The sequence below is a fragment of the Pandoraea sp. E26 genome (assembly GCF_000681415.1).
In the GTDB taxonomy this organism is placed as follows: domain Bacteria; phylum Pseudomonadota; class Gammaproteobacteria; order Burkholderiales; family Burkholderiaceae; genus Pandoraea; species Pandoraea pnomenusa.
On the sequence record NZ_AYXJ01000010.1, the window covers coordinates 1 to 57,671 of the forward strand.

Below are 57,671 nucleotides of genomic sequence, written 5' to 3' on the forward strand. Positions count from 1 at the left end.
AAAGCGTGAAAGATCCTCGGGCCGAGCTTCGTGCCCGCATGCGCGAAATTGCCTATACGCGGGTGCGCTATGGCTATCGGCGCGTGCATGTACTGCTACGGCGTGAAGGCTGGCAGCTGGGCAGGGATCAAGCATACCGGCTGTATTGCGAAGAGCAATTGCAATTACGATCGAAACTGCCCAAGCGCCGCAAGATGGTCGTCACGCGCGTGCAGAAAATCGTGCCGAGCAAACCGAATGATGCCTGGAGTATGGATTTCGTCGCCGATCAACTCGCAGATGGCTCGAAGTTTCGCATGCTGACAGTTGTCGATGTATTCACGAAAGAAGCCCTGGCCATCGAAGTTGGTCAACGGTTGAGGGGGGAGCATGTGGTATCGGCGCTCAATCGTATCGCGGTCAGACCCGGCGCTCCTCGGCATATTTTCGTAGACAACGGCAGTGAATTTTCCGGGCGATTGCTCGACATGTGGGCATATCACCACAAGTCGAAAATCGATTTCAGTCGCCCAGGAAAGCCCACGGACAATTGCCACATTGAGACGTTTAACGGATCATTCCGTGATGAGTGTTTGAACTTGCATTGGTTCGAAACGCTGGACGAAGCGAAAGCGACTATCGAGGCATGGCGCGGGGACTACAACGAGAGTCGGCCTCACTCAGCTCTCAAAGAGCTGGCGCCGGCCGAATTCGCCCGCCAATTGGTGTTTTTACCCGGGCCGACTTGACCCGATACGCCGAAAAACTCGCTCTGGATTTGGCACAGAAAACCCAAGCAGATCAGTCGCTAGAGGATGGCGACGAAGAAATTGTGTCCATCGAAGGAAAGCCAACTGGCGGAACTCACGCTTGCGAACGCCCAGAAGGTTGCCCGAGGCTTTGCTCCAGAACTCGCATGACTTCGTGTTCAGTATTTTCTGAGTGCTTGCGAAGCAGTTGCGAAAGCTTCCTGCCAACTGGAGCCCGTAGCGCGTCCATGATCTCATCATGCTCTTGGTGAGACTCCTGCCACCTTGGCATATCGGCGTTGGCGACACCGCGAGCGCGATGCACTTTCCCCATCAGCGTGGCGTACATAGCGGACAAGACTGCGTTGCCTGCAATATCCACAATCAGTTGATGAATTTCTTGGTTGATACGGAAATACTCGGTTCGTCGGCCGCCAGTGTGGGCTGCGATCATCGCATTGTGCCGCCGTTCGATCTTGGACAGCACAGGCTCCGTGATTCTGAGTGACGCTAGTTCGCCCGCATACGCCTCCAAACCATGGAGGGTTTCAAAGGTGGCCTTCAAGTCATCCAATTCCAACGGAGCGACTCGATAGCCAATGTATTGCCGGTGAAGCACCAGCCCCTCTGACACCAAAACCTTGAGTGCCTCACGAAGCGGGGTTTTGGAGACATCAAATGCCTCACAGAGCGCCTTCTCTTCTACGCGAGCACCTGGCGCCAACTCACCCTCTTGGATCATGATGCGCAGCTTCGCGGCGATCTCGGCAGACATGCCCAATGTGCGCAGGCGAACCGAACTGGGGAGTGAGTTAGTCATTGGAAATTTGGCGCTTTTTTATGCTTTCAGCATATCACATCGGAGATAGGTGTTTACCCAAATTATTATAAATCAATTATTTACACGCATTGTGATTACAGATTACACATTCTATACTTCCTCTCGTTGCGCAACAGGACCACTCAAAGACCCATTGCAGGCTATCGGCAAGGAGACCTTATGCCACCCTCAACACCCGCATCTGCAGCTGTGACTGGCACGCGTAGTTCTGTGCGCTGGAAGATTTTCCTGATGATGTTGCTCCTGATCACGATCAACTACGTTGACCGTGCCTCGCTTTCAGTGGCGATGCCGTTGATCTCCAAAGAATTTGATCTCACGCCAGCCATGGAAGGACTGATTCTGAGTTCGTTCTTCTGGACTTACGCGTTCATGCAGATTCCTGGCGGAATGCTGGCAGACAAATACAAGCCTCGTATCGTGATTGCGACTGCCACAGTACTGTGGGGCGCATTTCAAGCGATGGCTGCACTGTGCACCAACTCCACGGCGTTGCTTCTTACGCGTCTTGGCCTCGGCGCAGCCGAGGCGCCGATCTATCCCGCTGGCGGAAAGCTCAATGCCATCTGGATGACCAAAAACGAGCGTGGGCGCGGCGCCGCTTTGCTCGATGGGGGCTCCCCGTTAGGTGCGGCTCTGGGCGCAGTAATCATCACGTGGCTGATCGCGACCTTGGGATCGTGGCGCCTTGCTTTCGTGGTGGCCGGCGTTGGCACCGTGCTGGCAGGGGCTGTGGCTTGGCGCTATATCCGCAACACTCCGCGCGAGCATCCCGCTATCAATGAGCTCGAGGTTCGGTTCATTGAGGAGGCGCAAGCCGCCGAAAGCGGCGCGGAGCCTGCAAACATCTCAGGACGAACCCTCGACTTCTTCAAATATCGGTCCGTTTGGTGCATGACCTCCGGCCAGATGTGCTTCAACGTCGTGTACTACGGATTGCTCACCTGGATGCCTAGCTATCTGAACAAGGTGCACGGGTTCGATCTCAAGTCGATGGGTGGCGCAAGCTTCATCATCTTCTTCAGCGGCTTCGTGGGTGAACAGATTGGCGGCTGGATTACGGACAAGTGGAAGGATGCCGGAGGCCGTCCTAATGTGGTCATGCGCACAATTTTCGGAGTCGCGGCCGCGCTGACCACGATCTCCATCTTCTCTGTCGCGTACGTGTCGAACTCGATCGCAATTGTCGTGCTGCTCTCGTCCACGCTGTTCTTCCTGCGCTGGTGCGGCCTGTTCTGGTGTATCCCGTCCATGATCGGCACGCGCAACAAGGTGGGCTTCCTCGGCGGCCTCATGAATCTCGGCGGCAACATTAGTGGCATCGCGGTTCCTGTCATCGTCGGCCTGATCGTGCAGTTCACCGGCTCCTACTTCTTAGCACTGATGCTGTTCGCCGCTGGCGGCGTAGGCCTGCTGCTGTCCGCACTGTCCATCAACTACGAGAAGAAGATTCCGGTTTAACCCATAAATCCGAAGAGGCACCACACCAACGATGGTGCCCTCACAACTCCTGAGACAACTCCATGATTAAGCAGATTCGCCTCGGCATGCTGACACCGTCCTCCAACACCGTGCTGGAGCCGATCACGAGTGCAATGATCGCTACGCTCCCCAATGTCAGCGTCCATTTCTCCCGATTCACCGTGACGGAGATCTCGCTACGGGAGCAAGCGCTGGGGCAGTTCGACCTCGAAAGGATTCTCGCGGCGGCGAAGCTCCTGGCGGATGCGCGGGTTCACGTCATCGCGTGGAATGGAACCTCATCGGGATGGCTGGGTTTCGAGAAAGATCGTGCGCTGTGCGATCAAATTACTGAGGCGACCGGGATTCCCGCCACGACCTCCGTATTGGCGTTGAACGAGATTCTTGAGAAGACTGAAGTGCGCCGGTTTGGACTCGCAAGCCCCTACACCACCGACGTTCAGAGCAGCATCGTCAGCAACTATCAGCGACATGGCTTCGACTGCTCGGCCGAGCGCCACCTTAACCTACATGTGAACTACAGCTTCGCAGAGGTGACGGAGGACACGATTCGCGAGATGGTGTGGCAGTTGGCCCGAGAAAACGTGCAGGCGATCTCGACTTTCTGCACCAATCTTCGTGCAGCCCACTTGGCGCGCGAGCTGGAGGCAGACACGGGCATTCCTTTCTACGACACCATCTCCACCGTTGTTTGGAAGTCACTGCGTCTGGCCAACGTCGATACGCGCGCACTCAAGGGCTGGGGAAGCCTCTTCCAGACCGTGGAATGAACCTGGATAACATCGACCATCAAGGCAAAAGCTATGTCGAAAATCACTCAGCTTGATCTCGTCATCCGCAACGCCGACGTGGCAACGGCGTCGGACCGGTTTTTCTGCGACATCGGGGTAAGCGAAGGGAGAGTCGTAGCGCTGGGCCATAATTTGCCGCCTGCGGCAATCGAAGTTGACGCCACTGGCTTGTTGGCAATGCCGGGCGGTGTCGACGCACATTGCCACCTGGACCAACCGACGGGCGATGGCACTCGAATGGCAGACGATTTTTTTACGGGATCGCGTGCTGCTGTGTGCGGCGGCACGACCACAATCATTCCGTTCGCCGCTCAACAAAAAGGCGCGTCGTTGGTTGCGGCAGTGGATGACTATCACCGGCGAGCGGCGGGGAAGTCAGTGATCGATTTCGCATTTCATCTGATCGTTTCTGACCCGACTGAAGCCGTGTTGCGAGATGAGTTGCCGGCACTCATCCGTGGTGGGTACACGTCGTTCAAGGTCTATATGACTTACGACGACCTGAAACTGTCCGATCGACAAATGCTTGAGGTTCTCGACGTCGCACGTCGCCATGATGCCCTCGTGATGGTACACGCGGAGAATTCCGACTGCATCTCATGGCTCACGCAAAAGCTCGTTGGCGAGTCGCGCATATCACCGCGCTTCCATGGCTTGGCTCGTCCGCCAGTCGTCGAGCGAGAGGCGACGCATCGCGCGATATCGTTTGCTGAGCTCGTCGAGGTTCCCATTCTGATTGTCCATGTCTCGGGCAAAGAGGCCATTGAGCAGATTCGGTGGGCACAAGCGCGCGGATTGCATATCTTGGCAGAGACCTGCCCGCAATATCTCTACCTGACGGTCGAGGACCTCGGATTGCCTGGCGACAATAGTTACGAGGGCGCAAAGTGTATTTGCAGTCCGCCCCCCAGAGATCCCGAGAATCAAGCCGCTGTATGGCAAGCGCTGCAAAACCGAGTTTTCAGCGTCTTCTCTTCAGACCACGCGCCGTTTAACTATGACGACCCTGAAGGAAAGATGCCCGGGGGCGTGTACCAGCCGTTCCCTCACATTCCGAATGGCATTCCCGGTATCGAGACGCGCTTGCCTCTCCTATTCGACGGTGTTGCCCGAGGCAAGCTCTCGGTACATCAGTTCGTCGAACTGACGTCTTATCGACCGGCCAAGATCTACGGCCTCTACCCTCGAAAGGGCACCATCGCCATCGGGGCCGACGCTGACATCACGCTCTGGGATACGTCGCTCAAAGTGACCATCCAGAACAAGAATTTGCATCACGCCGTCGATTACACACCGTACGAGGGCATTGAAGTCACTGGCTGGCCAAGGACCGTCTTTTCACGGGGACAGATGATCGTGGACAACGGTACTTACATGTCCCCGGCCGCTGGACGAGGCCAATTTCTCAAGGCCGGCCGTCCAGACATTTAAGGAACAGCGATGAATCTTCTCATCATCAATCCCAATATCAGCACATCAGTGACCCAGCTGATTCATCAAGAAGCGTTGCGCACCGCTGCTTTGGGAACGCACGTTTCGATGGCAACGGCAAAGTTTGGTGTCGCCTACATAGAAACGCGTTTCGAAGCCTTGATCGGCGGCTATGCCACCGCCTGCGTAGCTGCGGAACACGCAGGTGAGTTCGACGCCCTGGTGGTGGCCGCATTCGGAGACCCAGGGCTTGCTGGGCTCAAAGAGCTCTTCGACGTTCCCGTCGTGGGGATGACCGAGGCTGCGCTGGCCAGCGCTTGTTTGATCGGTCAACGCTTTTCGATCGTCGCAATTTCGCATCGCATTTCTGCGTGGTACCGAGAATGCGTAGCCGCAAACGGCCTGCTCTCGCGTTTGGCCAGTATCCGCTCGCTCTCGTCACCGTTGCGTGACATCGGCAGCGTTCAAGAAGATCACGCTGAACGGCTCGAGGCACTTTGTCTACAGGCGGTCCGAGAGGACGGTGCTGATGTGATCGTCGTCGCCGGAGCTCCCTTGGCGGGGCTTGCACGATCACTTGAGGGAAAACTACCGGTGCCCGTCGTCGACGGCGTGAGCAGCGCCGTTCGTCATGCGGAGACGCTTGTCGCCTTACGCGCTGGCCATGCAGTCGAGGGGTGCTTTGCAAAACCTCCGCATAAGGCCAATTCCGGCTTGCCGCCTGAACTCGTCCAGCTTCTGGCGCATTGACCAAAGCTATATCGGCCAAACGAGACTTGAATGGTATGACTACGTTAATTACAGGGTGTGCAGGATTCGTCGGATTAGCACTGGCGGAGGATTTGCTCTCGAGCGGGAATGATGTCATAGGGTTCGATCTATCGGCGCCGCCGGATCGTGCGCTGAAGACCTTCTCGTCGCTGCCGGGAAAATTCGATTTCGTTATAGGTGATATACGAGATCGAGCGGCGCTTGACCACGCCTTTGTCGGACGCGACGTTGATGCGATGGTTAGCCTGGCGGCAATCACTGCCGACGCTGCACGGGAACGCAGCCAGCCGCATGTGGTGTACGAAGTGAACGCAGCAAGTGTCTTTAGTGCCGTCGAAACAGCTGCCCGTCATAAGGTGTGTCGGATCGTTCATCTCAGCTCCGGCGCTGTCTATGGCCGCAGCGGATATGGAACGACAAGTCTCGACGAAGCCACTACCATCCCGGATCCTGAGGGGCTCTATGGCATGTCCAAGCTCGCCGCCGAACAAGGACTGGCGCGCCTCATGCAGGTCTACGGTGTTGATCTCGTGATTGGGCGATTGGGGACTTGCTATGGACCTTGGGAGCATGACACGGGGGCAAGGGACACGCTGAGTGCACCTCTACAAATTCTTCAGATTGCGCAACGGGGAGGCGTAGCGACGATCAGTCGTGACAGCCTGCGTGACTGGCTGTACGTGCGCGATGCGGCGGCGGGCATTCGAGCTCTTATGTTTTGTGCTGGCTTGCCGCGCACCATATACAACGTTGCTGCAGGCTTCGAATTTCCGCTGTCGGCATGGTGCACCCGACTCGAAGGCATGTTCCCAGGCTTTCGCTGGCACGTGAACTCCGACGACACGCCCACGAACGTCAATCTCTACGGCCCCCAAGATCGAGCGTCGATGAATATCATGGCACTACTCAACGACACCGACTTCCGCCCGAAATTTGACATCAATGCGGCCTTTGACGACTACATGTCGTGGATCAAGCAATAACTTTAACTACTGGAGATGAAGTATGAGCAATCTGGCGGGCAACGCCCCCGAGAAGAAGCTGGCGGGTAAAATTTGCATTGTGACGGGCGCAGCATCGGGAATTGGGCGAGCAATCGCGACGCGCCTCGCAGAGTCGGGCGCCTCCGTTGTCATCGCCGATGTGACGACCGAGGTAATTGAGGGCGGTGAGCCTACAGCCGAGATGCTCCGTCATGCAGGCTACGATGTCACCTACCGACGAACGGACGTAAGTTCAGAGGGTGACGTCAACCAGCTGGTCCAGGACGTCGTGGCCCGCTACGGAAAACTTGATGTGTTGGTCAACAACGCTTGCGTTCGACATGCGCGCCCCTTGCTCGAGATGGAGGAGAGTGAGTGGAATCGCATTATCAACGTCAATCTCGGTGGCGTGTTCCGCACATGTAAGGCTGCGGTCGCGCAGATGATTCAGCAGGATGAAATCGACGAAGTGCGCGGTCGCATCGTCAATCTCTCCTCGCAGCATGGGATCATTTCGGCGCCGGGCGATATCGCATACGGCACGAGCAAGGCGGGCGTCGCCTACTTGACCAAGCAGATCGCGACCGACTACGCGGCCCAAGGTATCGTCTGTAATGCTGTAGCGCCCGGGAAAATTCAAACTGGTGCCGGGGGGCGTGCAGTCGACCCGGGGGTTCTTGACCGTGCATATCGTCGCACGCCGTGGCCTCGCCTCGGAAAGCCCATGGACGTCGCAAACGCAGTCCTGTTTCTGTGCACCAGCGACGCCACGTTCATCACCGGAGCCGAACTGATGGTTGACGGCGGGTGGATGGCGGCTTAACGCGCCGGGGGATCGCTGCAAGCAGGACCTTCGCTTGGGGGCACTGAAGGTCCTGCTTCACGAACACGCCTACTTCACGGTTCATTTGAAGTGGGTTCCACTTTGTCAGATATGGCTCTTCGTTGATGCGCGGAAGTTCATCTCCGTCGATGGCCTATGCCGAAGGTGGGGAGCTAGGGCCCGCAATTAGGTAGCTCGCGATCGCAAGCATTGCCGCGCCGAGCACGCCCTCCTGAACTCGGAGAAACCACCGATTCCGCGCAAGCCAATGGCGGATTTTTGACGCGCCGTAGGCGAACGAGGCCCCCCGAGAGCAATCCAAACGCTTTTGAGAATCCAGCAAGGAAAAGCATCTGCGACCAGATGGGCCCCAGCGTCGGATCGGTGAACTGAGTGTTGATTTTCACCAAATGTTGACCCGGGGGGAATGCGGACAAAATCTTGGACTACTTTGGAGGTAGTCCATGTATTCATACCAAGAACGCGTTCGGGCGGTCGAGTTGTACCTGAAACTTGGGAAACGCAGCAAAGCGACCATTCGCCAGTTGGGTTACCCGACGAAGAATTCTCTCAAGGCGTGGTTTAACGAATTCGAGAAGCGTGGCGATCTGCAGAGGGGGTATGTTCGCGTAAAGCCGAAGTACTCAGAAGAACAGAAGAACTTAGCACTCGAGCATTACGCCAACCACGGACGCTGCTTCGCCTTCACCCTTAGGACATTGGGCTATCCATGTCGCCAAATGCTATCGAAGTGGGTTCGCGAGCGCTATCCGGAAACCAGGAAATGCGTGGTTGGTAAGGCCGGCCGACCAACTGCTTCATTGGCGTCCAAGCAGGCTGCGGTGTACGAACTGTGCACACGGGAAGGAAGTGCAGAGGCGGTGGCCCGAAAGCTGGACGTCGACAGGGTGACGCTGTACAAGTGGAAGAACCAGTTACTCGGCCTAGAGGCTCCTGCATCCATGAAACGCGACAAGGGCTCGCCCGCAGAGACAGATCGGGACGAACTGGAACGGCAGGTCGAGGCGCTCCAGCGCAACATTCGCAATCTGTAGCTTGAACAGGACCTGTTGAAGAAGGCGAATGAACTCCTAAAAAAAACCTGGGCGTCGACCTGCAACTCCCGAGCAACCGGGAGAAGACGACGCTGGTTGACGCCCTGAGAGAGGAGTGCGTTTTGGCTGAGCTGCTTGCGCAGCTAGACTTGGCGCGCAGCTCCTATTTCTACCATCGGTCCCCCATGCGAGTTGCCGACAAATATGCCGAAGTTCGTCGTACCGTTGCGGCGATCTTCGGGGACAATCACCGATCCTACGGCTATCGTCGGGTGCAGGCAGCGCTCAGCAGACAACGGGTGTTCCTATCGGAGAAAGTCGTGCGTCGCCTCATGAAACAAGGCGGCCTCTACGCGGCCAGGCCCAAGCGGCGCCGATATCGTTCTTACGTCGGGGAAATTAGCCCTGCCCCAGATAACATCATCAATCGCGATTTCCACGCTACCGCCCCCAACGAAAAGTGGCTGACGGATATCTCCGAGTTCCAGATCCTGGCGGGGAAGGTATATCTATCGCCCATGATCGACTGCTTCGATGGCATGGTAGTCAGTTGGTCGATTGGCACAAGCCCCGACGCTGAGCTCGTGAATACCATGTTAGATGCGGCTATCGAGACCGTGACCGAGGACGATGAGAAGCAGATCGTGCATTCCGATCGAGGTGGCCACTATCGTTGGCCTGGCTGGCTATCGCGAGCTGCAAAGGCTAATCTGATCCGATCCATGTCGCGTAAAGCCTGCTCACCAGACAATGCGGCCTGTGAGGGATTCTTCGGAAGGCTGAAGACCGAGATGTTCTATCCAGGGGACTGGCGTTCGACGAGCATCGCGCAATTCGTAGAGGCACTGAACGCCTACATTCGCTGGTACAACGAAAAGCGGATCAAGGCCAACCTTGGCTATCTCAGCCCCATCGAGTACCGTGAAAGCCTCGGGTTCACGACGTAAAACAGTCCAAGAAAATAGCCGCATCCCCCCTCGGGGTCGAACTTGGGCATCGGGTGCAAGCTCAGCCCTTGTGCGCGGTGGCGAGCACGGCCAGCGCGACGGAGGCGATGCGCGCCAACGGCGAGTCCGAGCGCGAGGTCATCACGAGAGGCACGCGTGCGCCGAGCACCACGCCGGCGCATTCGCCGCCACCAATATAGGTGAAGCTCTTGTAGAGCATGTTGCCGGCGTTGAGTTCGGGCACGAGCAGCAGGTCGGCATCGCCACTGACGCTGGACTCGATCTTCTTGATGTGCGCAGCCTCGGCCGAGATCGCGTTGTCGAAGCCGAACGGGCCTTCGACCTGCGCGCCGGGCCACGCCCCCTGCCGCGCTTGTGCGACTAACGTCTGCGCATCGACGGTGGCCTGGATGGCAGGGTTCACCGTTTCCACGGCGGCGAGGATGCCGACCTTGGGATGCGCGACGCCCAGCGTGTTCAGCAGACCGATCGCATTGCCGAGGATGTCGCACTTCGTGGCCAGTGAGGGGGCGATGTTGACCACGCAATCCGTCAGCCCGAGCAGCTTGGGATAGCGCGGTAGATCAAACAGGAAAACGTGACTGATGCGCGTCTTGCTGCGCAGCCCCGTGTGTTTGTCGACCACGGCCGACATGAGCTCGTCGGTGTGAAGCGAGCCTTTCATAAGCGCGACCACTTGACTCTCGCGCGCCAGTTCAATCGCGCGGCGCGCGGCGACCACGGGCTCTCCAGGCGTGTCGATGATCTCGAAGTCGCGGGCATCTACCTGTGCGGCGGCAGCCGCCCGCTGGATGATGGCGAGCGGCCCCACCAGCACCGGTCTGGCCACGCCAAGATCCGCGATCTGACGCGCCGCGCCCATCGCGAGTGCATCGCCCGGATAGACGAGCGCAATCGCGCCTGGCGACTGCGCCACATGCCGGGCACGATCAACCAGCACGTTCAGCTTCGCAAAATTGCCAGCGCTCGCCGTTTTTGCATACTCGTTCACCGTGCCCATGTGTGTTCCTTATGTGTGGCCGACTACAGGTCGAGCACCAGCGTGGGGGTTTTCGAGCGTGAGCAGCAGATTAGTACCTCGTGGCGGCGCTCTTCAGCATCCAGCACGTAGTCGTTATGGTCCGGCTCCCCCTCGAGGTAGCGGGTCCGGCAGGTGCCGCACAGCCCGGACTCGCAGGAGGTGCTGACCTGGACACCGTTTTCGCGGAGCACGTCGACGATCGACTTGTCGTCCGGAACATCGAAGGTTTTTCCGAGCTTGGCCAGGTGTACCTTGAACCCGATACCGATCGTGTCGCATTCGCCGCGCATGAGTTCGTTCGGCACCTTGGGCGCTGGGCCGGCGGCAACGAAATGCTCGAAGTGAACGAACTCCGCAGAGCGATGGGAGGTGGCGGCCTTTACGCCATTCATGAGCCCGGCCGGCCCGCAACAATAGAAATGGGCATCGGCCGGCGCGCGGGCCTCGATCGCCTGCAGTTGCATACCCTTGCTCGGATCACCGCCATCGACGTAGACGTGCAGCCGCTCGCCGAGCTCGAGTGCCATCAGGTCTTCGTAGAATGCCAGCTTGTCCTGGGTACGTGCGCCGTAGTGCACCTCGAAGGACGCTCCAATGGCCACCAGCCGGTGGACCATCGCCACGATGGGCGTGACGCCGATGCCGCCAGCGATCAATACGTGATGCTTTGCGCCTTCGCGCAAAGGGAAGTTGTTGCGTGGCGCGGAGATCGCGAGGATGCGGCCAGCGTGCACGATCTCGTGGATCGCCTTCGAGCCGCCGCGCCCGCTCTCTTCCTTTTGGACGGCGAAGATGTAGTGGCGAGTTTCCGCCGGATCGCCGCATAGGGAGTACTGACGTATCCTGCCGTCGCGAAAGTACAGGTCGATGTGAGCACCTGCCGTGAAGCCCGGCAGTTCAGTCGCGTCAAGTGGCACGACTTCATAGGCGTTGACACCTTCACCGAGATAGGTGATCGAGCGCACCCGGACCGGCAGGGCTTCGGTTGGATTGGCAGTAGGGTTGTCCATGGGATCGGCGCTCCGCTTGTTCAGGTAGTGGCCCAGCGTCGCTCGATCTCTTCATAGCGGCTGGTAATATAGTGCGTGCGCTCCTCGCCGCTAAACGCATCGGACTCCGCAGTGATCCGGTTGAGCTCCCTGCCGATCTCGCGGATCAGCTTCTGGTCGCTTTGATCATCAGCCTGCCGCGGAATCTTGAGCACTGTGTTCTGGGTGGCGGTATGCAGCACTCGGCCCTGTCGCAGCGGCTCGTGCAACTGCTGCGGATCCGCAGCGAGGTTGGTGCCGCGGACCGCATCGCGTACGATGCGTCTGAACATGTAAACGCCGACATCACCCGACGTAGGATTTTCGAGTGCGTGGATCGCGATGGGCCGTTGCCCGACGATGGCTTCATAGTCGCCCGGCGCCCGTCGAGCGATATCGTCCGGTCGGTTACCGACCTGGCCATCCAGGAAATCCATGTTGTTCCAGCCCAGGCGCTCGCGCCGGCCCTTGTCCAGGGGATCGGCCTTCTTGCCGAACATCCGCCATCCGAAAATGATGGAGTGGGTGTTGTCCACCGGCACATACCAGCGAACCATGTGCACGCGGTGGAAGAGACGCCGCTCCCGTCCGTCCTCGAACAGGTAGGCGTGGTGCGTCATGTTCGGAAGCGCACATTCGTTCATGCGCCACCACACCAGGTCATCGCTGGTTCTGCGCCCCGCCACAAACACCATGGCGGTCGAGTTGCGCACCGGAAAGTAATCGATCACCGGCACGGCACCAAAAGAAGGCAGCGTCAGCGGGCCCAGGTCCAGATCCGGCGGCGCATCGCCGGGAAACAGCGTCGCAGGCTGGTGCAAGATGCTGGTGTGCATCTGGTCCCCGATGTTGTCCAGGATCTGCAGCCAGTTGCACGGAAAGACATTCGAGTACGGCACTAGCTCTGTTTCTCCGTCCGGAACGAAGGCATCCCATTCCTCGAAGGGCGGTTGCTGATCCGGCGGCCCCATATAAGCGAAGACGAGGCCGTTGCGTTCGAAGGCGGGGTAGGCGCCCTGGCAGACCGACTTGCACAGCCTGGCACCCTTGTCCGGCTCGGTTGGCGCTTCCTGCAGTGTGCCGTCGACACGGTAGTGAAACCCGTGATAGCAGCATCGGATGCCGTGCTCCTGGATCACGCCATATTCCAGGGAAGCGCCGCGATGCGCGCAATGCCGATGCATGACGCCGATTTGACCGGACAGGTCGCGGAAGGCCACGAGATCTTCGCCCATGATCCGGATCGGATGCGGAATGTCCTTCAATTGGTCTGACAGACACACTGGCTGCCAAAATTTCCGGAGGTATTCGCCCAGCGGTGTGCCGGGAAGCACGTGGGTGATTTCTGCGTCTTCGGCCTTGGTGCCGCGGCGAAGGAAGCCGCTGAAGGCCATGGGCACAGAATCGACCGTTTCCGGCCTGGACGTGGGTTCTTCGCGAGCACTCATGGAAACGAACTCCTTAAGTTGGACAAAAGCCGCTGCCTCTCCAGCACGGTAGAAAGCAGGATACATCATTGCAATTTAAATTGCAAAAATTGACATTAATATTGCTAAGTACATGATTGAAGTTACGTTTTTGTGGGGTCACTGCCCGCGCCGCATGGCATTGTGATAGCCTTCGGAGCAACATATTTCTCCAATGCGATGACAAAATCCAAACCCACCTCAACGCCCAGGAATCCACGCCAGAAGCTCGCCATTACTGACGTAGAGAAGGCTTCCCACACCCCTGACGACACCACCCCGGATGCGCCGCTCGCCCGGGCGCGCAAGGTGCTGGAGGTCGTGTTCGAGGCAACCCGGCCGCTCACGGCGCTGGAAATCGCCAAGCGCTGCGATCTGGATCCGAGTAGCTCACATCGACTGGTGCAGAACTTGGCGGCGTGCGGCTTCCTGATACGCGATGAAGAGAGCAAGCGCTACCTGCCGGATCCTCGGATGCTGTTCCCGTTTCCCATCTACCATCCGTGGGAACTGGTGAGGCGGGATGCCGCCTCCCTCGTCGTGCCGTTGCGCGACCGCCTGCAGCTCACGACCGGCCTGGTGATTTTTTATTTTGGCTCGCGCGTCCTGCTGGAACTGGCACCGGGACGCGATCCGCTTAGCCCCAGCTACCGGACGGTGCTGTCCTCGCCGCTGCACGCATCAGGTTCCGGCAAGGTCTTCCTGATGGCACACTCCGAGGCGCAGCGCCGCGAGATCCTGGGCCCCGGCCCCTTCGAGAAATTCACCCCGCAAACCATCGTCGACCACGAGACACTCACGGCCGACCTGGCCCGGGGCGCGCAAAGGGGTTTCGTTTCCGCCGTCGAAGACTACATGAGCGGTTTTCGTGTCGTGGCTGCGCCGCTCAGCGTCGACGACAGGGTAATCGGCTGCATTTTCTGCTCGGGAGGCGCCGTACTTTTCCCCGACCAGAAGATTGAGGAGATCGGCGAGGAGGTCAAGCAAGTCGCCACGCTCTATTCTCGCGCAGCCCCCAACCTTCGCATATTGGCTCAGTTGCTGGGCACCGATGGTGGCTAGTGTTCCGTTCCGCTGACTCTCGAACAAACTGAATGTCAAAAGCTATCGGCGCCGCAACGCCAACAACAAACAGAAATAGTGGCGGCGTCAATTACCTACCGACGATCGGACATCGTAGTTGACAGATATCCAATCGGTCTTCTAGCCGCCGCAGCGTTCGTTACGCTGCGCGGCAAGCCTAATCTACTGTAGTAAGCAGCCCATCAGCACCGTCCCGGACTCGATATCCTGAACGACGCTCAAGGTCGCAGCGAAACGGTTCTTCAAACACGTCCTGACGGCCTATCCCGAGGCGCCACGCAAGATCGTCATCGACCGCTCCACAGCCATCCGGCGAGAAATACCAAGCCCCCCCCAACGGTACTGAAAACCGTATGGCGTCCAATTTCGCATCTCCACAAGACGACCTTGACCTCGTGCTTACCCTTTGAAAGCGTTTCAATCGGGTTATCTCCTATTCTACAGAATAAAAAAGAGATAATAATGGCGTAAAACACAAATACGATTGCAATTTTCGCAATCACTTATTGACATCTCTTCTCGTCGGTGTTCGATGCGGCAGCGATTGTCGATCGTCGGCAAGCACCCAACGGCACACATTCACTCAAGGAAAACAAATGGCACGATCAATCACGGGTAGCGAAGCGTTCGTCGAAGCCCTGCAGTTGGAGGGCGTCGACTATATTTGCGGCATCGTCGGCTCGGCGTTCATGGATCCCCTGGATCTGTTCGTGGCAGCCGGAATCCGCTTCATCCAAGTGCGCCACGAGCAAAGTGCTGCGCTTATGGCCGAGGGCTATGCCCGCGCCACCGGCAAGCCGGGTGTCTGCATCGGGCAGAACGGCCCGGGCATCACGAATCTGGTCACCGGCGTGGCCAGTGCCGCGCTCAATCACACGCCGCTGGTGGTGATCACGCCGGCGGTGCTTAGCAGCGCCATCGGAACCAAAGCCTTTCAGGAGGTCGACCAGATGAAACTCCTGGCGCCGCTGGTCAAATGGCAGCTCCAGGTCAATCGGCCGGAACGGATGGCCGAAGCCATTCGTGGCGCTTTCCGGGCGGCCATCGCCTTGCGCGGCCCCGTGCAAATCGACATCCCGCGCGACGCCTGGTACGGCCAATGGGAAGAAGAGGAACGCCTGCCCGCGACCTACCGGACCGATGGCCGCTACGGCGGCGCGCCCGACGAGGAGATCGCGAAGGCGGCGACGCTGCTGGCCGGCGCCAAACGCCCCTTCATCATCGCCGGCTTGGGTGCAGTCGACTCGGACGCAGGGGCAGACATCGCAAAACTCGCCGAGGTGCTTGGTGCGCCCATGGGATGCGTGTACATGCACAACGACGCCGTCCCGGGAAGTCACCCCCTGGCCGTGGGGCCCATCGGCTACCAAGGCTCCGAAGCATCGATGAAACTGATGGCGAAGGCTGACGTCGTCCTGGCGCTGGGCACGCGTCTCAACACCTTCGGCACCACGCCGCAATACGGCATCGACTTCTATCCAAAATCGGCGCAGTTGATACACAACTCGATCAATCCCCTGGATCTGGGTTCGCTGCGCCCCATGGCCGTCGGCCTGATCGGCGACTGCCGGGCCGTCGCGCGGCAACTGACCGAGCGCCTCAAGCAACATTCGATCACTGCCGACCCGGCGAAGGTATTGGCGGAGGTTCAGGCGGAGAAACAGGCGTGGGTGCGCAAGCACGAGGATATGTCCACCAGCACCAACGCCACCATTCACCCGCGGCGGGCACTGTGGGAAGTTGCGAAGGCCACGCCCGCGGGCGCAGCTATCGTGGCGGACGTTGGCAACATCAGCGGTGCTGCCAACTCCTACTTCTCGAGTTTCGATCGCAGCAGGAGCTTCTTCGGAGGCGGAAGCCTCGGCGGCATCGGTGTCGCATTGCCCACAGCGCTGGGCGTCAGCCTGGCCCGCCCCAACGAGCCTGTGCTGACGCTTGTCGGCGATGGCGCCTGGAGCATGTGTCTGCAGGAAGTCATGACTGCGGTCACCGAAAAACTCAACTTCGTGACCGTGATCTTCAACAACTCGCAGTATGGTGCAGAGAAGCGCAACCAGTTCGACTTCTTCAATGAGCGCTACTACTTCACGAACCTGGAGAACCCGAACTTCGCGGACATCGCGAAAGACATGGGCGCATGGGCCGCGCGCGTCACGAAGGCGGAGGACATCGGTCCTGCGATGGCGGAAGCTTTCAGCCTCGGGCGTGCGGCCGTGGTGGAAATCATTGTCGACTCGAAGATTCTCAGCGAGCCCTATCGCAGGGACGCGTTGCGCTTACCGCAGCGTTCGCTCGAGAAGTACACGGCCTGAACGCCCGCCAACGCCTTCAGCTAGTTTATTGGTCCACCGACGATCGGATAACAGGAGCATCAAATGAGCGATAAGCAAGTTTCGGATCCGACAGGCGAGATGTCACGCCGCCGCGTGTTGCAAGGTGTCGCTGCGATCGCAGGATCTTTGCTCCTCCCGAACGTGGTGCGGGCACAGGCGCCTCAATCCACCGAATGGGGATGGCCTCAGCCCTACTCGACCGTGGCGCCGAAATCGATTGAATGGCTCAAGTCCAAGGGCTGGTGGCCGCTGAAGGTGGCGTGGAATCCGCTGTGGTCAGACGGCAACGTCCTGATCTTCATCATTCGAAATTACGGACTTCTCAAAAAGCGCGGCATCGAAGCTGAGTTCCCCCAGATCCTCACGGCTGGCGTGATGAACGAGGCCTTCGTGCCCGGCAATCTACAGATCGCCCAGGCCGGCTCACTCGGGCTGCTGCGCGTCATCGACCTGAAAGTGCCGACGGCCGCCGTCGCGTGTTATCCGGCACAGCGACAGGCTTTCCTTGTGCCGCTCGATTCCCCCCTGAAGGGCTCGCTCGCGGAGCTCAAGGGGCAGAAGGTCCTGAAGCGGCCGGCGGTCGTCGGCGTGACGATTGGTAGCACGAACCACCTGGGCCTGCTCATCGCCGCCAAAACCCTTGGGCTCAAGGAAGGCGACGACTTCATCGTCAAGAACCTCGGCCCAGGTGACATCATCACGATGCCCAAGGGTGTTGACGTCGTCGGAATCTGGGAGCCCAATGTCCTGATGATGACGGACCAGCTCAAGAACGCTCGCGTGCTGGAGCCCATCGACCGCTACGAGATCTTCAACGGCTATTCCTATGTCCGCGGCGAACTCGAGACCGGTGCGCCCGACGTGATTCAGGCCTATTCGGACGCCCTGGTCGAAGCGCGGCTGATCGCAAGGCTAAGGCGGGATGCGGTGTTGAAAGAGCTGATCGCCGATCCAAGCCAACGCGGAAGGGATGCGGCGCTGATTCGCCGCGATGCCGAGATTCACGTTCTCAACCCGAAGCCTACGATCAACTACCCGTTCGAGCACACAAAGGGTTTCTGGACAGACCTGGAAGTGTTCCAGGCCGGAGTCATGAACGACTCCGGCATCCTGAAGCGCCGGTACACGGCCGCCGACATGGCCTCGGTCCTGCGCCCACGCTATATGGCGACGACGTTCGAAAAGTTGGGCTGGAACGTTCCGGCGACCCCGCCCTTCCTGCCGACAGGCTGGTCCGGTGTCGTTGGCAAGCCACCCTATCCGCCCTACGGGCTGATGTTCATGGGCCACCAGGAATTCCCCGGGGCTGGCGATCTGGCCCGGAAATGGAGCTTCGCCGGCAAGACCTACACCCCCTCCTAGCAAAATCGTGCCGAAGCAGGATCGACACAAAAATCGATCGCACGGTATGGAACACTCACCAATGCGAGATCTCATGAACAATTCCGGAAGAGTCGTCAGCGCTCCACCTATGCAGCGCAGCAACTCACGCGCCACACTAGCCTGGCTGGCGAATAGCGGGTTGCAGATGCTGCCGCTTGCAGTGCTTTTCATCATGTGGGAGATCGCCAGCCGGTTGAGTGCCAGCCTGGCGCTCATGCTACCGCCGCCTACTGCGGTGGTGAGCGCGGCATTCCAGCTCATTCGCGAAGGCAGCCTGCAGCGCGACATCCTGGACAGCCTCCGGCGCGTCTGCGTTGCGCTTGGATTTGCTACCGCGATTGGCCTTCCGCTTGGGCTGCTCATGGGCATGTCCAAGCGGGTCTCCTGGTTCTTCGAGCCGATCATCGACTTCTTCCGGCCGATACCGCCGCTCGCGTGGATTCCTTTGAGCATCGTCTGGCTGGGAGTGTCCGAGGCGCAGAACGAATTCATCATCTTTCTGGGTGCATTCTTTCCGATCCTGCTCAACAGCGTGCAGGGCGTGCGCCAGGTGGATGCCCAACTTGTGCGCGCGGCCAAGACGCTCGGCGCCTCCCCGCTTTGCATCGCCTTGACGGTGCTCATGCCCGGAGCGCTCCCCTCTATCTTCGTGGGCTTTCGGGTCGGCACCGGCATCGCGTGGATGGCGTTGGTGGCCGGCGAGATCGTCGCGGCCAGCTCCGGGCTGGGCTTCCTGATCATGCAGGGACGCCAGCTCTTCCGGCCGGATTTCATCATTGTCGGGATGGTCGTCATTGGATTGATCGGCCTCTCCCTCGATTTCACGCTGCGCATCGCGCAGAAGTGGATCATGCGTTGGGAGCAAATCTGATGGCCGCACAAGATTTCATTGACATCGAATCCGTCTCGAAACTGTTCGGGGCGAGTTCGCAGTGCATCACCGCTCTGCAGGACGTGACGCTTCGTTTCGGCAAGGGCGAATTCATCTGTCTGCTGGGTCCGAGCGGCTGCGGCAAGACGACCCTGCTCAACATGCTGGCCGGTTTCGAATTTCCGACTGCGGGACGGTTGCATGCGTTCGGCGAGCCGATCATGCGCCCGGGTGCCGATCGCACCATGATGTTCCAGGACTATGCCCTGTTCCCGTGGCTCACGGTAGCCCAGAACATCGAGTATGGACTCAAGCGCAAGGGCTGCAAGAAGCAGGAGCGAGACCGCATTTCCGCGCACTACATCAAGCTGATCGATCTGGTCGGGTTCGAACACAAGTATCCGCGGCAGCTCTCCGGTGGCATGAGGCAGCGCGTCGCCCTTGCGCGCGCGCTGGCCGTGCAGCCGAAGATGCTGCTAATGGACGAGCCCTTTGCTGCACTCGACTCCTTCACCCGCGAGCGCATGCAGGACGAACTCACCCGCGTATGGCAGGCCGAGCGCAAGGCCGTGGTGTTCGTCACGCACAGTATCGACGAAGCCATCAAGCTGGCGGACAAGATCGTCGTCATGTCGGCGCGACCCGGCCGCGTCAGCGGTGTCATCGAGATCGCGGATGCACGCCCGCGCGACCTGGACAGCCCTGAAAATATCGCAATCGCCAAGCAGATCCGCGACATCCTTCACTTCGCAGAGACTCCATCGTGTTCGATTACGTGATTGTCGGCGGCGGCTCAGCCGGCGCCGTTCTTGCCAGCCGTTTGACCGAGGATCCACATGTCAGCGTCCTGCTTCTGGAGGCGGGGCGAGGCAGCGGCGGCCTGTGGGTGCGTATTCCGCTCGGCGTCGCGAAGGTACTGGCCAATCCCGAGCTGCTGTGGAGCGTAACGACAGGACCCGAGCCCGGGCTCGATGGTGCCGGCGCTCCTTGGGTCAGCGGTAGGCTCCTGGGGGGGTCGAGTGCCGTGAACGGAATGGTCTTCGTGCGCGGCGCTCCCACCAAGTACGATGAGTGGGAGGCGAGCGGCTGCACCGGCTGGGGCGCCGATGACCTACAAGCCTACTTCCAGCGGCTGGAGAACTGCGAGTTCAGCAGCGGAACGCGACGCGGCCACAACGGTCCGGTGGGTGTGAGCCAGGTGGCACCGGATCCGATCTCCGACGCGTTCTTGGATGCCTGCGCCGCACGTGGCTACGGCCGCGCCAAAGACTACAACGAAGGGGGGCCCGATGGCTCCGCCTACCTGCAACTCTCTGCGCACCGTGGGCTGCGGCAGAGCGTTGCGCACACCTACCTGGCGCAGGCTCGCGGTCGTCCCAACCTCAAGATCTTGACGGGCGCCGTGGCACACCAGGTGCTGATCGAGCATGGGCGTGCTATCGGTATTCGGTATCGCACTGGTGGCCAGGTTCATGAGGCGCGGGCGTCTCGTGAGGTCATTCTCAGTGCGGGCGCCATCCGCTCCCCGCAACTGCTTGAGTTGTCGGGTATCGGGGATGCGGCCCACATCGAGAAGCTCGGCATCCCTGTCATTCGCAATCTGCCGGGAGTCGGCAGCAATCTGCAGGACCACCTGATGACACGCCTGACCTATGAGAGTGCCGTGCCAGGAACGGTCAACGACATGATGACGAACCGATGGTCGCTGGCGAAGTCCCTGTTGCGTTACGTGACCCGGCGCGATGGCATCTTTGCGACCTCCTCTTTGACCGCCACCGCCTTCGTCCGCAGCGAAGCGGAACTAGCACAGCCTGACCTGAGGATCCAGCTCGGACTGACCAGCAGCAGAAGCCGTCTGGTCACCCGCGGCGACTACGGGCTGGATCCCTATGCCGGTTTTCATATTGGTGCCTATCCGCTCTACCCCCGGTCGCGGGGTCACACGCACGCCCGCTCGCTGGACCCCACGATGGCGCCCGAAATCGTTGCCGGCTACCTGGTCGAGCCGGAGGATCGGCATACCGCGATCCGTGGCCTTGAACTGATACGCGAACTCGCGGACACGGCGCCTATGCGCAAGATGATCAAGCGTGAGATCCGGCCCGGTCCAGAGGCCAACACGCGAGAGCAGTTGCTCACCTTCATCAGGGCCACGGGCCACACCTGCTGGCACCCCGTGGGCACCTGCCGTATGGGCGACGATGAAGCTGCGGTGGTCGATGCTCAACTGCGCGTGCGCGGCATCGAAGGACTTCGCGTCGTCGATGCGTCGGTCATGCCTGCATTGCCGTCGAGCAATACCAACATTCCGACCATCATGGTGGCAGAGCGGGCGGCCGACCTGCTGCGTGCCGACGTGCTCTAGTCTCAGTCAGCCAGATCGCAGGCCGCCTTCGCGGCATATTGTACTTACCAGTCGGTACAGTGCGCTGTCTGAAGCACCTCGTGATTTGCGTGGCAAGTCAATACTTAAGGAGATAGGCACGACTCAGCGAAACTCGATCCGGCAGGCAGCCGGCGCTTGTGATATCTGCGCTCAGTCACCACTGGTAGGCGAATAGCGCAGCGACCGCAAGTACTCGACGGGATACTGGTTTGCCAGGATCGTCGCGTCCAAGGCGGACAAGATGGGCTGAAATCCGACGCTCCAGTGTGATATCTCCGCGGTTTACGTGGATGGCGTTGCTTGAAACGACACTGCTTCCTCGGTCGCCGTCGATGCCTGATGAAGCCTAATCCCAGCTTGCTTCAGCATCCATGCCTCGATCGTGTCGTGCCACTGATCTGCTCGGCTAAATCCGGACCAGCCGCGATGCGAGTTTTTTGGCAAACTGACCTTTTGCAGCAAGGGGTTTGTCATGAAGACGAAACGGTACGCGGTGGAGCAGATCGTAGAGATTTTGAAGCAAGCCGAGCTCGGGATGCCTGTGGCGGAGTTGATCCGCCAGGTGGGCATCTCCGAGCAGACGTTTTACCGATGGAAAAAGCTGTATTCGGGCCTGCAGACCGATCAGGTGCGCGAGCTCAAGCAACTGCAGGACGAGAATGCAAAACTGAAGAAACTGGTGGCTGAGCTTAGCCTAGATAAAGCCGTATTGCAGGACGTTCTGGCAAAAAAATTCCCCGGCCCGCGCTGAAGCGAGACGTGGTGCACTACGTGATGGACTACCACGGCTACAGTGAGCGGCGGGCCTGCCGTTTGGCACGACAGCATCGCTCGGTTCAGAAATATTGCAGTGTGCTCGATCCGCGCCATGCCTTGCGTCAGCGCATGCGAGACATCGCGCAAACCCGTGTGCGCTACGGTTACCGACGTATCCGCATCTTGCTCAATTGTGAGGGCTGGTGTGCGGGCAAGGACCTGGTCTATCGGCTGTATCGAGAGGAGGGTTTGGCACTGCGCAAGAAGACACCCCGTCGACGCAAGATGGCGGTGCAGCGACAAGCCCGCTATCGACCGATCAGGGTGAACCAGGCCTGGGCGCTCGATTTCGTGTCAGATCAGTTGAGCAATCAAAAGCGGATTCGGGCTTTAACGGTGGTCGACGTCTTCACCCGGGAAGCGCTGGCCATACGGGTTGATTATCGACTGCGTGCCGAGCATGTCGTCGACACCCTCAATCGGTTGGTGCTGCTGCGCGGCAAGCCTGCATGCGTATTCACCGACAACGGGGCTGAATTCACTGGACGATTGATGGATCTGTGGGCCTACCACCATGGCGTGCGGCTTGATTTCAGTCGACCGGGCAAGCCGACGGACAACGCCTATGTGGAGTCATTTAACGGCTCGTTGCGCGACGAATGTCTAAATACACATTGGTTAGACTCGATTGAGCATGCCCAGACGGCCATCGAGGCGTGGCGGATTGACTACAATGAGAGTCGGCCTCACATGGCTCTGGGCAATATCCCGCCTGCGGAATTTGCTTTACAGGCGGGCATTTGAAGGAGCCGTTCAGGCTCAAGGTGAATCGCCCCGGATTTGGAGGAGGCTCCAACTCTTGAGAAAATGGAGCCATGAACAAGAAATCGAGCAAGTTTTCCCCGGAAGTCCGGGAGCGCGCAGTGCGCCTGGTGCGCGAGCAGCGTAGCGAGCATCCTTCGCTGTGGGCGACGATCGAGTCGATTGCGCCGATGATCGGCTGCACGCCGCAAACACTGAATGATTGGGTCAGGCGCGGCGAGATCGATAATGGCGAACGTGCCGGCCTGACCACGAGCGAGCGTGAGCGCCTGAAGGCGCTGGAGCGCGAGAACAAGGAATTGCGCAAGACCAACGAGATTCTCAAACTGGCCAGCGCGTTTTTCGCCCAGGCGGAGCTCGACCGCCGCTTCAAGTCCTGAAGGCCTTCATCGATCAGCATCGCGACACCTTCGGGGTCGAGCCGATCTGCAAGGTCTTGCGGATTGCCCCGTCGGGTTACTGGCGCCATGCTGCCCAGCTTCGCGATCCATCGAAGCGCTGCGCCCGAGCAAAGCGTGATGACGTGCTGTGCCCGGAAATCCAGCGTGTCTGGCACGCCAACATGCGGGTCTACGGCGCAGACAAGGTCTGGAAACAGATGAATCGGGAGCAAATTAGGGTGGCCCGCTGCACGGTCGAAAGATTGATGCAGCGGCTGGGATTGCAAGGCGCGGTTCGCAGCAAACGGGTTCGCACGACGATTCCCGATGTCTCGGCCCCTCGCCCGCTGGACCGGGTCAATCGCCAATTCAAGGCCGACCGGCCGAATCAGCTCTGGGTTTCCGATTTCACCTACGTTTCAACATGGCAGGGCTGGCTGTACGTGGCGTTCGTCATCGACGTGTTTGCGCGGCGCATCGTTGGCTGGCGGGTGAGTCGTACCATGCGCACCGACTTCGTACTTGATGCGCTTGAACAGGCGCTGTACGCCCGCCAACCGGGCGGCGACGGGACGCTGATCCATCATTCCGACAGGGGATCGCAATATGTTTCCATTCGGTACACCGAGCGACTTGCCGAAGCGGGCATTGAGCCATCGGTCGGCAGCCGCGGCGACAGTTATGACAACGCCCTGGCGGAAACGATCAACGGCCTGTACAAAACCGAACTGATTCACCCACGCGCGCCTTGGAAAACAAGGGAATCCGTCGAGCTTGCAACTCTGGAATGGGTCGCTTGGTACAACCATCATCGGCTGATGGAACCGCTGGGCTATATCCCGCCAGCCGAGGCTGAGGCAGACTACTACGGGCAACTCAGAAATACTGCTGAAGCGCTTGCATTAACTTAAACCAACCGGCCTCCTCGAAAGCCGGGGCGATTCAGTTGCGGTCCTTGGCGCCTATGGATTCGGTGCACAAAACCCAATCGCACAACGCGTTACCAGTCAGCCTTCTGCGTTTGCCCGCCAAGCCTCGAAGCCATTGAGTGTAGGGCCACACATGTTGAGGACAAACTCTTCCCCAAAGAGCACCAAAGAAATGTAGACGGCATAGAGGTCGTTGGCTTTGTCAATTGCCCTCAGAAGCAGTTCATATTCGTGGAGAATCTCATGGTCTTCGTCGTCACCTGAGAAGACCGTATCTGGTGAGTACAACTGCCGTCGGGCGACGGGCCACTGGCGCGGTCCGCTTCCTCGGCGGACGAAATTCCTGAGCTCGTCAAGGGCTGGCTCGTCAACCACTTCTTCATGCGACTGGCCAGCTTGTAAGAGTCGAGATGCCAGTACTTCGAGACCGACCTTTCCGACAAAACGGGCAAGGACGCGTTCCTCAGGACAAATAGCTATTGGGAATACCAAGCTTCTTTGAGACCGCCCCAACAGCGTCTTGATGAACGGCGCTTCGTCAGCGTTTGGATGAGCGCCAACGCAGATGCCCGCTCCAGTGTCCACGTAAACCTGAATGCGCGTGCCTTACTCCAGATGAAAACCATCTAGCGGGACGACGTGTCCCCGCTTGTTCGGGATGACGGCGCTGAAACGGCGTTCCTTGAAGTATAGGGAGTCAAGGATCGGCTTCTCAACCTCGCGCGCCAAGTAGTTGTTGCAACCGTCGCAGACGATGCCAGGCTCGAGCACATGCTCAGTATTTCCGAAGGACTCAGGCACGATGTGCTCTCTGGACCGTGAGCTTGACGAGTCGGCTTTGCAAAAGAGGCAACGCAATTTTCTCTCCTTCGACCCTCGGCTATTGGCGAGAGACGCCCGCACCTTTCGATAGGCGCTTCAACCAAGTCTCTACCTCCTGGGTGGTTGGCGAATTGAGAGTCTTCAAGGGAATGCCCAACACCTCGGCTACCTCTGCGCTGTGGACTTCCTCGGCCTTGCTAAACTCGGCTAATTCTTCCTCAGCCCAGCTAGCGTCCTGCCTTGCATGCAGACGCTCGAGCAGGACTCGCACCGGACTGCGGATCAGTACGACAGCCGAGCACTCCAGTGCCCGGAACACGTCGATAGGCAGCTTTTCATGGATACCTGGTGCTCGTCGGAGCACGAAGTGGCCGTCTATCACGAGCGTCGCGCCACTTTCTCGGATGCGTCTGGCGGCCGAGATGAGCGCGACCTGGTTCTGGTCTACGTCGGATACCATCTTCGCGCCGTCCCACGTAGCCTGTCCGCGCTCATCTTTGATGAGTTGACTGGCGGTGGCGTGCACCAGCCCCAGCTTCTGACAGGCCGGTTTGGTGGCAAAGGTCTTCCCCGCGCCATGGACTCCTGCGACGAAGATGGTCATTCGGGTTCCTCGACAATGCCGAACTGCTTGCCGATTCGACGCAGTTCGGCTGCAGTCAAGTAGCGAAAGGACTGCGGCGGGCGAAACCCCCTGAATAGCGACTTCGGCCGAATCGGCTTCTCCGGACGGGTCATCTGGCCCAGCAAGATGCCATAGGCTTGGTCTTTGCCAACGAAATATTCCATCAGTTCCTGGCGTTCGAGACCCGGCCCGCGCGCGCGACATCTCGTCCAGACGGACGCAGGCGACCCGACAACCGCGCCCTCGATCTCGACGATGCCGACCAGGCACTGGACCGGAGAGCTGGAATAGACGACAGCCAAGCCAACATGCTCGGCCGCCCATGACCGACGAAACTCCACTTTTTTAGTCCCGGCGAGTATCTGCTCGGCAAACCTTGGCTTGACGGAAAGCAACACGGCTCTAGGCCCCTGCGGCCGCAAGCACTCTTGAAAACGCGTCATCGGAAATCTTGGTAATAGATTGAATGTTGCCAGCGACCACTCCGTCATCTAGAAGACGCTTGAGTGCGGCCGGTGCTGAGAAATGCTTTACAAGCCTAAAGAGGATGACCTTCGTTGGCCGAGTCGCCATCTCTTCAATCTCTTTGATGCTGTAAACGGTGCGTCTGCTGACCATGGCGGCGATGCTAGCCGCATCGCTAAGTACTGCAAACTGGTCCACGACGCCGAGCGAGGTAACTGCCTGCTCATCCTCTGACCTGTAGAACAGCAGCACGTCGCCTGGTTTGATTTGTTTCGATGCCGCATGGCAAAGGTAGGCCAGCTTGATTGCATTGCCCGCGCTCCCTCGGGGTGCAAAGAGCTGGGATTGAAGCGCCTGATAGTCGGGAAAAAGTATCCGATGGAATTCCTGCTGGATCGGTACCAGGAACTTCTGGACCTGATGCCCGCACCGGTAGTGGGGGTAGAAGCGTCGGACAAATTCGAGTGCAGAGAGTCCCGCTATATCTGGAGCGTTGATCGGGTGCTGCTTGACGAAGACCCGGTCCGCCCCATAGGAGCCGGCATCGTCAAAGCCGAAGTCAACAAGAAGGTTCACGAGGTAGGCATGCTTTTCCACATCGGCGTGGATGAATATATGTTCGCAGGCGTTCTCGGTCCCGTAGCGGAATGCGGCCTTCAGGAAGAGCTCGCCAATCTTGCGTCCACGGACGCTCTGGCCGACCTTGAATGTGCAGAGCTTCAGGGCCTTGCCGTCAAGGCGCTTGCCCTCGTTGGTAATGACCTCGTCGATCTGAACGTCGTACACGCAGATGGCGCCGAGTATGCCGGTCTCGTCCCGATAGACCCACGCCTTTCGGTTCTCTCTGGCCTTTTTTCGGAACCAATCATCGAAACCGGCATAACCCGCACGCAGGCTGTTGAAGAAGGCGCCCACAAGCTCTGGCGTCAAGCTGTGCAGTGGTACATCGTCGATGTTGGGCAGCGCGACATCAAACGGCTGATGCAGCCGCCGCAGCCAGTCTTCGGCGGTTTGGATGTTGTAGGTTCGGTAACCCAGACCGCGCGCTCGAGCTTTTGTCAGAAGCCTCTTGTCTTCCGTGACGAGCGCATGCGCCGCGTCGCACTCAAGGGCATATAGAATTTCGTTGTCGCAGGCGTCGTTCGGGCTCGTTGCCGGCGTGTTCCAGGGGCATTTAACGGGGCGATCTAGAGCTGGGTACCGGCGGACGTGCTCCAAATTCCTGGCGCGCCGACCACGGTCGGTGTCCCTTTCGAAGTCTTCGATGCTAGCGGGGTGATAGACCAGCTTGTGGCCGCCGACAAGAGCCAGCCGATGGAAATTTGCTAGGTTGTCACATAGGATGGCAAACGAGTCTTGCAGCGGTATTAGGACATTGGTGTCGAGTAGAAACGTAAGTTGCTTCGGCACAGATCTCCTCCCTGGAACCATGCGGATACCGGGCTCTGCGCGTTGGCCCTGATTCACCGCATTGGATGATTTTTATATTGATTCCTATTCGCCATCATACAGACTAGTCAAGCCGCTGGGGTCATCTCGCTAGTTCTTTGCCGCGCTCCACTCTTGGGCCTCCGCAGCCGCTCCAGGCTTTAGCCAAACAATCTTCAGCGCTTAGAGTAGACGCAGTTTGAACACTTGTGGCATCTTGATGACGATGCCAAATGATCAGCGGCGAACCAAACGAAACGTCTGCTGCCCGCGTCTCGCCAACAAGCGGACTTTGGTGGCAAACCAGAGGAACGACCGAAATCGCTTGTGGATTCAACCGGTCGCCGCCTCGCACACAAGGCCAACGTGAGGATTTTGACGACCGATGCCATAAATTATGGATCGAAGGTGCATACGAAAGGCTGGCCGGTCCACGTTAGCCGATCTCCCATAACGCTGAATTCACGGTCAACACAATAGTGGTCGCCGCCCCTAGCGCCTACGTAGGTGTTTTGCCCACGCTCTATGGAGTCGCGGAGCACTGTATTCAAGATTTTTTGGATCACATATCACCAAATTGAATGCGGGAAGCCGTTGCCGGAAACGCCCCTCCCCCGACCTTGACGTTCAATTTGGAGCCAAAATTATGAAGATCCAATGCCCGCGATGTCAGTCCGGACAATGCGAGTCACTTGATCGAGCTACAAAGATTGGCGGAACTGCCGGCGCAATTGCTGGTGCAGTGGGTGGCGCAGCAATGACACTCGCCGGCGCCGAGACTGGCGCATCGATCGGGCTGATCGCAGGCCCAGTCGGTGCATTGCTCGGCGGCCTTACTGGCGCAATTGTCGGATGCCTCATCGGCGGCACATCCGGGTGCGCAGCGGGTGCGGCCTTGGGCGAAGTCATTGACCAAAACGTGCTCGATAACCTGAAGTGTCTCGATTGCGGACACACATTTCACCCGCAATACCCCCTCTCCTAATCCTGCAGCTACCTCACCAACCAGCATAAAGCCCGGCCATGGCGCCGGGCTTTATGCATTTTCAGGGGCAATTTCATGCATCTCGTTCAATCGATGGCCTACATCAACGCAACGCCGTGGCACGGCTTGGGCAACCAACTCTCCCCCAATCAACCCATAGAAGTCTGGGCGGAACAAGCCGGTATGAACTGGCAAATCGATGCTGCGGACGTTCGCTTCATTGATGGTTCCACCGAATCCGGCTCCATTCTTACCTACCCGGACCAGAAGGTTCTCTACCGCTCTGACACGAAAGCACCTCTTTCCGTCGTATCGAAGCGCTATCAGGTCGTTCAACCCGGCGAGATCCTTGAGTTCTACCGAGATCTCACTGAGGTGGGTGGTTTCGAACTTGAAACGGCCGGTGTCCTCAAGGAAGGCCGCAAGTTCTGGGCACTTGCGCGCACTGGGCAAAGCACCACCCTCAAGGGTCGTGACGAAGTGAACGGCTACCTGCTGCTCGCGACCGCGTGTGACGGAACCCTCGCAACGACGGCCCAATTCACTTCAGTTCGAGTCGTGTGCAACAACACGCTTTCGATCGCATTGGAAGACGGCACCGGTGCGGTCAAAGTCGCCCACCGAAGCCAGTTCAATGCGCAAGCGGTCAAGCGACAGTTGGGCGTCGCCGTTTCTTCCTGGGAGATCTTCATGGCGAAGAGCAAGGCACTCGCAGGGCGGAAGGTGGATCAGGCTGCGGCGGAGAAATTCTTTAGCCGGGTCCTTACCTATGCGGTTTCAACGGCCAACGATCCGACCGGCGTGTCTCAAAACGACAGAGCCATTCGCAACGTGCTGGACCTGTTCAACGGAAGGGGCCGAGGGGCCGAGCTGGCATCTGCATCAGGCACGGCCTGGGGGATGGTCAATAGCATCACGGAGTTCGTTGATCACCACCGTCGCGCTCGCACGAACGACCATCGCCTGGACGCTGCCTGGTTCGGCGCTGGAGCGGCGATCAAGCAACGGGCCTGGGACGAAGCCATGAAACTGGTGGCGTGACACTATGAAAATCACCCATCTGCCCCCGAGGAGGCAAGTAGCCAGAATCCTCGCGAGCGCCGCCACGCTTGTCGCTCTGAGTCTCAGCATTGCAGCGGGATGGCAGCGCGGGGGCTTGATGTTCGAGCGATTGATCTGGATCGCCCTCGGAATCATCCTCGTGCTTGGAACTCACTGGCTACCAGCAATCAATCGCTCAATGCCGCGCTCGACCCGAGTCGCGTCACGGCTTCTTTGGGGCGGATGCATGTTGGCGACCTGCTACGGTCACGCCACGTTCTTCCTGTTGGCTCAGCGCCACGCAGGCATGGAGCGCGGTGCGTCCATCAGCGTGGTGCCAGTCGCCCAGACTGAAAGCTTGTCGAAGATATTGACCAGGCGCGCCGACATCGTTGATGCACTTGCCAGAAACGAGGCAAGACGATGCGGTCGTGACTGTGCGACGCTACTCGCTAGTCGCAGAGTCTTGGAGGCAAGACTGGCCGCCATCGACGCGGCCTCCGATGAAGCCCGCGCCCAACAGGAGATCTCCCAGCAAAACGATCGTCAGCGCCGCGCAGCAACAGAGGATCCGGTGACCAGTCGTCTTGCACCATGGCTAGGAGGCTCCGTAACGGTCGTGGATTTGGCGATCAGTTTGGCGGTCAGCGCAGTTCTGGAGTGGATTGCGTGTATTTCGTGGGTAGTGGCTCTTGCCTCTCGGGATGCAGGCCTTTCGGGCAAGCCCATCGACTCACTGGTCAGTCACGCAAGCGCCCTAGACGGATTCGGCTCGGAGTCGCACGACTCCGCGTTACTCGGCCACGAGTCACACCCCGAACCCGAGCCTCCCATCGTCGCGACTCAGACAACCACCAAACCAGACGATACGGCCCAGGTGCTGGAGGCAATTGCTGCTGGACACGTTAGGCCGACGGTAGCCGACATACGTCGGCACCTTCGCTGCTCCCAAGCGAGAGCCACAAACCTGCGACGTCGAATCGTGTCGTCAACCGCCACAACCGCGGCATAAGCCCAGCCGCGTCTCAACCAGTCCTGCGTTGCAAATCAATCCGACCTGCGTTGGAGGCATGCACGCGTCCATTCATTACGAAATCAGGGAGAAGGCATGACCACATCCACGTTCCCTCCAATCGTCGCGCACTTTCGACTTGGTAAAGTCTTTGCGACTCCGGCGGCGCTGAACGCACTCGAAACAGCCAAGGTCTCGCATTGGGATCTGATCAGACGACACGCCCGGGGCGACTGGGGAGAAGTCAACGAGTCCGACCGTCGCGAGAACTATGACGCCATGGCATACGGGCTTCGCATCCTATCTAGCTACGCGCTGCCGACCGGCGAAAGGGTATGGGTAATTACTGAAGCAGACAGGTCGGCAACGACGTTGCTGTTACCGGAGGACTATTGAGCGGCAACATCAACGAGGCAGTTCCGTCATGGGGACGTCAATCACACGGTCGATGAACTCATGCGGATCTGCATCCAGGACTCGCAGAAAGTCGAGCAACTCGATCAGGTCAACGCGACGGCCACCGCTCTCGACCTTCGACACAAACGCCTGCGGTCGGCCAAGTCGGTCCGCCACGTCCTGCTGCAGCAGTCCGCGCGATCTGCGGAGCTCCGCCAACAGTCCGGCGATTCGCTGATACCTCGAGTCGTGAATTGGATGGGCCATGCGGCCGATTTTATATACGCATACCGCATATTCCGTATGCGTATACGCTATATTTAGGAAAACTCCATAAAGGGCGCGACATGGGACTGTTTTGGTGGGCATTGGTCGCCAGCGCAATCGCATTGACGATTGCGCTCGATTTACGCCGCCTGCACCTCAGTCGCGTCGGTCTTCCCACTCTCGGCTGGGTAATCGCCAGCCTGCTTCTGGGCCCGATGATCATCCCGGTTTATCGGATACAGCGCCGCCGGGCATACCTGGAAATGCTCGACGTCGTGTGGCAGTTCGTAGGCGACTCGACCTACCCAGTTGAGCGCCGACGTGAGCGTTTGGTGGCACTGCATGCACAAGGCCTCGTGACTCCTGCACTACTTGCAACGTGCCTGGAATCAATTGAATTGGAAAGCGCGGGCGGTTCTGTCTCAAACGAACGGCCCACACCGCAATAGCAGTCTCCGCAACAAGAAGCACAAACATCAGCCAGCTCTCACAACCCAAAACACGGATATGAAAACCAAGATCATCACGGGGATCACTTGTGTGGCAACAGCCGCACTCGTATTAAATCTCAGCGCTTGCGGCAACAAGTCTCTCGACTTCAGAAACGCTCAAATTGTGAACGGCAAGGTGTACGCCGAGGGAGCCAATGAACCCTTCTCGGGAAAACTGACAAACGTCCCCAATGGGGCCATCCTCGACAACCTCGGCAGCTTCGCGAAATTCTCGAACGTCGTCCGAAAAAGCTTGCCTCAATTGGACTTCGGTCCAGCGCGGGCTTCGAGTCTGGCTTACTTCTATAGCGGGGCGAGTGAAACGGTCGGTGTCTTCTGCGATGCAAAGGTTCGGAACGGGCTTCTTGACGGCTCAACAACGTGCAGCACCGCGAGCACCCAGAACGTTTTGCTCACGATGAAATTCTCGAGCGGGAAACTCGACGGCAAACTTACGTCTTACGTGCCTGGCGGGAACCACCAGGTCATCTCAGAGGTAGCCTTCGTGGACGGGCAGCCTGACGGCACGCAAGAGATCTTCAGCCCGTCAACCAAGAAGCGAGTACACGTCATTCACTGGGACAAGGGCCTGCTGACCGGTGCTGAGGAAGGATTCGATGAAAACACTGGCAACCGAATCCTCCAAGCCACGTATGTCAACGGCCAATTGGACGGGCCCTACACTCGATATGCGGCTGAAGGCGGCCAAGTAACCATGAAAGCAACATTCAGCGGAGGCAAACAGTTGGGCCGTCAAGACGGTTTCGACCCTGAGTCAGGACGTTTGATCAGTCGCGCCGACTTTGTCGACGGCAAGCTGCAGGGCATCGCACAGCGATGGGACAACTCAGGCAAGCTCATCTTCGAACACGAGTACCGCGATGGGCAAGCAATGCCCGACAGTGAACAGGTCAACGACTGCTTGGCGCATAAGCTTGGTGCTTATGAACGAACATCCACGAATTTGTGGACGCCTGATCAACGCGAAATGTGGCACGCAGAGTGCCGCAACAGCGCGGCCGCAAATCAAAACATCGCTGCGAACGCCCCTGCACAATCGGCTGGTAGCAAACCGAACTGCGTTGATAAATGGACCTCAGCCTTCCGCAAAGAAAACGGCGCCGACGCGATCGTAACCTCTGACCAACTTAGCGAATGGAGAATCTGGTGCGAGCAGGGGAAGCTGCCCAGCTAGTTCACTTCAAGCGGCGAATTCGGGTATACGGGCTACGCGTCAAAAGTGCCCAGCCCTTATACCCGGCTAGCCCACCAAAATCGATCACACTAACTGCATGAGGAATCTGGACATGTCCGTCGACATGAAGAAGTACGCCTCTGACGAACTCACTACCGCCGAACTCGACCACCTAATCATCTGCCATTCGTCGTTTCAGGTGGTCGGTGTAGCCGATATCGGGCAAGTCGTCGAAAGAATCGAAGGGCGCATTGAGAAATCGGGAATGAAATGCCGGGTGTACACGGAATACCGATCTGCCTCGGTGGTCTCCAGCTTCGGCCCGGCCGCGGTTCTAGGCGTAGGGGCAGCCATCGGCATGGCAGCCCACAAACTCGCAACATTCAATCCGGACTACGAACGCGGCAAGAACAACATCGCAGGTATAGTCACCGTCAAGTACATGAAGTAATTCGTCCACAGCCAAGCCGAAGCGCCCCTCTAAGCGGGCGCTTCGGCTAAACACGCACTCATTTTTTCCGCTGAAGATTGAATGCGGACTCATCATCGCGGAAAATACCCGATTCGGCCGCATGCCCCCCCCCTCTTTAGCCGGTGCACTCGACCATTCTCCGACACCGCAGAGCGCGTACATGTCGGCACAGGAAGCACATCGCGATATCAGCCGATACTTGATGCACCGGTACAACTGGATACGACCCCATCAGTTCAATGACGGACTGGCACCGGCTGTTGCGGAAGAAAAACTTAACACCGTGTCCGGGATCAGTTGACCACTACAGTCCTTGACGGATCGGAGCGGCATGACACCTCCGAAAACGGTTCGCCGCCCCCACGCGAGTCGTACGAATCACCCCATCACGAAGCGCTGCCCGTCATCCACCGACAGCGTCGCGCCGGTGATGAAATCGCTGCTCGGCGAGGCCAGCAGCAACACCGCATCGTCGAGCGCTTCGGGCGTGCCGAGCCGTCGGCGCGGCAATCCGTCGACAATCTTCTGACCGGCCGGCGTCTGAAGCATCGCGCGATTGATGTCGGTTTCGATGAAGCCCGGATTGATCGCGTTGACGTTGATCCCGTGGCCCGCCCATTCGTGAGCCATCGACCGTGTGAGGTGTTCGAGCGCCGCCTTGCTCGCGCCATAGATCGAGAGATTCGGCGTGTGCGTTTGCGCGGCGAGCGAGCAGATGTTGATGATGCGCCCCGGCAACTGACCGGCAACCAGCCGTCGCGCGAACGCCGTTGCCGTCAGCAGCGCGGCCTTCGTATTGACGCCGAACACGCGATCGAACATTTGCGCGTCGACATCGATCAACGCGGCGCGACCGCCTGTGCCCGCATTGTTGACAAGCGCCCAGAGCGGCGCCATCGTTCGCTGGATGTCGTCGAACACCAGATCCACCGCTGACGTGTCCGAGACATCGACCGGAAAATGACGCGCGACGCCGCCATGCCGTATGATCATGGCTTCCGTTTCTTTCAGCGGATCGGCGCGCCGACCCAGCAGCGCAACCTGCGCACCGGCCGCGGCCAGCGTACGTGCCGCCTGCCGACCCAAACCCGATCCTGCACCGGTGACGACCGCTGTCAGGCCTGAAAGGTCGAAATGCCGATCGGCCACAGGCTGCATATTCGTCGAACTCATCGCTACGCTCCGTCTAACAAGCTGACAAGCGCGCGGCCGTGCCGGTCGCGGCGCTGTCATGCCGATGAAGAGGTGACGTTTGGATCAACGCCACGCCTGCGCCATCCGTCAATGGCTGGCCGCAGTCTAACGTCGCTTATGCTTGTCTGACTTGACCATTCCTGCCGTGCGCTTATCATTTCCCGACACGGGGGCGCTTGGCGAGCCCCCCGTATGACAAGGCTGCATCGATGAACCCCCGCACGCAGGGCGAATGCTCGCGAACCCTATAGGCCACCGCGAGTTCGACCTGTTTTTCGAAGTCGCTTAACGGTTTGAACACCACGCCGGGTTGGGCGAATCCGCCGATGGATTGCGGCACAAGGGCGACGCCGTAGCCCGCGGACGCCATGCTCACGGCCGTAATGAAATCGTTGACCCGATACTCCGGTTGCGCATCGAACCCCCCCACACGGCCAAGCCGGGCCAAGTCTTCCACGAAGCCGGCGGCCTCGTTGAACTGCGGCGCGATGAATGACGCGCCGCGCAACTGGGCAGCCTTCACGGCTTTCATTCGCGCGAGCGGGCTGTCCGCCGGCAGCGCAATCAACAAGCGTTCACGCTGAACCACCTGGGCTGTGACCCCGTCGGGATAGTGCGCGCGCGGCCGGATGAAACCGACATCAATACTCCCGTCCGACAAGCGCTCCAGTTGCGTCGGTGTTTCCATCACCACAATGTGCATACGGACGTCCGGGCTCACCCTCCTGAACGCCTTGAGCGTATCGGGCAGCAGCCCGGTCGTGACCGCCGATCCGATGTAGCCAAGCGCAACGCGGCCGGCTTCGCCTCTCGCAGCCAGACGCCCAATCCGATCGGCGCGCTCCAGTTGGCGCAGTGCGGCCTTGGCTTCGACCAGGAAAACATTGCCCGCATCGGTGAGCGTGATCGCCGCCCGCTTGTTGCGGTTGAGAAGCCGAACCCCGAGATCGGTTTCCAGCCGCTTGATCTGCTGACTGAGTACCGATTGTGCGATATCGAGCCGGTCCGCTGCGCGAGCGAAGTGCAGATCTTCGGCCAATGCGACGAATAGCTTCAGTTGCCGGCTATCGATCATGTTTAATCTTAATCCACGAATAAAAATTCATTTTGTACGTGTTTAACGAATTACAAATACGGAGTCAAATGGCATCACTTACCTCGCAAGGACACCATCATGAACTCCGTCACAGCACTGCCGACGATCCCGTCGGTCGATTCGCAACTGAAGTTCTCGATCGAGCGCCATCCGCATCATAAGCGCTTGCGTCACATCACCGTACGCCCTGATGCGTTGCAGAAATTCTTCGCCTCGGTCAAAGACGTCGACCTCCAGAACCTCGAATACGTCCCCTTCATGCGCTTTATGTTGGCGCAGGCGCTAGAGCGTGCCGTCGGCGCCGACTTCGCGCCCACGCTTCGCAAACTCGTCCAGGACCGTGCCACCGGGGGCTTCACGCTGGGCGTGCTGAACGCCACCGCTGATCACAGCGATTTCGTGCGCTTCGGCACCGCCGTCGGCTTCCTGCTCGGACCGGCGAATCACGACGCCATGTCGGGTACCTACTACGCTCGCTTCCTTGTCAAAGACACCGACAACAGCGACTCCTATCTGCGCCAGGCATACCGCCTGTTCACGCTCCACACGGACGGCACCTTTGTCGACGAGCCGACCGAATGGCTGCTCATGATGAAGTTCGCGGAGGAGAACGCCGTCGGCGGCGAGTCGCGTTTTATGCATCTCGACGACTGGAGCGAGCGGGACACTTTCCTCAACGATCCCCTGGCCACGCGGCCGTTTCTCTACAAGGCACCGGGTTCGAAGAATGTCAACGCTCAGATCGAGCGGCCCGTTTTCTTCCAGAGCGAGTATGGCCTGTCGATGTCGTTCATCGACCAGTTCGTACAGCCCCGTTCCGGCGCCGAAGCGACTTATCTGCATGACTTGTCCGCATCGATGGAAGCCGCTGCCGCAACGCGCGAAGTTCCTTTGCCCGTGGGCGATCTCGTGGTTCTAAACAACTACTTCTGGCTGCACGGTCGGGCGCCGTTCCAGAAGCATCCGTCACTGCATCGTGAGTTGATGCGCCAACGTGGAGTGTTCTCGAAATGACGACGGAACTGAATCACCGCGGATATGACGCGGACGTCCTGATCGTGGGCGGTGGCATCGTAGGCGTGTCGACGGCCATGCAGCTGATCGAGCGTCATCCCGGCCTGAGCGTGCTGTTGCTGGAAAAGGAAGCGGCGCTCGCCGCGCACCAGTCCGGGCACAACAGCGGGGTGATCCACGCCGGCGTGTACTACGCACCGGGCAGCCTCAAGGCCGAGTTCTGCAGGCAAGGCGCGGCCGCGACCTATGCGTTCGCTCGCCGCCACGACGTGCGCGTTGAGCAATGCGGCAAGCTGATCGTCGCGACCGAAGACGTCGAAATGGAACGACTGAAGGCGCTGTACACGCGGTGCCAGCAGAACCGGCTCGAGCCGGAGATGCTCGACGAAAAGGCGCTGAGGGCACTCGAGCCGCGCATTGCGGGGCGTGCGGCGATCCGCGTGGCCTCCAGCGGTATTGCAGACTATCCGGGCATGACCGCAACGATGGCGCGACTCGCCCAAGCGCGTGGTGCGCAGATTTTGCCGAACCAGCGTGTCGATGCGCTTCACGAGGACGATAACGGCATTACCGCAGAGGCCTCGGGCGGCCGGTTCCGGGCAAAACACGCGATCGTTTGCGCAGGACTGATGGCGGATCGCCTGGCGAAGATGTGCAAGGTCGATCTCGATTTCCGGATCGTGCCGTTTCGCGGCGAATACTATCGCTTGCCGGCCTCGAAGAACGACATCGTGAACCACCTGATCTATCCGGTGCCGGATCCCGCGCTGCCGTTTCTCGGCGTGCATCTGACGCGCATGATCGGCGGATATGTCACCGTGGGTCCCAACGCCGTGCTGGCGCTGGCGCGCGAAGGCTATCGCTGGCGCGATGCAAGCCTGAAGGATCTCGCCGGCATGGCAACGTTCCCGGGCTTCTGGAAGATGCTCGGAAAGCATGGCGCTTCGGGACTCACCGAGATGCGCAACTCGCTGTGGAAACGCGGCTATCTCGAACTGTGCCGCCGATACTGTCCGGAACTCGAGTTGTCCGACCTTGATCCGTACCCGTCCGGCGTACGCGCACAGGCCGTGATGGCAGACGGCAGCATGGTGCATGACTTCCTGATCCGCTCGTCCAAGCGCAGCTTGCATGTCTGCAATGCACCTTCCCCGGCGGCCACCTCCGCGCTGCCAATCGGTGCACATCTCGTCGAGCAGTTCAGCCAGCGATTCGATCTAGTGCCTGCCCGCGCACACGCGACAACGCAGGCCCCCCCTCTGGGGGCCGCTTTAGCCGTCTGTGGGAAACGCGGTCGAGCGTGAGGGAGATAGATCGTGCCCCTGAAAAGGCACGATCTCGTGACGATGGGTTGATGCCTTCGCCAAACCTGCCCGGTTCAGCCGCATCAACCCCATACGCACTCACATCCGCTCGAACACCGCAGCGATGCCCTGCCCACCGCCGATGCACATCGTGACCAGCGCATAGCGTCCGCCCACGCGCTGCAACTCATGGATGGCTTTGACAGTAATCAATGCCCCGGTCGCACCGATCGGATGACCGAGCGAAATACCGGAACCGTTCGGGTTCACCTTGGCCGGGTCGAGCTTCAACTCGCTTGACACCGCACATGCCTGCGCCGCGAACGCTTCGTTTGCCTCGATCACGTCGAGATCGTCGACGGTGAGCCCCGCGCGCGCCAGTGCCGCACGGGTCGCCGGCACGGGGCCGATACCCATGATCTTCGGGTCCACGCCGGCGTGCGCGTAGGAGACCAGGCGCGCCATCGGCCGTGCACCGCGCCGCTCGGCGGTCCCGCGCTCCATGAGCAACAACGCCGCCGCCGCATCATTGATGCCCGACGCGTTACCCGCGGTCACCGTGCCTGCGTCGCGATCGAACACGGGCTTGAGTCGCGTGAATTCATCAAGCGTCGCGTTCAAGCGTACGTGTTCGTCTGTATCGAAAACCGTCGCTCCCCGCTTGCCATTGAGCGTGATGGGCAGAATCTGATCTTTGAAATAGCCATGCGCAATGGCGCGCGCGGCGCGACGATGCGACTCAAGCGCCAACGCGTCCTGCTGTTCGCGTGAGATGCCGAATTGCCGGGCAATGTTTTCCGCGGTCACACCCATATGGAAGCGATGAAACGGATCCGTCAGCGCTCCGACCATCATGTCGACGAGCGTCGCGTCGCCCATGCGTGTGCCAAAACGCGCTTGGGGTGCGATATGGGGGGCGCGGCTCATGTTCTCCGCACCGCCCGCCACGGCGATGTCAGCGTCGCCCAGCAGAATGCTCTGCGACGCGGAGATCACGGCCTGCAATCCGGAACCGCAAAGGCGGTTCAATGTGAAGGCCGGCGCGTGCTCGGACACGCCTCCATCCATGGCGGCCACGCGCGCCAGGTACATGTCCTTCGGTTCGGTGTGAATCACATTACCGAAGACGACATGGCCGACCTCGCCTCCGTCGACGGCGGCACGCGAGAGCACTTCGCGTACCACTTGTGCACCTAACGCTGTCGGCGCGACGTCTTTGAGGCTTCCGCCAAAATCACCGATCGCCGTCCGAACACCGCTGACGATTACCACTTCACGTTTCATGTTTGCCTCCCTGCATTAATTCGTAACGCACGATGCGTTGAGCGGCGCGACGAAGGTTAACAAAATTCACCCGCTTCGCGGATCGTGCCGAAGCGGGCGACTCGAAATACGGCCCCCCCTCAATGTCAGAACGACGAGGGGTGCTACACCGGCATCACACGCCGCGGCGCCGCGCCTCCGCCACGTGACGCCACCGGCCAATGATGTACACCGAGAGCGGCAGCAGTGCCGCGATCGGCAACAAGCGCAAGGCAGCCTGAAGGCCAAACGCGTCCGCCACCATGCCGGTGACAAACGGGCCGGCTGCGAGGCCCAGGATATTGTTGAACAGAGTCAACGTGGCAAATGCCGATCCATGGATAGACGACGGCGTGGCCTCTGCAATGATCGCGCCACATGTGCCGAACGAACTGGCCAGGAAGAACACGGCGGGGATGAGAAGCGCAAGTTGGAGATTGCCGGGCGGCAGACGGAACGCAGCCGTCAGCAGCACAGCCAGAACCAGGCAATAACCAATGGCCACGTTCCATCGCTTGAGCGAAGAGGTGCCGCTGAGGCGATCGGTCAATACCCCGCACAGAAGTTGACCCATTCCGCTGACAAGGACAAGGCCGGCAGCCACCAGGGCAGCCTTGCCGACCGGCATGCCCCAATAGCGATTCAGATAGCTGGGCAGCCACACGAAAAGCGTCCCTTGAACGAAGATCTGCGAGGCAGAGCCAAGGTATGCGCACAGGACAGACCAGGACGGGAACAGACCCGAGAACAGCGCACGGGGCGTCAGCTTCACACGTGCCGGCGTCGGGGTTGCGCGCTCCTCGGCCGGCCGCGCATTTGCGAGCCGTTTCTCCGTCACGACAAAGTAGTAGATGATGGTCAACACGAAACCGATAACCGCCATCAGCCCCAGCGACCAGCGCCAGCTAAAGTGCGTCGCGACAAGGCCGGAAAGCGAAACGCCGAGCACAGACCCGAAGGCCGCGGCAGACGTAAAGCCGCCGGCAATGGTAGAGCGCAGGTGTTTGGGGAAAATGCCCACAAGCATCGCGAATCCAACGCTTCCGTAAGCCGCTTCACCGACGCCAACCAACAAACGTGCGATGAACATTTCGTTGTAGTTGGCGGCAAGCGCGCACCCGAGCGTGGCAACACTCCACAGCGCCACCATCAGCGCAATACTTTTGACACGCCCCCAGCGGTCCGCGACGATGGAAAACGGGAGCGTCAGCACGCCGACCGCCAACGGCACGATACCGCTGATCGAGCCGAGGTGGGTGTCGTTGAGTTGCCACTCCACTTTCAAGATGGGGAACAGAGCATTGATCGCCTGGCGCGACATGTAGTCGGAAAGTAGAAGACAAAACATCAATGCAAATACCACCCACGCGTAGGCGCGGGCACCACTCGGCGCTGCAGCCGACTCGGCCGGCATCGCGCTATTCGTATATACGTTCACTTCTGTCTCCTCGAATGATTCTCGAAAATCATATTGAGTCCTGCCGCCTGGTGTCGTCAGCCCGCGTGAAGCAAGTCTTTTTCACCATGACCGGCAATGGTTCTTCCTGCTGGTCATCCAAATCGCCGGTCGCATTCTTTGTGCGCCGTGCTTGTTTCTGATTTCGACACTTTTTTCAAGCATCTTGACCACGTTTTCGCTGACGGTAAATCAGCTCGATTTGCTCAGCGTGCAGCACTCGATGCTCGCCGGAAAATCCATATTGCTGCTGCCCCACCGGAGCGCAATTTATCTCCCATTCGGCGGGTGATTCTCGCAGCGCGGGAGATCTTGATAACAAGCGCGCAGACCCGACGACAAGCATAGACTTCAGAATAGCATCTGAATTTATTTTTGGCGACATTAATTAAATGTCGTTCAAAAAGACCCGTCTGAGCGTGGCGACGGCGCGTTTTTCTTTGGCGTAAACCCGGGGAAACGCAGAACATTTTCATGTCGACGGCCGAATAAGCCGACCACCGAAAGGCATTGTTCGATGCCAGGCATTCAGTCAATGTATGCGTATGGAGGGGAGTCAGCGTCGGCTTGCCTCCGTCTCTGAACAAGGCCGGACGCCCTCATACCGCCGATGATGCCCCTCCCCCGCAAGCGTTAGTCCGGCTTGCGCAGGAACCCCTGGTTGGCGCCCTTGCGGTTCGGTGCGAAGCCATTGGCCGCAAGCGTTTCGTCCGCCGTCTCATAGAAGACCCCGATCTTCATGATCTCTCGCGCCTGTGCCGCGGTCGCGATGGGGCGACCGAATTCGCCGGAGATACGCACCAATTGCTTGATCTGCTCGACCGAGCTCATCTTCCCGGTGCGGGTCTGGTTCCAGAGGACATCCTCGATGCCGCAACGCACATGCAGGCCCAGGGCGATGCCGATCATGTTGATGGGCAGCACGTTGAGCACTGAGCTCTCGACCGTGACCACCGCGCCGTCCGGCATCGCGCGCAGGAAGTGGGCCAGGTTGTAGATGTTCGCCTGATCCATGCCACCGCTGATCGCCACCCAGTTCAACACCAGCGGCCCTTTGTAGACGCCGCGACGAATCATCCGCTCGATCGTTTCAAAGCTGTTGATGTTGTAGCACTGAAACTCGCTTTGAATCCCGGCCGCCGTCAGGCGTCGGATGTGCTCCTCGACCCAGCTGGGATTCGAAGGAACAATCATGTCCTTGTAGGTGGAATAGAGGTGCGGGAAGCCACGGGAAACGCCGCGGAAGTCATCCTCACCCGCGTGCTCCGTCACGTTCATCTGCGTCGTGTTGACGGTCACCGTCACCTGGTCGGGCCTCGGTTCGAGTTCGGCCAGCATATGGCGCGTGTCGTCGCTCAGCCACTTTGCGGCCTGGCCGTCGGATTCGGGCGCGAAGCTGATGGAGCCGCCCACCTGGATGATCATTTCCGGCACGCGGGCACGCACCCCGGCGATCAGCTCGTTGAACATGGACAGGCGCTTGCTGCCCTTGCCGTCGAGTTCGCGCACATGCAGGTGCAGTACGGTGGCGCCGGCCTCGTAGCAATCCACCGCCTTCTGGATCTGCTCCTCCATCGTGATGGGGATATCTTCCGGGAAGTCCGAGGGAATCCAGCCCGGTGCGTAGGGCGCGGCGGTGATGATCAGGGGCTGCTGGTTTTCGGGATACAGGTGGCCGTCAAGGAAGTTCATGATGGATGGATCTCCAAGTTGAAACGTGAATAGTGAAAATGTCGAACCGATGAGAAAGCTTTAGCACCCATTTGCAGCACCATCTTCGGTATGGAAGTGCGAAGGCGATCCAGCATTTCGTTGAACAAGTGTCTGGAACCACGATTGCATCATCTGGCCTTGCGTCACTTCCCGCTTTACATTGGATGTCTCGGACTTAACTCTTCGTGACAAGAACGCGCCCTGCCTGGTGGGACACCGTCAAGCACATTCGGAACTCAACTTGGGAGACGACGTACGCCATCCCATTTTGCTCCCGGCGCCTCCTGAACGTATCGAGGAAAGAAGTGTTGATTCGCGATGTGTGATTTGGGGAAAACCCGGTGGCGAAATGAGGTTTGCCGAGCGGCAAACGAGGTCAACGACGAAGGGGGGGCGTGATGCGTCCTCCCTCTGTTCCGGGATCATCACACACAATTTGAGCGGTATTGCGGCCGCGATAGACGGCCCAACAGTGGCAGGGAGGGCGCCGGATAGTGCCGCGCGCAATCAGGACTTAACGATCCCGAGCGCACGGAAAGCGGTTACTTTGCCGCGATGTTCTCAGTTTCGGATTTCGTCGCCGTGGTGGCACGTGAACGCCGACCGGATGCCGGCTTTTCGACAATGGCGCGTACGGCAGTATCCCTGGCTTCGTCCAGGCGACCGATGGCAAGGGAAAGCAGGAGCTTATTGTCCCGCTGGACCGCAGCTTTCTGCAGCGCCCGCCAGTCACGCAATGAGGTTCGAATCGCTCGGGGTTCTGCGACAAAACCCAGCCGGACATAACGCAGCGTTCGCAGCGAGATTGAGTGCAAGAGGTCCACCAGAAGCCGATTGCTGCACAGACTGACCATAGTGAAATTCAGGAGGAAACTTTCCACGGCATAGGCGTCGGCAGACTCGTCGGCCGCCTTGATCAGCTTGGGGAGGTGCGTCGTCAGTAACGCCTCGAGCTCGGCTGGATTTTCGCGCGCTACCTGCTCCAGCATCGTGACGTAAAGTACGCTTCGCACGTGAAATATGTCGCGAAGCTCATGCTCGTCGGGCGAGGTCACGATCGCCCCGCGCCTGGACTGAAATTCGACTAGACGGTCCCGCTCCAGTATGCGCATTGCTTCGCGCACCGGCGAACGGCTGACGTGCAGCACCTCGCTGATATCCGTCTCCAGCAAGCGTTGTCCCGATTTCACCAGATCCAGCGTAATGACGCCGGCCAGCCGGGCAGCGATCTGATCGGCAATCGGTGCCGAGGCGGTCGCCCAGTCCTGCCCGCGCAGCACCGCTCGCTCGACCGCCAGCATCAACGAATTCTTGGGCGTCAGAAGCGCGGAAAGGTCAGGGAGATTTTGCGTTTTATTTCGGGCCATAGTGATAGCGGACTTAATTTCCTCGAATTTAATCCGCTGCCATTATAGGCGCCAGTATTTCTTATCGACAAAAACCCGGAATCGACGGGTTCCGAGTGAACCCGGCCCCTGCCGCTGACGCTTTGCGCGCCGGAAATTTCCAACTCCCATCCGGCGGACGTGGAACCACCTAGACGCGCCCGGCTGCGATTGACCTGAGATCACGGGCGGCCGAATATCCCGCCTCATCAGGAAAATCGCACGGGGACAAGCAGACGATCAATAAGGCTTGTCACCTTCGATCCCGGCGCGCTCCATCTTGCGCGGCGCCGGCCAATAGTCCATGACCGCGTAGTGCTGCGTCGAACGGTTATCCCAGACGGCGACACTGTTCGGCTTCCAGCGGAAACGAACCTGATACTCAGGGATCGATGCCTGGCTCTGCAAATAGTTCAGCAAAAGGCTCGCGCCGGGCGTCTTGTCCAAACCGTAACGCACATTGTCAGTGGTGTGGTAGTTCGCGAAATGCGTTGTGAAGCTGGAGACGTAGAGCGTTTTTTCGCCGGTTTCCGGGTGCGTGCGGACGACAGGGTGCTCCACCTCTGGATTCTGCGCTGCCAGCTTGGCGCGCTCTGCCGGGTCCATCGCCGCACCGAACGAATGTTCAATGCTGCTTTTCGCCCTCAGGTCAGCGATACGTCGCTTGATGTCGTCAGGGAGCTGCTTGTACGCCTCGACCATATTGACCCAGATCGTGTCCCCCCCAACCTCTGGACACTCGATGCAGCGCAGCACAGCACCCATCGATGGGTTCGAGCGCCAGAGCCCGTCGGAGTGATAGTTGTTTTCGTAGGGGTTTTTGATTTCCGATCGATAGACCTGCACGAGGCCCGGGTGATCCGGATCGCTTCCGGCAACCGGATGGTCTTCCAACGTCCCGAACCGGCGAGCAAAAGCGACATGCTCGGCACGCGAGATATCCTGGTCCCGGAAAAAAAGGACGCGGTGTTGAAGCAACAGCGCCTTGAGTTCCGCGAACAACGACGCATCACGCGATGCATCTCCCAAGCTCACGCCGGACACCTCGGCGCCAATGCAGGCGGTCAGTCTCTCTACTTTCATCATGAATGAAATTTCCTTGTCTCTGGCAGGCTTTTCATCAGCTCACCACGCCCGCCGCCAACACACCGACAAGCGTCGCAACCAAGCCGTGAATGATTGTTGTCCTTCACCTGTATTGATAAGATAGCAGGTAAATTTATTTATGTCGACATTAATTGGCCGGCAATCAACCCCGACCGATAGCTAAAATGCAATGGCGGTGTGCGGCGCCAGCTGCCGGACCGACTCGACGCCACGAGCGCGACAGCCTTACGACGCGCAGCGCTGTTCGCCTCGACTCGCCTCGAATGCGACGCTTGCCGCGGAATGGGTCATGATGAGCGCTCGGCAAGCGCGCGGATCGAGTGAAGCAGTTCCAGGGCCCGTGTTGCGGCCCGCGACCCCTCTGGCGCATCACCCCGAACGTACAAAGGGCGAAGCTCCTCGATTTCGGTCAGCGCACTCAGCAATTCGCCCGCGGCAAGGGAGTACTTGCGCAACATGTTCACGACGAGCATCGAATTGTGGACGATGTCCTCACTGTCCGGCGTGACGCCACGGCGATGCAGCGCGTAGTTTGCCCAGTGCGTCCCGGCCAGCATGGCGGCCTCGATTTTCATTTCCCAGTCATCGGCGCCGAGATGCCTCAACGACGCCTCTATGCGCTCGGCTTTGCGCCGATGATTCTCAGCGTTCATATGTCGCCCCTTTCAATGCCTGCTCGAATGTGCACATGATGTGTCCAAACGCCTGCTCGCATTCGTTGACGGTGGCTTGCGTAGCAACGCGATCCCCGCGAATACATGGATCCCGGTGATGTTCGATGACAGATACCGAATACTCGATTTGCCGAATGGCCTCCGGCATGTTTCCCTCGATTTTTGGCCAGCCCACATGACTGACGTCGCCGAGTCCGCGCAACTCGCGAGCGTAGCTGCCGTCGGGTTGTTGCACGACGTGTACGCCGGGAATGGTCGAAAACACCGGATCGTCTCGCGTGATGCCCATCAAATGAAGCGTTGCGTTGAACACGTTGGTGCTGGCAGTCAATGTGGTCCAGAACCACATTTCGAAGTCGGCCAACGGGTCGAGGCGCTTTCGGAGCGCAGCCATGCGGCGAATCTTGTCGACGTGCGAGTTGATCTTCATGACTGGCCCTCCTTGAGTGAGTTGCGGACTGGCGTTCCTTTTCGCCAACGCACATACGGCGACGTGCGCGCCATCCGAGGATGCCCGTCCACTGCATCGATACGTACCGTAGACGGGCAGTAGCGAACGCCGGATCAGAAGGTGTGGCGCATACCGAACTCCAAGCCGAGCTGATTCCCGCCGGCGGCCGGAGCGGCGGGAACCGCAGTGCCGGCGGAGACCGAATATGCAGCGCCTGTGCCGCTGTTCTTCATGTACGCGGCCATGCCGTACACGGAGGTACGTTTGCTAAGGAAATAGTTGGCTCTGACAACACTCAGCAAGCCGTTTGAGTGGAATGTGTTATTGCTGATGTGGGAAACCTGAGTATCGAACACCCACGCCCCGTGCGGCAGGGAAGCGCCCAAATATTCCAGGTCAGTCTTGACCGATTGGACGTCACCGCGAACGACTCGATGAATCCAGCCTGCACCGAGCTTTACCGGGCCGGCCATCAAATAGCCGTTGAATTGGTAACGGCGATCGGTGTCTCCGGATTTGGTAAACGCAACGCCCGGCCCGCCAAGGACGAGCGTGGCCGCCGTAGAGCCCGCACCGCCTCGCAATTCTTCGTACGTGGTGGCGATGCCCCAGCGATTCCCGTCATATTTGAGCATCCCGGACATCCCCCGGCAGCCGATGGAATCGCTCCCACTCTGACCGGCGCAGCTCATGGAGTCACGACCAAATGAATAGTTCGCCCCCACGGTGAGCCCTGAGAAGGTTCCCATATACGTCACGGCGTTGTCGAAGCGGTCCGCCAGTATGCCGCTGTCGAGCGACCCCAAGCCACCAAGCCCCGTAGCGCCCATGATATTGGCTTGGAGCATCCCCCACGTCTGCATGCTGTACTGGCGACCCAACAGGATTTTGCCCCATGTGTTGCTCAAACCGACGTAAGCCTGTCGGCCAAACAATCGATTGCCCTGCTGCATCGACCCGTTCGACATGGAAATGCCGCTTTCCAACGTAAATACGGTCTTCAGACCGCCACCCAGGTCTTCCGAACCGGTCATGCCCCACCGCGACGGCACGTCTCCGCCCCCGATAACGGGCACTCGCACGACAGACCCTCCCGTCGGCGTGGAGTTGGTGATGAACTCGACGCCGGTATCCACGATGCCATACAAGGTGACGTTGCTCTGCGCAAACGCCGGCGCGGACGCGATGGTGGCGGCCAGTAACAACGCAAGTCTCGTTTTCTTCATGCTATCCCCTCTTCTGTTGAGTCTATGCCTATAGGTAAAAAACCGGTGCGCTCTGGTAATCCCTTGCATCAAGCTCTGCGGGCGGCGGCAGTGCGTGGCTCCCGGCCGCGATGACAAGTTCCATCATGTGTCGAAAAAAATGATGTCGACATTAATTCTAATACTGAGTCGCACCGGAACAACTGATAGGGGAACTCCCTATTTTTATTGTTGTCGACATTAATGTAATGTGGAGATGCACTCACGATGGCCTCGCCCCTGCTGGGAGGTCGATGTCAAGTCAATGAACGGAGGGAATCCATGCTGTCGACACTGCCGATTGCAAAAACATTGGTGACGAAGACGCATGCCGCTCGACGGGTTGCGGCGCGGATTGCTTCAGCGTTTGCGCCAACGGCGCAATACTCGCCATTGACTCACGAAGCGCTTTGCTATGGATGCATGGCAGGCATAGTGATGCCGCCCCACCATCACATCGCCCCACGTAATCCCGGCATGTCGTGAAACGTCAAGTACAAGGCATGCAAGGTAAAGCGGCAAGTGGCGCCCGGCCAGATGATTCAATCGTCACATCGAAGACACTGAGATCACTGGTGGCCTTTTAAGTAAAAGGCATACATTTTTTCAGCCGGGCCCGCTGCCCCTCTATGGATTCGTTCCGTGACGCGATCGTGACGAAGTCAAGGTGAGTACAAAGGCTGGCGAGTCACCGGCGAACGGTAATAGTTGATACGTAACAGGAGACAACATGGCGAAAGTCGTTAAATTCTACGAACCCGGCGGCCCCGAGGTCCTTCGTTTTGAGGACGTTGAGGTTGGCGAGCCCGGACCGGGAGAGGTGCGCGTACGCCACGTTGCGGTCGGTCTGAACTTTGCCGATACCTATTTCCGCGGAGGCACCTACAAGGTCCCGCTCCCGAGCGGCCTTGGCAATGAGGCATCTGGCGTAGTCGAAGCCGTCGGTGCCGGTGTGACCGATCTGACGGTCGGCGACCGCGTGACCTACACGGGCTTCACCAACACGCTGGGCGCCTACAGCACCGAGCGACTGATTGCCGCCGCGCTGCTGATCAAGCTGCCGGAAGCCATCAGTTTCGAGACCGCCGCAGCGATGACTATGCGCGGTTTGTCCGCCGCCTACCTGGTACGCAGGATCTACCCGTTCAAGGCGGGCGACGCCGTGCTGCTGCATGCCGCGGCAGGCGGTGTGGGCCTGATCGTTTCGCAGTGGGCCAAATTGCTCGGGCTGACGGTGATCGGCACCGTTTCGACCGATGCCAAGGCCGAAATCGCTCGCGCCCACGGCTGTGATCATACGATCAACTACAGCCATGAAGACGTGGCCAAGCGCGTGCGTGAGCTGACCAACGGTGTGGGCGTGTGTGTCGTATTTGACAGCGTGGGCAAGGACACCTTCATGTCCTCGCTGGATTCCCTCAAGCGCCGTGGCCTGATGGTCTGCGTCGGCACGGCCTCCGGCACGATCCCGCCGTTCGATCCGCAAATTCTGGCCCGCAAGGGGTCGCTGTATGTGACCCGCCCGGGGCTGGCCGACTACATCGCCGATCCGGTTGAAAAGGCGGAGCTGGTCGATGAACTGTTCGGCCATGTGGCGGCCGGGCGCATCAGCATCGAGATCAATCAGCGGTATGCACTGCAGGACGCGGGGCAGGCACATCGCGACCTTGAAGCTCGCAAAACCACGGGCTCGTCCATTTTCGTGATGTGATTGTTGCATCACTTGCGGGTCACACGGGCCATCCGGCTCGCGTGACCCGCAAAAGAACGCCCCACCGATATTTTCAAGCGCACTTCGCCAATGACCTCTGCTTCCACCCCCACCCTGTTGATCGTTCCCGGCCTGCGCGACCACGTTGAGGATCACTGGCAAACGATTCTTGCGCGCAAACTGCCGAACACGCGTGTGATTCCTCCGCTGGAACACGACAAACTCAACTGCGCGGCCCGAGTCGCGGCGCTCGATCAGGCACTCGCCGACATCACCGGCCCCGTGGTGCTTGTGGCACACAGCGCCGGCGTGATGATCACCGTGCATTGGGCGCAGCATCACAACCGCGAAATCCACGGCGCGCTGCTCGCGGCGCCGCCGGATTTCGAATCGCCGCTGCCGCAAGGCTATCCGACGATCGATGCCTTGCGTGAGAACGGCTGGTTGCCTGCGCCGCGAACGCGGCTGCCGTTCCCGAGCATCGTGGCGGCCAGCACCAATGACCCCCTCGCACGCTTCGAAAAGGTCACGGAACTGGCGAATGCCTGGGGCAGCCGTCTGGTGGACGTCGGCGCTGTCGGCCATCTGAACCCGGCTTCAGGGTTCGGCGAATGGCCGCGCGCTGTGGAATTCGTCAACGAACTTATTTGAGGCACTAACGTGGCCAGTCAGAACATTCGCGCCGGCGCTTGCGAGCGCGAAGCGACGGCGAACACCTTCACGGACGCCGCCCCCCGGCAGACGGCAAGCGCGCCTGTCGCAGTTGGTCAGGCGATGTTGCTGGAGATCGAGGTTTTCCTCGATTTCATTTGTCCGTGGTGTCTGATTGGCACGCGGCATCTCCGTGCCGCCATGGCGCGTCTCGCCGAACTGCGGCCGGAGATCGCGCCGCGCCTGGTGTGGCGCTCGGTCCAGCTTTTGCCCGATACACCTCCCGAAGGCGAGTCCTACCAGGCTTTCTACCTCGCGCGCCGGGGTAATGCCGATGCGGTCAAGGCGAGACGGGAACAGTTGCGACAAGCGGGGCGCCCGGCCAGCATTGCATTCGCGTTCGAGGATATCCCGTTGCTCGCGAACACTGCGGTAGCCCATCAGCTGTTGGCATACGCGTGCGCCCATGAAACCGAGGCAAATCAAGCCGCATTGGTCGAACGGATTCTGACGGCCTACTTCGTCGATTGCGAGAACATCGGCGACCGGGACGTCCTCAAGCGGCTTGGCCTCGAGTGCGGGCTCAGTGACGACGGCATGAGCGAGCACTTTCTCGCCACGGACGGTTCCGCCGGGCCGGGCGCAGGCTCGCCCGCGTTTGAAAACCACGCCGTTGGCGGCGTCCCGTACCTGGTTTTCAACGGCAAGTACGCCCTTTCGGGTGCGTATCCCGTCGACGACATCGTGAAAGTCATGCTCGCGTCGATCCCCGCATGACGGGAACTGCGATGTCACGGTGTATCCCGATCAACCCCGTCGATGAACTGCCTCCCGGGAAACGGAAAATCATGTTCGTCGACAGCCGCAGCATCGTCGTCTTCAATATCGAAGGCACCGTTTACGCGATCGACAATGCCTGCCCTCACGACGGTGCGTCGCTGGCAAGCGGCCAACTCGACGGCCACCTGTTGCAGTGCCCGGCACACGGCTTACGTTTCGATCTGAAGACGGGCTGTGCGGCCGGTGGGTTGTGCCTGACGACGTTCCCGGTGCGGGCGTCCGATAGCGGCGTCGTCGCCGAAGTCCAATTCCAGCAAGCAAAAGACTAGGTGTGCAGCGATACGCCGACTCTGCCGCCTTTTACATTTAGTTTGGCAGCCTATCCATAGGTGCATTGCGATGACTATCAAATCCCCCGATAATCAGGACGACGTGACGGCCCGCTCGGGAAGCGAGACAAGCCCCCTCCCGATGACCGACAGCGATCACGAACGCCCCTCACACAAGGCCAAAAAGCCGGCCGCGCTCACGCCAAAAACCAATTGGGCCTGGACTGTGAGTTACGTACACTTCGACTGGATGGACCGGCATACCGTCTCGACGTACGCGCAAGACTACGCACACGCCAAATAGCTTTCCGCGCCGGCGTTATCCGAAACCTCGAGCCTGAACATGGAAACGGCGGCTTCCAGATCGCCCGCCTGCGACTCAAGCGAGCTGGCTGCGGCCGCCGCCTCTTCCACCAAGGCTGCGTTTTGCTGCGTGACGGCGTCCATCTGGGTGACAGCCTGATTGACCTGCCCGATGCCCTTGCTCTGCTCCCGCGACGCAGCGGTGATTTCCCCCATGATGTTGGTCACGCGCCGAATTTCGTGAGTGATCTCATGCATCTTGGTTCCGGCTTCCTGTACACGGACGGCACCGGTTCGCACGCGTTCCACGGATTCTTGAATCAGGTCCTTGATTTCCTTCGCCGCGTCAGACGAACGCTGTGCGAGCGTACGCACTTCGGAGGCCACCACTGCAAACCCCCGACCTTGCACGCCCGCACGCGCCGCTTCGACCGCTGCATTGAGCGCGAGGATATTGGTCTGGAAAGCGATACCTTCGATGAGGCCGACAATATTGGCGATCTTGTCGGAACTGGCGTTGATTCCTTCCATGGTTTCCACTACGCGCGTTACCACGGCGCCGCCTTGCTCCGCCACTTGGGCGGCCTGCGCCGCGAGCTGGTTGGCATGACTCGCATTGTCGGCATTCTGGGTAACGGTCGAGGTCAATTGCTCCATGCTGGACGCCGTTTCCTCAAGCGACGCGGCCTGCGCTTCGGTGCGTTGCGACAGGTCCCGGTTGCCCGCTGCTATCTGCTGAGTGGCCGTGGCAATCATTTCGGCCGACGTCTTGATGGTGCCGATCGTTTGCGTCAGTTGCGCCTGCATTCGCTTCATCGAAAACAGCAGGCTTGAACGGTCACCCGGCGCTGTCTTCACGACGGCAGTCAGATCGCTATTGGCAATCTGGTTGGCAATCTCGGCAGCATACGACGGCTCACCACCCAGCGAGCGGAGGATGCCACGGTTGAGCAGTACCACGACGGCCGATAGCGCGATCGCCAATATCGTCAGAATCCCGAGGCTCTGGTACAGCGAAGCGCGGAATGCTGCTTCAAGGTCATCGACATAGAGCCCGGTCGTGATCACCCAGCCCCAAGGCTGATAGGTCAGGTTATAGGCGACTTTCGGAAAAAATCCGGTCACTCTTGGCTTTGCCGCGGTATAGGTAGTAAAGCCCTTGCCGTCACGCTTGATGATCGCGGCGATATCCCTGAAGAGGTACACGCCGTTCGGATCCTGGTAATTCTCGACATGCGCGCCATTGAGCTCCACTTTCGTCGGGTGCATCAGGATGGTCGACTGCGCATCGAGGATCATGAAGTATCCGTCTTTGCCGTACCGCATGTTCCGGACGCTGTTCATTGCGCGCTGCTCCGCTTCCGCCACGGATATCGAGCCGGCGGCGGCCTGGTCGCCAAAGGTCTTGACAACACTCAACGCGAGCTCCGACGCATGTTTCAGATCCGCTTTGCGCTCGTCGAGCCGCATCGCTCTCGTCTGGTAGGCGTCGTAAATCGATATTCCGGCGAGACACAGTAGGCTCAAGATCAGCGGCAACCATAGCTTTTGGACGAAAGACAGCTTCATAGATTTGCGAACCTCTTAGGTCAATCGGTGCTGCGCAGTGTGGGTGAGACGGGTTTCCCCCGCTTGACATTACGCGACACGGATTTATCATTCGGTGCCAGTCTTCTATTCATTTCCCCGATGTCGTCACTTGTCCGCGCTGCGAGTCTAACCAACTACAGTGAGGTCGCTCGTGCCGCCGGACTGGACCCTGTGCGAATGCTGTTTGACGCAGGGTTAAGTCCGAGCGTATTGCGCGAGCCGGACCTCATGATTCCGGTCGAACGCGTCGGACAATTGCTCCAGGCGTCCGCGACCCTTTCGGGCAACGAGAGTTTCGGACTGTGCATGGCAGAGTCCCGCCTCTTGTCCAATCTTGGAGCGGTAGGGTTGCTGATCCGCGATCAAGCGACGCTGCGCGGCTCGCTTGATGTGCTGATGCGCTACCAGACGTTGCTCAACGGTGCGCTGTCGCTGGCCATCGAGGAGTGCAACGACGTTGTCATCATTCGCGAGGCCGTCATTGCCGGCAACGCGCATCAGCCCACGCGTCAACGCGTTGAACTGGCACTCGGCGTGATGGTTCGGTTGATACGCCAGATTGTCAAGCCGGACTGGCAACCACGACGCGTATGCTTCGAACACCCGGCGCCGCGCGACGTCAGTACACACCAACGATTTTTCGGCCATTGCGTCGAGTTCGATTACGACTTCAACTGCATCATCTGCGCGAAATCCGATCTCGATGCTCGCAACCCGTCTGCGGATCCCGCGATGGTGCGGTACGCGCAGCAATTGCTTGACGCGTCAGTCATTTCGCAGCAGGCGAACACGCTTGACGACGTGCGGCGTTCGATCGTGCTGCTGCTACCCAGCGGGCGTTGCTGCATCGAACAGGTGGCCGAGCACTTGGGCGTGGTGTGCCGCACGGTCCAACGCCGTTTGGCGCAAGACGGGCAGAGTTTCTCTTCGATCATGAACGACATCCGCAAGGAGCTCGCCACGCGTCATGTCATCGAGACTGATCGTCCGTTGACCGAGGTGGCAACCTTGCTCGGTTTTTCCGCGCCGAGCGCGTTCTCGCGCTGGTATCACTCACAGTTCGGTTGCAGCCCCAAGGAGAGCCGGGCGACACGCGGCACCGGGCACATGGCTTGACGGCGCGCACGATTCCCCCCATCACAGACAAGGAGTTGCCTCAATGAAAGCCATCATCCTGCGCAAGCCTGCGGGCCTGGACCACCTCGAACGCGTCGAACTGGCGGACCTGGGCGCCCCGGCTGCCGGAGAAATTCGCGTGCGGATTCATGCCAGTTCGCTCAACTAGCACGACCTCTCCATCGTCAAGGGTAGGCGGCCGACTGACCTCCCCCCGGATAACCGAGCACTTTGGCCTAGAGATTTCCGGCGTCAAGGTGTGCGAGTCGGAACTCGCCCGGAGTCAAATCGCCTAGCGAGCTATGCGGTCTGAAGTCGTTGTAGTCCTGTCGCCAGTCCTCGATCTTTTCACGAGCGTCATCCAATGACAGGAACCAATGTGCGGATTCAGGCATTCATCCCGGAAACTGCCATTGAACGACTCGATGAACGGATTGTCCGTGGGTTTGCCTGGCCGAGAGAAATCCAAGGTTACGCCATTTTCATACGCCCAGTGATCTAGCGCATGCGAAATGAATTCGCTTCCGTTATCGACCTGTATGCGTTTCGGTGTTCCGCGCAGCGCTTTCAGATGCCCCATCGTGGCCACCACATCTACCGCCTTCAAGGCGTAATCGACAGTGATCGCCAAGCTCTCCCGACTAAAATTATCGACCACAGTTAGGGCCCGGATTTTCTACCCGTTGAACAGCTGATCGGCCACGAAATCCATGCTCCAATAGGCATTCACGGTAGAGATTTCAGGGCGCTCCATGCGATGTGCTGCGGCAACACGACGGCGTGGTCGCTTACGCCGCAGATTCAGCCCTTCCTCGCAGTAGATCCGGTACGTCTTCTTGTGATTGATCAGCCAGCCTTCGCGTCGCAGCAGGACATGAATGCGCTCCGCGCCATAACGTATTCGCGTCTGGGCGATCTCCCGGATACGCCGCCGCTCAGCACGGTCATCGCGCGGGTGAGGTTGATAAAAATACGTGACCTGACGCAACTGCAGCACCGCCGTCGCGCGCCGAATGCTCACCCGATACGCCTGCATCAAAAAGTCAGCCAGCTCGCGCTTACGGGCCGGCTTCACAGCTTTTTTTGCACCACCTCCTGCAGCATCTGCTTGTCCAGACTGAGGTCGGCCACCATGCGCTTGAGCCGTGCGTTTTCCTCTTCCAGCTGTTTCAGCCGCCGCAGCTCGGAAACGCCGAGGCCGCCGTACTTTTTCTTCCAGTTGTAGAACGTGGCTTCCGAAATACCCATCTTCCGGCACACTTCTGCCACCGTGGTACCCACCTCGGCTTGCTTCAGCGCGAACGCAATCTGCTCTTCGGTGTACTTCGATCTTTTCATTGCAAATCCCCTGCCCGTCAGGGCTTCAAATTTGCCAGAAATCTCTAGTTTCAGGTGCTACGGTTTTTCGGGGGGAGGTCAGCGAGACGGTTGAATGAGCGTCCGAGGAAAACACTAGACTACGAGACGCCAGCCCCGCGATTTTATCGATGTTTTGCGTCGACCGATTGAATCCACAAAGGATAAACGCCCTCTACAGAAGTTTCTGGCCTCGCATCAGGTTCTTCTGGCAGGGCTCCCTGCAAATCAATCCAACCCGACCGACTTGGCAAGCGCCGCCGAAGCGCAGACAAATTTTTCCATGGCCGAATAGAATATGAAGCGTCACTGGACGCCCCCCCAACTCCCTGGCTCAGCAATGTTGACAGGTAGGAGGATGGCTAGCAGTACTGGCTCAAGACTGACAAAATAGTACGAAGGAAAGAACAATCAACCAAGACAAGACCGTGATTCTCACACAACAATTTAAACCGATGGCTCAAGGATTCGACGATATCAAGTCACCCTCAAAAATCTATATCGCTAACGGGGGCACCGCAAGCAAATTGTAATGAGCACGCATCCGGCGGCTCTTCATTGGTCGAGTCGTTTGCCTACCAACCAGTGTATACATCGAACAGGAACCTTCCGGCATAGATGCGGCGCACGCCGGCCGTGCGCCGAAGCTGACGGATTTCAAAGATGCAAATCCTCGACATACAATAGGCATAACAGTTGCCGAGTCGTCCCGCTTATCTATGCGCCGCGAGGATCCTGCCACACGATTTAACACAGCATCGTTTCCCTTACCAAGGAAAAAGTCAAACCAACTTGGCAGCAGTCTCCGACGATGCAAGCATCAACGCGCCGATGCCCACGCCGTCAAGTTGCGCACGAAGTAAGAATTCATTTTCATTGAAGCGAATATTCGGTGCGAAGTTTGACGCGCACCGCATCGAATCGACGTGATTCCAAGTGAGTCGCCTTGAACCACGCATGTCGCGAAAAACAGAGCTCAGCCGCTTGTCCCCGAGCCGCTCGAACTGAAGGGCAATGCCCGACAAGGCGAAGCGCTTGGAAATTCGCCTCGAACCAGAAAGTCCTCGTCAGACATTCCGTTGAGACCGCCTTGAAAACTAGAGCAACCAGACAGCTCAACGCTCAACTCGCGAAGGCTACGGCAAGAACTTCTTTGCGAAAGGAACGCTGGGCAATCGCGGCTAAGAGTCGGCGAGACTAGACGTTGAATGACACGGGGAAATCCCAATCGATACCCAGATGATCCCAATGGCGCTCCAGTGATTTCCGAATAGCCGTAATGCCCCAGTGAAACCCTGCTCACGCCATAATCGAGGAAAAGACGATGAACAAGGCGATGGAAGAAGAAATCACAAGGTGAACAGCGAAGCGCAAGATCGCGCTGGTGCTGGACATCATTCAGGGCAAGACCACAGTGGCCGAGGTGAGCTGCCAGCACGATCTCGGAGGTCGAGCAGTGGGTCGATGACGGCAGGCGAGGGATGGAGAATGCCTTGAGGGCCACGGGAACGGTTTGAACGCCAGATCAAGGACCTTTAGGAGGCCTACAGCGAGGCGATGCTGGAGCTGCGTGCCAGAAAAAAATTGCGGTCCCTGCTGGGCGAGGGCGAGAAGTGATCGAGACGATCCGCCAGGGACTTCAAGCTGAAGGCATCACCATCTCGATTGCCAAGCTGTGCCGATGATTCGATGTACCGCGGAGCACGGTGTACTACAAGTCTGAGAAATCGGCGCCGAAAGTCGATGCGAAGTTCGCCACGCCGATTAAGACGTTGATCGAGGAGTCGCTGTCGTTTGGCTACAGGACGGTCGCCTACCTGTTGGGGTTCAACAAAAACACCGTGCAACGGGTGTACTTGTTGATGGGCTGGCAGGTTCGCAAGCGGCCAATCAGCTTTAGGCCGAGGATTCAGGCCGTGCCATCGGTGCCGACGATGCCCAATGAACGTTGGCCAACGGATTTGTGTCGCGTGTGGTCAGGTCGGGACGGTTGGGCGATACTGGCGCTGGTGATCGACTACCATACCAGAGAACACGCGACGATCATACGCAAGCGTTTAACTAGCAGCATAGCGTCGAGTTCGGCAGGTTGACTTCGCTAGACCAGAATCGGGAGCACCTGACCCGCGGCTTAGTCCTGACGGACAGCAATCTGGCGGTATGTTGGACGCGCGTGCGCTCACTTCACGCTCGCTTGGCAGTTCAAAAAGAAGCGCGTCCGACGAGCTGGTCACCATCAGATCGGCGTTTTGTATTGGGAGGCGCTCCCGGTGAATACCGGCGCCGGAATATTCGTCTGTATTTGAGCCATATCACTATAGGCCGCCCCCGTCTGAGCCGAATAGCGCATGCCCATACTGGCAGC

Annotated in this window: 51 protein-coding genes, 5 pseudogenes and 1 other annotated feature (1 of these 57 running past the window's edge); of the genes and pseudogenes, 33 read left to right on the plus strand and 23 right to left on the minus strand. The window is 59.2% G+C overall.

Going from position 1 to position 57,671, the window contains the following annotated elements; genetic code table 11:
* On the plus strand, positions 1-728 hold a 728-nt coding region (locus W930_RS26720), incomplete at its 5' end, for an IS3 family transposase (protein WP_036655781.1).
* 115 nt (positions 729-843) lie between these two features.
* On the opposite strand, the gene W930_RS0108970 is transcribed toward W930_RS26720, so the two are convergent.
* Positions 844-1,503, minus strand: coding sequence for a GntR family transcriptional regulator (locus W930_RS0108970; protein ID WP_025250421.1), 660 nt, complete (start codon positions 1,501-1,503; stop codon positions 844-846).
* A gap of 225 nt (positions 1,504-1,728) precedes the next feature.
* Between W930_RS0108970 and W930_RS0108975 the strand changes: the two genes are divergently transcribed.
* The 7 genes and pseudogenes from W930_RS0108975 to W930_RS26730 all read left to right on the plus strand — a co-directional run bounded on the left by W930_RS0108975 (position 1,729) and on the right by W930_RS26730 (position 9,852).
* Positions 1,729-3,030: an MFS transporter gene (locus W930_RS0108975; protein WP_025250420.1), complete on the plus strand. Its 1,302-nt coding sequence runs from the start codon at positions 1,729-1,731 to the stop codon at positions 3,028-3,030.
* A gap of 62 nt (positions 3,031-3,092) precedes the next feature.
* Positions 3,093-3,821, plus strand: a complete 729-nt coding sequence (locus tag W930_RS0108980) for an aspartate/glutamate racemase family protein (RefSeq protein ID WP_023594752.1) — start codon at positions 3,093-3,095, stop codon at positions 3,819-3,821.
* A 33-nt stretch (positions 3,822-3,854) separates the two neighbouring features.
* The gene (hydA, locus tag W930_RS0108985) at positions 3,855-5,273 is read left to right on the plus strand and encodes a dihydropyrimidinase (protein WP_023594751.1); all 1,419 of its coding nucleotides are present in this window, start codon (positions 3,855-3,857) and stop codon (positions 5,271-5,273) included.
* Positions 5,274-5,282: 9 nt separating this feature from the next.
* Positions 5,283-6,023, plus strand: coding sequence for an aspartate/glutamate racemase family protein (locus W930_RS0108990; RefSeq protein ID WP_023594750.1), 741 nt, complete (start codon positions 5,283-5,285; stop codon positions 6,021-6,023).
* Positions 6,024-6,058: 35 nt separating this feature from the next.
* Entirely contained in the window at positions 6,059-7,027 is a 969-nt protein-coding gene (locus W930_RS26725; protein WP_023594749.1) for an NAD(P)-dependent oxidoreductase, read from the plus strand.
* Between the two features lie 22 nt (positions 7,028-7,049).
* Positions 7,050-7,850 carry an SDR family NAD(P)-dependent oxidoreductase gene (locus W930_RS0109005; RefSeq protein ID WP_023594748.1) on the plus strand — a complete coding sequence of 267 codons (801 nt, stop codon included), beginning with the start codon at positions 7,050-7,052 and terminating at the stop codon, positions 7,848-7,850.
* A gap of 464 nt (positions 7,851-8,314) precedes the next feature.
* Positions 8,315-9,852: pseudogene (locus W930_RS26730) on the plus strand (IS3 family transposase).
* 61 nt (positions 9,853-9,913) lie between these two features.
* Here W930_RS26730 and W930_RS0109015 read toward each other — a convergent pair.
* From W930_RS0109015 to W930_RS0109025, 3 genes are read right to left on the minus strand one after another with little or no spacing between them, the layout of a single operon-like run.
* Positions 9,914-10,873 carry a bifunctional enoyl-CoA hydratase/phosphate acetyltransferase gene (locus tag W930_RS0109015; protein WP_023594747.1) on the minus strand — a complete coding sequence of 320 codons (960 nt, stop codon included), beginning with the start codon at positions 10,871-10,873 and terminating at the stop codon, positions 9,914-9,916.
* A 23-nt stretch (positions 10,874-10,896) separates the two neighbouring features.
* Positions 10,897-11,904 (minus strand): PDR/VanB family oxidoreductase, encoded by a 1,008-nt coding sequence (locus tag W930_RS0109020; protein WP_023594746.1) that lies wholly within the window; start codon positions 11,902-11,904, stop codon positions 10,897-10,899.
* Positions 11,905-11,924: 20 nt separating this feature from the next.
* Positions 11,925-13,370 carry a Rieske 2Fe-2S domain-containing protein gene (locus W930_RS0109025; RefSeq protein ID WP_028730929.1) on the minus strand — a complete coding sequence of 482 codons (1,446 nt, stop codon included), beginning with the start codon at positions 13,368-13,370 and terminating at the stop codon, positions 11,925-11,927.
* Positions 13,371-13,568: 198 nt separating this feature from the next.
* Here W930_RS0109025 and W930_RS0109030 point away from each other — a divergent pair, with 198 nt between their 5' ends.
* The 8 genes from W930_RS0109030 (at position 13,569) to W930_RS0109075 (ending at position 24,313) form a co-directional block, all read left to right on the plus strand.
* Complete coding sequence (locus W930_RS0109030; protein WP_031627117.1) at positions 13,569-14,450, plus strand: IclR family transcriptional regulator; 882 nt, start codon at positions 13,569-13,571, stop codon at positions 14,448-14,450.
* A 617-nt stretch (positions 14,451-15,067) separates the two neighbouring features.
* Positions 15,068-16,783, plus strand: coding sequence for a sulfoacetaldehyde acetyltransferase (locus tag W930_RS0109035; RefSeq protein WP_023594743.1), 1,716 nt, complete (start codon positions 15,068-15,070; stop codon positions 16,781-16,783).
* A 63-nt stretch (positions 16,784-16,846) separates the two neighbouring features.
* A complete protein-coding gene (locus tag W930_RS0109040; RefSeq protein ID WP_023594742.1) occupies positions 16,847-18,166 on the plus strand; it encodes an ABC transporter substrate-binding protein in 1,320 nt (439 codons plus the stop codon).
* 73 nt (positions 18,167-18,239) lie between these two features.
* Positions 18,240-19,058, plus strand: a complete 819-nt coding sequence (locus W930_RS26735) for an ABC transporter permease (protein WP_158443185.1) — start codon at positions 18,240-18,242, stop codon at positions 19,056-19,058.
* Complete coding sequence (locus W930_RS26740) at positions 19,058-19,837, plus strand: ABC transporter ATP-binding protein (protein ID WP_023594740.1); 780 nt, start codon at positions 19,058-19,060, stop codon at positions 19,835-19,837. Before W930_RS26735 ends, W930_RS26740 begins: the two co-directional genes overlap by 1 nt.
* The gene (locus W930_RS0109055; protein WP_023594739.1) at positions 19,822-21,423 is read left to right on the plus strand and encodes a GMC family oxidoreductase; all 1,602 of its coding nucleotides are present in this window, start codon (positions 19,822-19,824) and stop codon (positions 21,421-21,423) included. Before W930_RS26740 ends, W930_RS0109055 begins: the two co-directional genes overlap by 16 nt.
* 493 nt (positions 21,424-21,916) lie before the next feature.
* A protein-coding gene (locus W930_RS0109065; RefSeq protein ID WP_144347246.1) for an IS3 family transposase occupies positions 21,917-23,004 on the plus strand; the annotation gives its coding sequence in 2 pieces (ribosomal slippage) (positions 21,917-22,169 and positions 22,169-23,004; 1,089 coding nt in all).
* Between the two features lie 71 nt (positions 23,005-23,075).
* Positions 23,076-24,313, plus strand: a protein-coding gene (locus W930_RS0109075; RefSeq protein ID WP_152552656.1) for an IS3 family transposase whose coding sequence is annotated in 2 segments (ribosomal slippage) — positions 23,076-23,367 and positions 23,367-24,313 — 1,239 coding nt in all. Because the reading frame shifts where the segments join, the coding sequence is not laid out codon by codon here.
* Positions 23,357-23,473 (plus strand) — a sequence feature (AL1L pseudoknot). (Overlaps the previous gene by 117 nt.)
* A 96-nt stretch (positions 24,314-24,409) precedes the next feature.
* Here W930_RS0109075 and W930_RS30045 read toward each other — a convergent pair.
* Genes W930_RS30045 through W930_RS0109100 form a run of 5 tightly spaced genes read right to left on the minus strand, consistent with a single transcriptional unit; the run spans position 24,410 to position 27,653 of the window.
* A complete protein-coding gene (locus tag W930_RS30045; protein WP_144347242.1) occupies positions 24,410-24,916 on the minus strand; it encodes a hypothetical protein in 507 nt (168 codons plus the stop codon).
* 21 nt (positions 24,917-24,937) lie between these two features.
* A complete protein-coding gene (locus tag W930_RS31120; RefSeq protein ID WP_369798646.1) occupies positions 24,938-25,234 on the minus strand; it encodes an HNH endonuclease in 297 nt (98 codons plus the stop codon).
* Positions 25,212-25,757 carry an ATP-binding protein gene (locus W930_RS30425; RefSeq protein WP_023594732.1) on the minus strand — a complete coding sequence of 182 codons (546 nt, stop codon included), beginning with the start codon at positions 25,755-25,757 and terminating at the stop codon, positions 25,212-25,214. The genes W930_RS31120 and W930_RS30425 overlap by 23 nt, the downstream gene beginning before the upstream one ends.
* Positions 25,754-26,176 (minus strand): ASCH domain-containing protein, encoded by a 423-nt coding sequence (locus tag W930_RS30050; protein WP_025250417.1) that lies wholly within the window; start codon positions 26,174-26,176, stop codon positions 25,754-25,756. Before W930_RS30050 ends, W930_RS30425 begins: the two co-directional genes overlap by 4 nt.
* Before the next feature lie 4 nt (positions 26,177-26,180).
* Positions 26,181-27,653 carry a GNAT family N-acetyltransferase gene (locus tag W930_RS0109100; RefSeq protein ID WP_023594730.1) on the minus strand — a complete coding sequence of 491 codons (1,473 nt, stop codon included), beginning with the start codon at positions 27,651-27,653 and terminating at the stop codon, positions 26,181-26,183.
* A 1,078-nt stretch (positions 27,654-28,731) separates the two neighbouring features.
* On the opposite strand from W930_RS0109100, the gene W930_RS0109110 reads away from it, so the two are divergent.
* Together W930_RS0109110 and W930_RS0109120 are read left to right on the plus strand one after the other, a co-directional pair.
* The gene (locus tag W930_RS0109110) at positions 28,732-29,697 is read left to right on the plus strand and encodes a DUF932 domain-containing protein (RefSeq protein WP_023594728.1); all 966 of its coding nucleotides are present in this window, start codon (positions 28,732-28,734) and stop codon (positions 29,695-29,697) included.
* Positions 29,698-30,805: 1,108 nt separating this feature from the next.
* Positions 30,806-31,105, plus strand: a complete 300-nt coding sequence (locus W930_RS0109120; RefSeq protein WP_023594726.1) for a hypothetical protein — start codon at positions 30,806-30,808, stop codon at positions 31,103-31,105.
* Between the two features lie 9 nt (positions 31,106-31,114).
* Here W930_RS0109120 and W930_RS0109125 read toward each other — a convergent pair whose 3' ends face one another.
* The gene (locus W930_RS0109125) at positions 31,115-31,372 is read right to left on the minus strand and encodes a helix-turn-helix domain-containing protein (RefSeq protein ID WP_023594725.1); all 258 of its coding nucleotides are present in this window, start codon (positions 31,370-31,372) and stop codon (positions 31,115-31,117) included.
* An 80-nt stretch (positions 31,373-31,452) separates the two neighbouring features.
* On the opposite strand from W930_RS0109125, the gene W930_RS30055 reads away from it, so the two are divergent.
* From W930_RS30055 to W930_RS29555, 4 genes and pseudogenes are all read left to right on the plus strand, one after another.
* Complete coding sequence (locus W930_RS30055) at positions 31,453-31,821, plus strand: hypothetical protein (RefSeq protein ID WP_144347238.1); 369 nt, start codon at positions 31,453-31,455, stop codon at positions 31,819-31,821.
* Between the two features lie 58 nt (positions 31,822-31,879).
* Positions 31,880-33,058, plus strand: coding sequence for a toxin-antitoxin system YwqK family antitoxin (locus W930_RS26745; protein WP_023594723.1), 1,179 nt, complete (start codon positions 31,880-31,882; stop codon positions 33,056-33,058).
* Between the two features lie 112 nt (positions 33,059-33,170).
* The gene (locus W930_RS0109140) at positions 33,171-33,509 is read left to right on the plus strand and encodes a hypothetical protein (RefSeq protein ID WP_023594722.1); all 339 of its coding nucleotides are present in this window, start codon (positions 33,171-33,173) and stop codon (positions 33,507-33,509) included.
* Between the two features lie 166 nt (positions 33,510-33,675).
* A pseudogene (locus W930_RS29555) lies at positions 33,676-33,831 on the plus strand (IS3 family transposase); the annotation flags it as partial.
* Between the two features lie 77 nt (positions 33,832-33,908).
* On the opposite strand, the gene W930_RS0109145 reads toward W930_RS29555, so the two are convergent.
* Positions 33,909-34,703 (minus strand): SDR family NAD(P)-dependent oxidoreductase, encoded by a 795-nt coding sequence (locus tag W930_RS0109145; RefSeq protein ID WP_023594721.1) that lies wholly within the window; start codon positions 34,701-34,703, stop codon positions 33,909-33,911.
* Positions 34,704-34,878: 175 nt separating this feature from the next.
* Positions 34,879-35,799 carry a LysR substrate-binding domain-containing protein gene (locus tag W930_RS0109150; RefSeq protein WP_023594720.1) on the minus strand — a complete coding sequence of 307 codons (921 nt, stop codon included), beginning with the start codon at positions 35,797-35,799 and terminating at the stop codon, positions 34,879-34,881.
* 99 nt (positions 35,800-35,898) lie between these two features.
* Between W930_RS0109150 and glaH the strand changes: the two genes are divergently transcribed.
* Together glaH and lhgO are read left to right on the plus strand one after the other, a co-directional pair.
* Complete coding sequence (gene glaH / locus W930_RS0109155) at positions 35,899-36,834, plus strand: glutarate dioxygenase GlaH (RefSeq protein ID WP_023594719.1); 936 nt, start codon at positions 35,899-35,901, stop codon at positions 36,832-36,834.
* Complete coding sequence (lhgO, locus tag W930_RS26750) at positions 36,831-38,138, plus strand: L-2-hydroxyglutarate oxidase (RefSeq protein ID WP_023594718.1); 1,308 nt, start codon at positions 36,831-36,833, stop codon at positions 38,136-38,138. Before glaH ends, lhgO begins: the two co-directional genes overlap by 4 nt.
* A gap of 99 nt (positions 38,139-38,237) precedes the next feature.
* On the opposite strand, the gene bktB is transcribed toward lhgO, so the two are convergent.
* From bktB to W930_RS0109205, 8 genes are all read right to left on the minus strand, one after another.
* Entirely contained in the window at positions 38,238-39,422 is a 1,185-nt protein-coding gene (bktB, locus tag W930_RS0109165) for a beta-ketothiolase BktB (protein ID WP_023594717.1), read from the minus strand.
* A gap of 154 nt (positions 39,423-39,576) precedes the next feature.
* The gene (locus tag W930_RS0109170; RefSeq protein WP_023594716.1) at positions 39,577-40,854 is read right to left on the minus strand and encodes an MFS transporter; all 1,278 of its coding nucleotides are present in this window, start codon (positions 40,852-40,854) and stop codon (positions 39,577-39,579) included.
* 675 nt (positions 40,855-41,529) lie between these two features.
* Positions 41,530-42,588 (minus strand): 3-keto-5-aminohexanoate cleavage protein, encoded by a 1,059-nt coding sequence (locus W930_RS0109180; RefSeq protein WP_023594715.1) that lies wholly within the window; start codon positions 42,586-42,588, stop codon positions 41,530-41,532.
* A gap of 563 nt (positions 42,589-43,151) precedes the next feature.
* Positions 43,152-43,976 carry a GntR family transcriptional regulator gene (locus tag W930_RS26755; RefSeq protein WP_023594714.1) on the minus strand — a complete coding sequence of 275 codons (825 nt, stop codon included), beginning with the start codon at positions 43,974-43,976 and terminating at the stop codon, positions 43,152-43,154.
* A gap of 258 nt (positions 43,977-44,234) precedes the next feature.
* Positions 44,235-45,077 (minus strand): TauD/TfdA family dioxygenase, encoded by an 843-nt coding sequence (locus W930_RS0109190; RefSeq protein WP_023872041.1) that lies wholly within the window; start codon positions 45,075-45,077, stop codon positions 44,235-44,237.
* 311 nt (positions 45,078-45,388) lie between these two features.
* Complete coding sequence (locus W930_RS0109195) at positions 45,389-45,754, minus strand: hypothetical protein (RefSeq protein WP_023594712.1); 366 nt, start codon at positions 45,752-45,754, stop codon at positions 45,389-45,391.
* A complete protein-coding gene (locus tag W930_RS0109200; RefSeq protein WP_235195530.1) occupies positions 45,744-46,124 on the minus strand; it encodes a hypothetical protein in 381 nt (126 codons plus the stop codon). Before W930_RS0109200 ends, W930_RS0109195 begins: the two co-directional genes overlap by 11 nt.
* A 215-nt stretch (positions 46,125-46,339) precedes the next feature.
* Positions 46,340-47,452 carry a porin gene (locus tag W930_RS0109205; protein WP_023872042.1) on the minus strand — a complete coding sequence of 371 codons (1,113 nt, stop codon included), beginning with the start codon at positions 47,450-47,452 and terminating at the stop codon, positions 46,340-46,342.
* 300 nt (positions 47,453-47,752) lie between these two features.
* On the opposite strand from W930_RS0109205, the gene W930_RS30060 reads away from it, so the two are divergent.
* The 5 genes from W930_RS30060 to W930_RS0109225 all read left to right on the plus strand — a co-directional run bounded on the left by W930_RS30060 (position 47,753) and on the right by W930_RS0109225 (position 50,941).
* On the plus strand, positions 47,753-47,956 hold the full coding sequence (locus W930_RS30060; RefSeq protein ID WP_144347236.1) for a hypothetical protein: 204 nt from the start codon (positions 47,753-47,755) through the stop codon (positions 47,954-47,956).
* 244 nt (positions 47,957-48,200) lie between these two features.
* Positions 48,201-49,181, plus strand: a complete 981-nt coding sequence (locus tag W930_RS0109210) for a quinone oxidoreductase (RefSeq protein ID WP_023594709.1) — start codon at positions 48,201-48,203, stop codon at positions 49,179-49,181.
* Positions 49,182-49,271: 90 nt separating this feature from the next.
* On the plus strand, positions 49,272-49,832 hold the full coding sequence (locus tag W930_RS0109215) for an alpha/beta hydrolase (protein ID WP_023594708.1): 561 nt from the start codon (positions 49,272-49,274) through the stop codon (positions 49,830-49,832).
* 123 nt (positions 49,833-49,955) lie between these two features.
* The gene (locus tag W930_RS0109220; protein ID WP_028730937.1) at positions 49,956-50,609 is read left to right on the plus strand and encodes a DsbA family oxidoreductase; all 654 of its coding nucleotides are present in this window, start codon (positions 49,956-49,958) and stop codon (positions 50,607-50,609) included.
* A gap of 11 nt (positions 50,610-50,620) precedes the next feature.
* The gene (locus W930_RS0109225) at positions 50,621-50,941 is read left to right on the plus strand and encodes a Rieske 2Fe-2S domain-containing protein (RefSeq protein ID WP_023594707.1); all 321 of its coding nucleotides are present in this window, start codon (positions 50,621-50,623) and stop codon (positions 50,939-50,941) included.
* Positions 50,942-51,226: 285 nt separating this feature from the next.
* Here the strand turns inward: W930_RS0109225 and W930_RS0109235 are convergent, their stop codons facing one another.
* A complete protein-coding gene (locus W930_RS0109235) occupies positions 51,227-52,813 on the minus strand; it encodes a methyl-accepting chemotaxis protein (protein ID WP_023594706.1) in 1,587 nt (528 codons plus the stop codon).
* Between the two features lie 120 nt (positions 52,814-52,933).
* Between W930_RS0109235 and W930_RS0109240 the strand changes: the two genes are divergently transcribed.
* Together W930_RS0109240 and W930_RS30065 are read left to right on the plus strand one after the other, a co-directional pair.
* Positions 52,934-53,950 carry an AraC family transcriptional regulator gene (locus W930_RS0109240; protein ID WP_023872045.1) on the plus strand — a complete coding sequence of 339 codons (1,017 nt, stop codon included), beginning with the start codon at positions 52,934-52,936 and terminating at the stop codon, positions 53,948-53,950.
* 43 nt (positions 53,951-53,993) lie between these two features.
* Positions 53,994-54,116, plus strand: a pseudogene (locus W930_RS30065) (NAD(P)-dependent alcohol dehydrogenase); the annotation flags it as partial.
* 70 nt (positions 54,117-54,186) lie between these two features.
* Here the strand turns inward: W930_RS30065 and W930_RS26760 are convergent.
* Positions 54,187-55,288 (minus strand): annotated as a pseudogene (locus tag W930_RS26760) (IS3 family transposase).
* Positions 55,289-56,681: 1,393 nt separating this feature from the next.
* On the opposite strand from W930_RS26760, the pseudogene W930_RS30805 reads away from it, so the two are divergent.
* Positions 56,682-56,923, plus strand: a pseudogene (locus W930_RS30805) (DUF1153 domain-containing protein).
* Positions 56,924-57,012: 89 nt separating this feature from the next.
* Positions 57,013-57,399, plus strand: coding sequence for a hypothetical protein (locus W930_RS26765; RefSeq protein ID WP_231107029.1), 387 nt, complete (start codon positions 57,013-57,015; stop codon positions 57,397-57,399).
* Positions 57,400-57,542: 143 nt separating this feature from the next.
* Here W930_RS26765 and W930_RS0109270 read toward each other — a convergent pair whose 3' ends face one another.
* Positions 57,543-57,671 carry the 3' portion of a hypothetical protein gene (locus W930_RS0109270; RefSeq protein ID WP_023594700.1) on the minus strand. It continues 417 nt past the right edge of the window, so the window shows 129 of its 546 coding nt (coding positions 418-546); its start codon lies off the right edge, out of view; it ends in the stop codon at positions 57,543-57,545.

Excerpts from the sequence above, each read along its gene's own strand:
- W930_RS0108970 (WP_025250421.1), bottom strand. The coding sequence starts at position 1,503 with ATGTCTGCCGAGATCGCCGCGAAGCTGCGCATCATGATCCAAGAGGGT.
- W930_RS0108975 (WP_025250420.1), top strand. The coding sequence starts at position 1,729 with ATGCCACCCTCAACACCCGCATCTGCAGCTGTGACTGGCACGCGTAGT.
- W930_RS0108980 (WP_023594752.1), top strand. The coding sequence starts at position 3,093 with ATGATTAAGCAGATTCGCCTCGGCATGCTGACACCGTCCTCCAACACC.
- hydA (WP_023594751.1), top strand. The coding sequence starts at position 3,855 with ATGTCGAAAATCACTCAGCTTGATCTCGTCATCCGCAACGCCGACGTG.
- W930_RS0108990 (WP_023594750.1), top strand. The coding sequence starts at position 5,283 with ATGAATCTTCTCATCATCAATCCCAATATCAGCACATCAGTGACCCAG.
- W930_RS26725 (WP_023594749.1), top strand. The coding sequence starts at position 6,059 with ATGACTACGTTAATTACAGGGTGTGCAGGATTCGTCGGATTAGCACTG.
- W930_RS0109005 (WP_023594748.1), top strand. The coding sequence starts at position 7,050 with ATGAGCAATCTGGCGGGCAACGCCCCCGAGAAGAAGCTGGCGGGTAAA.
- W930_RS0109015 (WP_023594747.1), bottom strand. The coding sequence starts at position 10,873 with ATGGGCACGGTGAACGAGTATGCAAAAACGGCGAGCGCTGGCAATTTT.
- W930_RS0109020 (WP_023594746.1), bottom strand. The coding sequence starts at position 11,904 with ATGGACAACCCTACTGCCAATCCAACCGAAGCCCTGCCGGTCCGGGTG.
- W930_RS0109025 (WP_028730929.1), bottom strand. The coding sequence starts at position 13,370 with ATGAGTGCTCGCGAAGAACCCACGTCCAGGCCGGAAACGGTCGATTCT.
- W930_RS0109030 (WP_031627117.1), top strand. The coding sequence starts at position 13,569 with ATGACAAAATCCAAACCCACCTCAACGCCCAGGAATCCACGCCAGAAG.
- W930_RS0109035 (WP_023594743.1), top strand. The coding sequence starts at position 15,068 with ATGGCACGATCAATCACGGGTAGCGAAGCGTTCGTCGAAGCCCTGCAG.
- W930_RS0109040 (WP_023594742.1), top strand. The coding sequence starts at position 16,847 with ATGAGCGATAAGCAAGTTTCGGATCCGACAGGCGAGATGTCACGCCGC.
- W930_RS26735 (WP_158443185.1), top strand. The coding sequence starts at position 18,240 with ATGAACAATTCCGGAAGAGTCGTCAGCGCTCCACCTATGCAGCGCAGC.
- W930_RS26740 (WP_023594740.1), top strand. The coding sequence starts at position 19,058 with ATGGCCGCACAAGATTTCATTGACATCGAATCCGTCTCGAAACTGTTC.
- W930_RS30425 (WP_023594732.1), bottom strand. The coding sequence starts at position 25,757 with ATGACCATCTTCGTCGCAGGAGTCCATGGCGCGGGGAAGACCTTTGCC.
- W930_RS0109110 (WP_023594728.1), top strand. The coding sequence starts at position 28,732 with ATGCATCTCGTTCAATCGATGGCCTACATCAACGCAACGCCGTGGCAC.
- W930_RS0109120 (WP_023594726.1), top strand. The coding sequence starts at position 30,806 with ATGACCACATCCACGTTCCCTCCAATCGTCGCGCACTTTCGACTTGGT.
- W930_RS0109125 (WP_023594725.1), bottom strand. The coding sequence starts at position 31,372 with ATGGCCCATCCAATTCACGACTCGAGGTATCAGCGAATCGCCGGACTG.
- W930_RS30055 (WP_144347238.1), top strand. The coding sequence starts at position 31,453 with ATGGGACTGTTTTGGTGGGCATTGGTCGCCAGCGCAATCGCATTGACG.
- W930_RS26745 (WP_023594723.1), top strand. The coding sequence starts at position 31,880 with ATGAAAACCAAGATCATCACGGGGATCACTTGTGTGGCAACAGCCGCA.
- W930_RS0109140 (WP_023594722.1), top strand. The coding sequence starts at position 33,171 with ATGTCCGTCGACATGAAGAAGTACGCCTCTGACGAACTCACTACCGCC.
- W930_RS0109145 (WP_023594721.1), bottom strand. The coding sequence starts at position 34,703 with ATGAGTTCGACGAATATGCAGCCTGTGGCCGATCGGCATTTCGACCTT.
- W930_RS0109150 (WP_023594720.1), bottom strand. The coding sequence starts at position 35,799 with ATGATCGATAGCCGGCAACTGAAGCTATTCGTCGCATTGGCCGAAGAT.
- glaH (WP_023594719.1), top strand. The coding sequence starts at position 35,899 with ATGAACTCCGTCACAGCACTGCCGACGATCCCGTCGGTCGATTCGCAA.
- lhgO (WP_023594718.1), top strand. The coding sequence starts at position 36,831 with ATGACGACGGAACTGAATCACCGCGGATATGACGCGGACGTCCTGATC.
- bktB (WP_023594717.1), bottom strand. The coding sequence starts at position 39,422 with ATGAAACGTGAAGTGGTAATCGTCAGCGGTGTTCGGACGGCGATCGGT.
- W930_RS0109170 (WP_023594716.1), bottom strand. The coding sequence starts at position 40,854 with ATGCCGGCCGAGTCGGCTGCAGCGCCGAGTGGTGCCCGCGCCTACGCG.
- W930_RS0109180 (WP_023594715.1), bottom strand. The coding sequence starts at position 42,588 with ATGAACTTCCTTGACGGCCACCTGTATCCCGAAAACCAGCAGCCCCTG.
- W930_RS26755 (WP_023594714.1), bottom strand. The coding sequence starts at position 43,976 with ATGGCCCGAAATAAAACGCAAAATCTCCCTGACCTTTCCGCGCTTCTG.
- W930_RS0109190 (WP_023872041.1), bottom strand. The coding sequence starts at position 45,077 with ATGAAAGTAGAGAGACTGACCGCCTGCATTGGCGCCGAGGTGTCCGGC.
- W930_RS0109195 (WP_023594712.1), bottom strand. The coding sequence starts at position 45,754 with ATGAACGCTGAGAATCATCGGCGCAAAGCCGAGCGCATAGAGGCGTCG.
- W930_RS0109200 (WP_235195530.1), bottom strand. The coding sequence starts at position 46,124 with ATGTGGTTCTGGACCACATTGACTGCCAGCACCAACGTGTTCAACGCA.
- W930_RS0109205 (WP_023872042.1), bottom strand. The coding sequence starts at position 47,452 with ATGAAGAAAACGAGACTTGCGTTGTTACTGGCCGCCACCATCGCGTCC.
- W930_RS30060 (WP_144347236.1), top strand. The coding sequence starts at position 47,753 with ATGCTGTCGACACTGCCGATTGCAAAAACATTGGTGACGAAGACGCAT.
- W930_RS0109210 (WP_023594709.1), top strand. The coding sequence starts at position 48,201 with ATGGCGAAAGTCGTTAAATTCTACGAACCCGGCGGCCCCGAGGTCCTT.
- W930_RS0109215 (WP_023594708.1), top strand. The coding sequence starts at position 49,272 with ATGACCTCTGCTTCCACCCCCACCCTGTTGATCGTTCCCGGCCTGCGC.
- W930_RS0109220 (WP_028730937.1), top strand. The coding sequence starts at position 49,956 with ATGTTGCTGGAGATCGAGGTTTTCCTCGATTTCATTTGTCCGTGGTGT.
- W930_RS0109225 (WP_023594707.1), top strand. The coding sequence starts at position 50,621 with ATGTCACGGTGTATCCCGATCAACCCCGTCGATGAACTGCCTCCCGGG.
- W930_RS0109235 (WP_023594706.1), bottom strand. The coding sequence starts at position 52,813 with ATGAAGCTGTCTTTCGTCCAAAAGCTATGGTTGCCGCTGATCTTGAGC.
- W930_RS0109240 (WP_023872045.1), top strand. The coding sequence starts at position 52,934 with ATGTCGTCACTTGTCCGCGCTGCGAGTCTAACCAACTACAGTGAGGTC.